The following is a 57671-nucleotide window of genomic DNA, read 5'->3' as shown; positions in this document are numbered from 1 at the left end:
TTAAATCTTGTGCTACACCAAAATGGCGAATCATTGGATAATTAGAATCGGCTATTTCTTTGTCGGAATTAATTGTTTTAAAAACCTGAAATTCCATATTCGATTGTCCGCTGCAAATCCATACTTCTCCAACCAAAACATCTTTTATGACAATTTTATTTTTTCCTATAATGATTAATTCGAAAGGACCTCCGGCTTTTTCAGGATTTAGACTAATCATCCATTTCCCGCTTTTATCTGCTTGAATGGTTTTAGTTTGATTATTAAAATGAACTTCTACTTTTTCATTAGCATCTGCCCAGCCCCAAACCGGAATTTCTTTGTTGCGCTGCAAAACCATTCCGTCAGAAAACAATAAAGGCATTTTTACATTTGCATTTGCAATTATGCCACAAAACATTAAAACAAAGACTGTATATTTTTTCATTTTTTTTATTTTAAAAGAATAAGGCAACCTATAAACAATTGATAAATTTAAACCATATAAGTGATATAAGTAAAAATAAGCTCACAAATTATGCAACTTAAAATTACTTATATCACTTATATGGTTTAAAAAATATTATTTCAATCCTTCAATCAGGGCGTTTAGCGCTTGAGTATCAAAAACAGTATTATCGCTTCTTTTGAAAATCCCGAAACCGTTGTTTCCAGTACTTCCTTCATCCCAATAAAAAGGCAATAAACCATTTGCTTTGGCTTGTTTGACAACTGTCTTTAAATAATATGCTCTTGAATTTAAATGCAAGGTCAAGGCATCGCCCGTTAAGGTACTTCTGCGAATTGCACCAAATTCTCCCAATAAAACAGGAATTCCTTTGTCGACAAATTGGCTTTTCATTAGTTTGAAATTTTTCTCTAAATCAGCTTCTTCTCCCCAGCTTGCGTTTCGTTCCGTATCTGTTGCCGAGTGAAAACCTGCTCCCCAATAGTAGAACATTTTGCCCCAGGTTTCATCTTTGGTTAAACCCGCAAAATTCCATGGAGCATAATAATGAACTTCTATCATCATTCGGCTCACGGCTTTATCCGTTGGAAGCGTCAGCATTAATTTATTTGTTTTTTCAATGTCTGTCGTTGGTCCTTGAACTACTAAAGTACGATATGCGTTTTTACCGCCAGTAGAACGAACAGCATCAATAAAAGTTTGATGATATGACGTTAAAACTGCCATCTGAGCTGCGTCTTCAACCGCTGGTTCGTTGGCACTGGCAAAAAGCAAATGCTCGTCAAATCCACGTAAGTGTGTTGCGATTTGTTCCCAAAAAGCTTTTTGTTTGGCGTTGTTTTCTGTTTTTTTGGCTTCGGTAATGTTATTTTCGAGCCAGCCTCCGTCCCAGTGAATATTAACTACAACATACATATCATTATCCACACAATACTGAACGACTTCTTTTACGCGATCCAGCCATTCTGTTTTTATCTGTGCCGTTGTACTGTTTGATAAATATTGGTTCCAAGAACACGGAATTCGGATAGCATTAAAGCCATTAGCCTTAACCGCATCAATTAATGCTTTTGTAACTTTTGGATTTCCCCAAGCCGTTTCACCGCCGGTTGCTTCTAAAGTATTTCCGATATTCCAGCCTATTTTTATTTTTGCTGCCAATTGAACGGCTGTACTTCCCATTCCGCTTGCATCTGCAGCAATTGGATTTGTATTATAACTTGGGTATAAACCAACAACTGGCGCTGTATTTTCTGGATCTTTATCAGAACTGCATGCCCAAAGGCTTAAAAAAGACAAGCACAAAATCGCACTAAACAAGGAACTCTTAACAGTGTTTTTCATGTCGCTGGATTTTTTTACTTAATTGTTACAACAATTTCTTTTTTGATATCTCTAGAAGAATTTCCAATTTTCAATGTGTATTTTCCTGATTCAACTACCCATTTCTTAGAAGCTACATCATAATATGCCAATTCTTTAGCTGGAATTTTAATGGTTACTGTATTCGAACCGCCAGATTTTACTTCTACTTTCTTGAATCCTTTTAATTCTTTTGCAGCACGCGTTACTTTTGAATCTGATTTAGACGCATACAATTGCACTACTTCTTTTCCATCTACTTTTCCAGTGTTTTTTACATCAACAGAAACGGTGATGGTTTCATTAGCGTTATAAGAATCTTTATCTGCTTTAGCATTATCGAAAGCAAAAGTGGTGTATGATAATCCGTATCCGAAAGGATATAAAGGCGTAACATTTTTAGTATCAAACCAACGGTATCCTACCAAAATTCCCTCAGCATATTGAACTGTTTTTCCACCAGGGAAACTGTTAGTTGCATGTGCAGGAGAATCCATAATATTTTTAGGCATCGTCCAAGGCAGTTTTCCTGACGGATTTACTTTTCCTAATAAAACGTCTGCTAAGGCATTTCCGCCTTCAGAACCATTAAACCAGCTCCATACTAGTGCTGAAGATTTTTTGCTCACTTCGTTAATATCAAAAGGAGCTCCCGCAATCATAACGACAATTGTTCTTGGGTTTACTTCTAATACTTTTTTAATTAATTCTTCCTGTCCAAAAGGTAATTTCAAATTTCTGCGGTCAGAAGCTTCAGTTTCATAATCACGGTTAGAACCAGCAAAAATGATCGCTACATCTGATTTTTTTGCTGCCTCAATAGCTTCTTGAAATTTAGCTGGATCTAATTGGTCAATTGTTACTGGACCATTTAGCGTAATATCTCCTAATTTTCCTTTATTTTTCTCGTCGTAACGCTCAAGATATCCTTCAGCATAATTGATTTTGATTGATGAAGGCAGTCTGTTTTTCAGACCTTCTAAAGGCGTTACTTCTCTCTTTGTTTTTACTCCAGCGCCAAATCCTCCAAGAGCATTTTTCTTCATTGCATTGTTTCCAATTACCGCAATAGATTTTACTCCGTCTAATTTTAAAGGCAATGCATTATTGTCATTTTTCAATAAAACGATTGCTTCTGCAGCAATTTTGTAAGCATCTTGATAATGTGCTTCAGTAGAAATACTTCCTTTCACACGGTCTTTGCCTCCCATAGCTTTTACTTGAAATAATACGCGCAAGATTCTTTTTACGTGTACATCAATTTCTGCTTCTGAAATTTCGCCCGCTTTTGCAGCAGCGATTAATTTATCTGCCAAGAAAAATTCATTGAATGGTTTTGGAGTTCCCATTTCAATATCTAAACCGCTGTTCAATGATTTTACGGTAGAATGAACGGCAGCCCAATCTGAAACTACAACACCTTTAAATCCCCATTCATCACGAAGAATTTTATTCAGCATATAATCATTCTCGCATAAATATTCTCCTCTAAATTTGTTGTACGCGCCCATTACGCTATATGCATGAGCCTCTTTTATAGAAGCTTCAAAAGCTGGAAGATAGATTTCACGAAGCGTACGCTCGTCAATTTGTACATCTACAAAATCACGATTGGTTTCTTGATTGTTTGCTGCGAAGTGTTTTACGCAAGCCATTACATCATTATCTTGTAAACCAACGATTAACGGCACTGCAATTTTTTTATTTAAAAACGGATCTTCGCTCATATATTCATACGTTCTTCCTCCAAGCGGCGTTCTCACAATATTAATTGCTGGCGAAAGCAGCATGTCTTTGTCTCTGGCACGCAGTTCCTGACCAACGCTGTTCCCAAAAGTATAAGCCATTTCTGTATTCCAAGTTGCAGCTAAACCGCCTCCGGCTGGATAATATGTTGCAAAATCATCTTTTAAACCTGCTGGAGCCCAATTGTCACGCGAAATTTCTTCACGAACTCCTAGAGGTCCATCAGCCATTTTTAGTTCTGGAATACCCAAACGTTCTACAGCGCCCGTACTAAACATACTGTTACCGTGCAGCATTCCAATTTTTTCCTCAAGTGTAAGCTGAGAAACAAGTTTATCAATTTCTGCATCAAATTCAGAACCTAGTTCTTTTCCTTGATGTTCTTCTGTCTGTGCCGAATCAGCATTTGAACTTTGTACGTCTTTTTTACAAGAAGTAAACAACGCAAAAGCCATAGCAACTGAGAGGTATATCATTTTATTTTTCATACTTGATAAATTATTTATAGTTTTTTTGTGGTTATTGATAGTTTATTGTTTTACAAAATTGAAAAAGACAACATCATTTTCATTAATCTTAAAATCTTTGCTAAACTTGCCTTTTGAGTCAATACTTACTTTTTCAGTCGCAAGCAAATCACCATTATTTTTTTCTTTGATCGTTTTTACTTGATTGGCTGTCAGCTGAGTTGGTTTGCCCATTGCCAGATAATCTGCGAAAGCATCATTGATTTTATATCCAACTTTGTAGATTTCTAATTTATAATTGCCTTTTGCCAAACCTTCAACTTCAATTTTAATGTTTCCCTTTGGTTTTGATGGCAAATCCTGAACATAATAGGTTTGATTGTTGACAGAATCTCCTGGATGCGTGTTTGTAAAATCCCAAAATAATAATTGAACATCTCCTTTTGCATTTTTAGAAGCCCATGAAGAAGTGTCTTTGTTTTGAAGTTCTGTTTCTCCTAATTTATTTAATAAATAATAAGAGAAATAAGCTGGTTTTTTAATTCCCTGCGTATTCAATAATCCGAATCCGCCATGAAAAGGCGTGAATCGTGGCCCAGCTTCTTCAAAAATATCAGTAAAAACCCAATATGACATGGAGTTTGCGGCATTGCCAACTTGTTTTAATTTTTGCAAAATATAAGCAGCTGAATGATAACTGTCGTGAATAGGATCTGCTGGTGTATAAGATGAACTCCATTCTGTATAATGCAATTCTAATTTTGGCTTAGCCGAATTTGAAATCTGTGTACGTGAGTTGATAACATCACCGCTGATACTTGATTCATCTTTATTTAAAACGGTTCCTGTTGTTCCAAATTCATCTAAAAACCCTTGTTTTACTCCATAAGTATGTGTCGAAATAAAATCTAACGCAACATTCTTTTTTGCACAAAAATCAATTGTTTCCGGAACCCAAGCTGCTCCGGCAGTTGCTGGCCCGCCCACTTTATAAGCAGTATTTACACTTTTTATTGCGCGTGCGCTGTGCTCGTATAATTTAAAATATTCATCCTGAGTGCCCGTCCAGAAACCTGGAGATAAGTTAGGCTCGTTCCAAACTTCAAAATACCAAGTTTTTACTTCATCTGCTCCATAACGTTCTGTAAAATGCTGTGTCAGATTGCGAATTAAATCTTCCCATTTTTTATAATCTTTTGGAGGCGTAACATTTCCTCTCCACCAAAAAATCGTCTGACTTCCACTGGCCAATGCCGATGGCATAAAACCCAATTCTACAAAAGGTTTCATTTTTATGCTTAAAATAAAATCATACAAAGCATCAATATATTGGTAATTGTATTCTGGATTTCCTTTTGAATCTTCTCTGTAAACGGCCATATCATCAGACAATAAACCATGCATTCTGATGTATTTAAAATCACATTCTTTTTTGACCATTGCCAATTGCTGCTGCCAATCGGCGCGCAAACCCTCATTGGCTCTTCCGGCGCCAATACATTCTTTAAACATGGTGTTTAATTTTCCTGCCTCTTTCTTATAATCAACTTTTATGATTCGATTTTCAGCATTATTGTTTTGTCCAAACAAATTAATATTGATTAGAATTACTGTAATAAATAGTATTGCTGAAAAATTTTTCATCTGATTTTTTTATTTCCTAACAGGTTTTCGAAACCTGTTAGGTATTGTTTTACCGATCCAATATTCAAATTAATTTTAACGTCTCTGATTTAATACCTAAAATGTTTTGGAAACCTGTTAGGATATTTAAAATCTAATCTTTGCGTTTGACAATCTATAAATTACAATTTTTTAAATCTGATTGCTGTTCCTCCAGCACCGCCTAAATGTAATTTTAATGAATCTGACGCTTTAACTGTTTTCTTAGAAATTGCTATAGCAGACGGATTATGTGTTTCATCAGTTCCTTCTGCGTCAGCATAAATCTGTGCTTCGTAAGTTGCATTTGGGTCTAAAAATGATAAAGAAACATTTACATCTCTTGCATTTTCATTTGTAATAGTTCCTAAATACCAATCGGCACTGTTTCTGTCTTTACGAACTGTTGTAATATATTGCCCAATTGATCCTTCTAATACTTTAGTATCTTCCCAATCTGTTGGAACATCTTTTAAGAATTGCAATGCTGGTTTTCCTTCGTAGTTCTCAGGAAGATCGGCCATCATCTGGATTGGCGCATAAATTGTTACATACAAAGCCAATTGCTGTGCAGCCGTTCCGTGCACTCTCTTTCCTGGAAAACCTTGTTTTACCTCAACATCAAAAATTCCCGGAGTAAAATCCATTGGTCCAGAAAGCAATCTTGTAAACGGAATAATTGTTAAGTGATTTGGCGGATTTCCTTCGCTCCAAGCGTTGTATTCCTGTCCTCTTGCCGCTTCTCTAGAAACCATATTTGGAAAAGTTCTGCGCTCTCCGGTGTCTTTTATTGATTCGTGATATAAAACTGCTAAATCATATTGCGCTGCTTTTTCTAAAATATATCTGAAATAGTTTACCCCAAATTGTCCGAAGTGGTTTTCTTTCATGTTTAATTTAGACCCCACATGGCCAATTTTAACCGAGTGCATTCCTAATTTTTTATATAATGCAAAACCTTCGTCAACTTCTTTTAAATAATTAATTAAGTTAGAACCTGTTTCGTGATATCCAATTAGTGCTACTCCTTTTTTATTTCCGTAATCGACTACTTTTTCTAAATCAAAATTATCTGCACTTTTGGTGAAACTGAACATGTGCATGTGATTTTCATACCAAGCCGGCGTCCAGCCTTTGTTCCAGCCTTCGATCAATAAATGGTGAAATCCTTCTTTTGCCGTGAAATCGATATATTCTTCTGCATGTTTGGTTGTTGCGCCTTGTTTTTCGCTTTCCCAAAAAGTATATTTCCCGATATGCATTCCCCACCAAATTCCGAAGTATTTATACGGTTTAAAATAGCTTGTGTTTTTTAATTTATTTGGTTCGTTTAGATTTAAAATCAAATAAGAAGTAATTAAATCTGCTGGGGTTTCTCCAATTTGAAGCGTTCTCCAAGAAGAGGTAAAAGTGTCTTTTACGCGTACTTTTACTCCGTCAGCCCAAGGCACTAAATCTGATTTAAGTTGTGTTCCTTGTGTGTTTACCAAAGTCATACTTGCAAAATCTACCAAGTTTGCTTCGTGAAAACTCAAGGCCAATCCGCTTTTGCTTTCAATTGTAAGCGGTGTCAAAACAGTATCTAAAGTACTTACTGCTGCATCTTTAAAAAGATATTCGTCACGGTTTTCTCGGTTTGCCGGAATCCACCATGCTTTTCCATCTTCTTTTAAGTTAAAAGTCGTTTTTTCATCCATAATGAAAATACTGTCTTTTACATTTTGTTTTGGATATACATATCTAAACGCGATTCCGTCATCGAAAGCACGAAATTGAATTTGCAGCTTTCGTTTGTTGCCAGTTTTTTGCTGTAAATCAACTACTAATTGATTGTAGTGATTTCTAATGTTTTTCTTTTCTCCCCAAACTTGTTCCCAAGTTTCATCAAATGTTGAATTCTTTACGCTTTTGATTTCGAAATCTGAGCTTAAATTTTCATTTCCCTTTAATAAAAAACCCATATCCGATGGTGTAATCACTTCGGTTTTTCCGTGTGAAACAGCATATTTGGGAGCGTTTTTTACTAATTCGAATTTTATTTTATTCTGCCCATTAGGCGAAGCCAATTCGTAAGCATTTTTATTTTTCTGACTGTAACCAATTGTAATTGACAATAATACAGCTGGAAGAACTAGATATTTTTTCATGTTTTCTTTCTTAATTCGTCTTTTATAAATCGGATGCGAAAATCTCATCCGATTTAAAAAGACTCAACTTAAACTAACTTATTTTTTATCCTGTTGGGATTATTTTTTTCTCACAGATTAAAGGATTTTAATGATTTCTTTAAATTCTGTATTTATTCTCACGCAGATTTGGCAGATCGAGCAGATTTTTCAATCTTTTTAATTTGGCTAATCTGTGGCTATTTTTTTTTAAAACACATAGAATCATAGCTCTTTGGAAACTTCAAAAAGGCGTTCCACTAGTTTAAACAAACATAGACTATGTGTGAGAAACTAGTTTCTTTCTAACTTCTTTTATTCACAAATAAAAACCTATGTTCCTATGTGTTTAAATATTTTTCTCGCAGATTTTGCAAATTTTTAATCCTTTTAATCTGTGCAATCTGTGACTAATTTTTTTATTTAACCCACTCCGTTTTAAAAGTGGTTTTTCCTGTCAATGCGTTTGGTGTTACTTCAAAATTGTTTCCACTTTTTGTCACTTTTATTTCCTGAACTGCGTCGCCTTCTGGTAAAAATACTTTGGCTGTCGCCGAAGTTGTTTTGTCGCTTGCATATACTTTTAGCGTTAATTTACTCCAATCCATATCTTTTGTAGATTGTGCCAAAGCGATATGAGGCAATGCCGTTCCGTCTTTTACTAAAACTACAATTGGCACTTCGCCTGCTTTAATTTTATGCCATCCTGATTGGTATACTTTTTTAGTTTGATAATCAATCCAAGTTCCTTCTGGAAGATAAACATCTCTTTCTGTCACTTCTTCAAAAAGCGGTGCAACTAAAATGCTTGAACCAAATAAATATTCATTATCAACCAGCCAAGCTCCGGGATCGTTTGGATATTCTACAAATAAGGCACGCATCATTGGCAATCCTTTTTGAGAACTTTCTTTCGCTTGAGCGTAGATATAAGGCATCAATTCGTAACGCATATTATCTGCTTTTCTAAATCCTTCCAAGAAATCTTTACTGTACAACCAAGGTTCACGCGGAGGTTCGCCGTGGCTTCTTACGTGCGAAGTAAACATTCCGAATGGTGCCCATCTTCTGTATAAATTCTCCGGCGATTTTGTTGCAAATCCACCCACATCATGACTCCAAAAACTGAAACCGCTTAAACCTAATGAAAGTCCGCCTCTTAATTCTGCCGACATTGCACCGTTTGTAGTTTCAGCATCTCCGCCCCAATGTAATGGGTAGCGTTGCGATCCTGCCCAAGTACTTCTCGCCCAGATTAAAGTATATCCTTTTTCTTTTTGGGTAATTTCAGCAACAGCTTTATTGTATCTTAACGGATATAAATTGTGTTCGTAAAAACCGGTACGCCCTGAATGGTAAATTCCATCCGGTGGTGCAGCTTCTCCAAAATCTACTTTAAAAACAGAAACACCTTGATCGAATAAATGCTTTAATTTTGATTGATACCAAGTTACGGTTTCAGGATTTGAGAAATCTAAAACAGCATCTTCATAAGGAAGATTTCCTTTGCGGTCTCTTACTGCAAGATTTTTATCCATGATTTCGTTGAATAATGTATTCTTTGGTGAGAAATAAGGCAACTGCCATAAACACACGTGAAAACCATCATCTTTTAAATCAGACATCATTTTTTGAGCATCTGGAAAACGATCTTTAGAAAACTCATAATTGTTTCTCCAATCTACATCAAACCAACCTGTATCAAAGTGAATAACATCTGTTGGGATTTTATATTTACGCAAATCTTTTGCTACTTCACGTCCTTCTTTTTCAGAGAAATACGTAATACGGCTCATCCAGAAACCAAATGACCAAAGTGGTGGCATTGCTGCTTTTCCGGTTAAATCTGTGTATTGGTCTAGAATATCTTTTGGTTCACCAATGAAGAAAAATAAATCGGCTTCATCATCTCCAATGTACATTTCGTTTGCGCTTCCGTAATATCTTCCAAAATCAATAGTAATTGGCGTTGAATGGTGCATGAAAACTCCGTAACCACGGCTGCTCATATAAAACGGAACAGGTTTGTACATTGTTTCATTCTGAATTCCGTTCGCATCATCTGTCCATAAAACTACTTTTTGACCGCGTTTGTTGAATTGAGTGAAAGATTCTCCACAGCCAAATATTTTTTCGTCTGGCTCTAAACTGAAAGCCGCGCCCATACTTCTTGAATAATCGCTGTTTCTGCGCACATACGAGAACGGAAGTGTTGGTGTATAGGTATTTTTAAAATCAGAATCGTGAAGTGTACTCGTTAACAATTTCCCTGTTTCATCGTAAATTTTTACGTGCCAAGGTTTTGATAAAATCTCTACAACTCCATGTTTGCTGGTATATTTATGACCGCCTTCAATTTTAGAATATTTCCATAATTCTGGATGATTTGGCGCAACACCGTTAATCAGCATTAAAGACTCTTTTTCTGGATGAAATTGTGGTCCCGAAGTGGTTTTGATTCGGATAGTTCGATCTGAAACAAACTGAATTTCAAATGGCAAAACAGGAGATTCTGCATATTCCGTTGTTGGGAATTCATTTGCCTTTTCCACATCTGGCTTCATCATCATATTGTTGAAAGCCTGACGCGTTTTATAATTGTATCTCAAATATTTTATAGCGCCTTTTCCGGTTGCCGGATCAAAAGATGCTAGTTCATCAGCAAAATAAAAAGTGTTCAGATAGTTTTGAAAATCTTTGCTGATATCTATTGGAGCGTTTAATACATCTGCGTTCTGGATCTGTGCTGATGCTTTTGGCATAACAAGAAATCCAAACATGAAGATGGAAAACAATACTTTTAGTTGTGTGTTTTTCATTGGTAAATAATTCTATATATTAGTTGTCCTAACAGGTTTTGGAACACTGTTAGGAGTGTAAATTATTATTCTGCTGTAATTACGATCGTTGCAGGTTTTAATCCATTCGCTTTAGCGGTTAATTCTAATCTTCCTGATTTAGTATCCGACTGAACAATTACTAAACATTTCCCGTTAAGCGCAGTATGTTTTGAACCTTTATACGATTCGTGACTTACCGGATCTCCGCTGCAAACACCCACAATTTTTCCGTTTCCTTTTAAAGAAAAGTTAATTTCGTTATTTGCTTTTGGAGCCAAAGTTCCGTTTGCATCTAAAATATCGACTGTTACAAACGACAAATCATTTCCATCTGCTTTAATCGTACTTCTATCTGCTGTCAATTTTAAGTTTGATGGATTTCCAGCAGTTTTGATTTCTGTTTCTAAAACTGTTTTTCCGTTTTTACGAGAAACCGCTTTTAATGTTCCGGCTTGAAAAGGAACTTTCCAAATTACATGCAGCTCTTCTCCTTTTTTACTGCGAACTCCAACTGATTTTCCGTTTAAGAAAAGTTCAACCTCATCTGCATTATTGTAATAAGCCCAAACGTCTACGGTTTGTCCAGCTTTCCAATTCCAATGCGGAAACAAATGCAAAACTGTTTTATTCGTCCATTCGCTTTGGTACATATAATAAACGTCTTTCGGGAAACCAGCTAAATCTACAATTCCGAAATAAGAACTGATTGATGGCCATTCATAAGGAGTTGGTTCTCCGATATAATCGAATCCGGTCCAAATGTACATTCCAGAAAGATAATCGTGTTTTTTAATAATTTTCCAAGTTGCTTCGTGCGTAGAACCCCAAGGCGCCTGCACCTGATCATAAGCAGAAACAGTGTTTCCTGGATTTCCGTCTGTAAATTTAAGATCCCATCTTACTGGCCATTTTTTAATCGAATCTGAACTTTCGTCGTAATAACCGCGAGTTTCTAAAGCCGATGTTGTTTCAGTAGCAATAAATGGTGTTTTTGGGAAATTCTTCTGATGATATTCATACGTTTGATGGGCGTAATTATAACCAATAATATCTAAAGCACCAGAAGCTGCAATTTTATTGTATTGAACTGCTGCCTTATCAAACTGCAAATCGATACCATCAAGATTCATATTAACTGGCGGATTCATGGCAGCCGTTATCGGACGTGTTTTATCGTATTGACGTGTAATGCCTGCCAATTCTTTGGCAATTATAACACCGCTTTCGTCCCACTGCTGTGGAATTTCATTTCCAATACTCCACATAAAAATACTCGGGTGATTACGGTCGCGAAGCAATTGATCGATTAAATCTTTCTTGTGCCATTTATCCCAATCATTTCCGTAATCGTATTTGGTTTTAGATTGTTTCCACATATCGAATGCTTCATCCATGACAATGAAACCCATTTTATCGCAAAGATCTAAAAGTTCTGGAGCGGGCGGATTGTGAGAAGTTCTGATTCCGTTTACACCCATTTCTTTCAAGATTTCTAATTGTCTTTCGATCGCGCGCGTATTGATTGCAGTACCTAACGGGCCTAAATCATGATGCATACAAACTCCCTTAATTTTAACTTGTTTTCCGTTTAAAAGGAAACCTTTGTTTAAATCAAATTTAAAATCCCTGATCCCGAAATTAGTTTTGTATTCGTCTATAATTTGATTATCAACCGAAATTGCTGTAACTGCTGTATACAGTTCTGGTTTTTCAACAGACCATAAAACAGGAGTTTCAACTTCTGTTTGCTGCTTAATTGTTTGATTGGCATTTGCACCAATTGTTATATCTTGAGTAACCGATGCTACTTTTGTATCTTCTTTATAAATAGTTGTGGTTACAGTTGCTTTTTTTGAAGCTGCGTTTTGATTTTGAACAGTAGTTTCAAATTGTACCGAAGCTTTTTGAACCGTAACTTTTGGAGTTGTTACATAAGTACCCCATTGTGCAACATGCAATTTATCAGTGGTTTCGATCCAGACATTTCTAAAAATTCCAGAACCAGAATACCAGCGTGAATTAGGTTGTTTTGAATTGTCAACCTTTACAATAATTTCATTGTTTTTGTCTCCGTAATTTAAGTATGGAGAAATTTGGTATTGAAAACCAATATATCCGTTTGGACGTTTTCCTAAATAATGTCCGTTTACCCAGACTTCACTATTTCTGTAAACGCCATCAAAAATGATTGAAGTTACTTTACTGCTGTCTGCGGCATTTACTTTGAATGTTTTTTTGTACCAGCCTAAACCTCCGTTAAGCGCTCCGCCTCCGTATCCGGCAGGACTTTTTTCATCAAATTTCCCTTCGATGCTCCAATCATGAGGAACATTTAAAGTTCTCCATTTTGTTGATGCTCCAATAGTATCTTTATCTGCAATACTATCATTTAAGTGAAAACTCCAATCTGAATTAAAAGAAACTTTTCGGTTGCTGAAAGCTTCTTCTTTTTTACTGCAAGAATTGAATATTATAATTCCTGCCAACATTACTAATGACAGCCCGCTCCTTAAATACTTTCCTTTATTCTTCATTTTGATATAATTTATAGTTTTTGAAAAACAAATATAAACATACCGGTAAGCGACTGTACCAATCACCTACCGGTTAGTTTTATATATTTAAGTAAATTTAAGGTTTTGGTTTGTAATGAAACACTATTAAACAAACACCTTCGCCAGTACGGCTTTTATCTCTAATAACGGCTAATCTTAACGATGTTGCAGTCAATTCGACTACTTTTACACTATACCAGTTGCTTACATCTCCATAATAATCGCCACCGTAAAGCATTTCAACTCCACCATTAAAGATTAGTTTGTTATTTGCAATATCAAAAGTATAAGTTCCTTTTTTTGTAGTTTGCGTATCGTTTGCAATTGCAGTTTGTGTGACATTTGTATTGTATCCGCCATTTAAGTCGAAATACATTTGTCCCCAATTTTTATTTGCCATAACCCATGAATTGCTTGCATAATCTGGAAGCCAGCTCCAGTTATCTCCAGACGCTGCTGGGTAGTCTAAACCAGCCCAACCAACAGGATCTGTAAAATCTAATACCCAAGTTTTACCTGTTACCCCATTTGTAAGCATGTTCCATTTAGGATCATTAAAGTAAGTAGCATCATTTTTATCTACCAATACTTCTACAGGAGCTGCATCTACAGAACCTCCTCTTGTGTATGCTGTGAAATAAACAGTATATTTTCCTGCGAAAGGAAAAACTACATTGTCACTGCTTTTGTTAGAATGTCCTAATTCGTTTCCGTTTCCATCAACATATTTCCAATATGGAATTACAGTTGGATCATCACTTTTTAAAGTAATTTGATTTTTATTTGTGGCATTTTGAGTTACAGAAAACTTAAGTGTCGACGGCGTTAAAGTTACCGCAGGCAAACTCTCGCGATCTTCTACAGCCTCGCATGAGAATAATAACGAACCGATGGTTACAGCAGCTATTAATATATATAGTATACGTTTCATAATCATTTGTTTTTAGTTAATTACCAACCTGGATTTTGTTTGATTGTACCATTAGAAAGTATTACTTGAGATTGTGGCAATGGAAACCAGCCTAAAGTTTCAGTTCTGAAAGTCACATTAAATTGAGAATCAGCATCTGTGTTATCGATTGCTGCTTTTGCAACATCAACTCCTTGTCTGATCAAATCGAAATAACGTTGTCCTTCAAGAGCTAATTCTAAACGACGTTCATTCAAAATAGCTGCTTTTGAAACCGCAATTCTGTGCGTTGTGTTTTTGAAAGCACGGTCACGAACTTTATCTAAATCTGCTTGCGCTAATCCCGCATTTGTTCCTAAGTTCAATTCGGCTGCCATTAATAAAACATCTGCATAACGAATAATTGCATAATCTTGGTAATTATCAATTTGGAAGTTTCCTCCATTAGCCTCAACAACTGCAGTTCCAGCTGCATTGGTAATTGGGCAATATTTTTTCCAAGAATATCCTGTGTACTGGCGTTGTTCTCTTGCTTGTGCATCAAAATTTAAGTTTTCATCAGCATAGCTAATGATAGTTGCATTTCTACGAGTATCTCCAGCTTCATAAGCATTATATAAATCTGGATTTACAGTTGCTCCTCCCCATCCGGTTGCATATTTTCCGATAGCTCCACCACGCGGTGCAATGTTAACCTGAAAACGGTTTCCTTCGTGTAAGTCCCAGTTTCCTTTTCCTGATCCGTTAAAACGAACCGCCCAAACCATTTCAGTATTATCTTCTCCTGCAAAATTTTCAAAAGAAGCTGCAAGCCAAAGGTTCGCAAAATCAGCCACTAATCCGTGTCCGCTATTGCTTACTGCATCGTTAATATAAGTTACAGCCTGCGCTTTTGTAATTACACCAGCTAAATCAGCTTTTTTGTAATAATCTGTGTAAAACAAAAATGTTCTTGCGATATAGGCTTCAGCAGCCCATTTTGTAATACGACCGTAATTTGCATTTCCTTTTTGAGAATAATTTTCAGGACCTAAGTTATCAGCAGCAAATTTTAAATCATTTGCAATTAACGCATAAGTCACATCAGCAGTAGCTCTTGGCAATTCAAATTCGCTTGTTGTAACCGTATGGTCAAGCGGAATAATATCGCCAAACATTTTTGTTGCCTGAAAATGAAAGTGCGCTCTTAAAAAACGTGCTTCAGCTTCGTATTGTGTTTTTAAAGCGGTGTTGGCTCCCCAATTTACTTTATCTAAATTTTCTAATAAGATATTTGCTCTGTAAATTCCTAAGTAAGAAGTAGTCCAGATATTTGCATTCATATCTTTATCGATCGTGTATAAAAAGCGATCCCACTCTAAATCTCCAGCTGGATCGGCAATACCAAATCCTCCAAAGCAATCATCAGATGCCTGCTCGCTCACAATAAGCGGTCCGCCGTAAGCCTCACGCTGTAATACATCATAAACAGCAACTAATCCTTCAAAAGCATCCGCTGGCGTTTTATAAAAATTTTCAGTTACTTTATCTGTGTATGGTTCATTTTCCAAAAAATCTTCCGAACAAGCTCCTAAAACCAATAAGCTTGAAAGGGCAAATAATTTTATATATCGTTTCATCGTTTTCATAAATTAAAAGTTAACATTAAGACCCATCATGTATGTTCTAGGCTGTGGATAATATCCAACATCAATTCCTTTTGCCCAAGTTTGGTTTACGTTTCCAAAACCAATCTCTGGATCCATTCCTTTATACTTTGTAAAAGTGTAAATGTTGTTTCCTGCTACATACAATCTGAATTTGCTGAAGAAACTTAACTTGTTTGTTAATTTTGTCAAATCACATCCAATAGTTGCATTCTTAATTCTGAAGAAATCAGCGTCTTGAACATATAAATCTGAAAATTTCGTGTAGTTTCCGTTAGGATCAGTCCCGTAAGTTACTCTTGGAACCGTATTAGAAGTTCCTTCAGAAGTCCATCTGTTTAAAACTTCTGTTGTATTATTTGTGTAGGCACGAGTTGCATCGTGAATTCCGAAAACGTTTTGACTTCCTGAAACACCGTAAGTATTGATAGAAAAATCAAAAGCTTTATAAGAAAGATCCATGTTTACACCATAAGAAATATCTGGATTTGGATTTCCGATTTCAGTTTTGTCATTCGCATCGATTTTTCCGTCTCCATTCAAATCAACAAAACGAACATCTCCAGGCGAAGCATTTGGCTGTACGCCAGCTTGAACTTCTGCTGCATTTTGGAAAATTCCCGCTGTTTTTAATCCGTAGAAATAACCCATTGGTTTTCCTACCTCAACACGGTTCATTTCATCTAAACCTTGGAACAATACATTTGATTCTCCGTGAATGATTCCTTCATTGTTTGCAATTCGAAGTACTTCATTTTTGTTTGCAGAAAGGTTTGCATTAATTCCGAAATTCCAATCTTTTGCAAAACTTTTGCGGTAACCAAGTGCAAATTCAAATCCTTTATTGCTTACATCACCACCATTAATATAAGGTGCTGTTGCTCCTGCATAAGTTGGGATAGAAGCTAAAACCAGCCAGTCTTTTGTTTTCTTATCGTAGTAATCAAAAGTTAAAGTAAAGTTTTTGAACAAAACAGCATCAAAACCGAAATCTAACTGCTCTGAAGTTTCCCATTTTAAGTTACGGTCTGAAAGCTGATCAGGGCTAGAACCTACTAACAAAGTTTCATCTCCAGTACCAAAATGGTAACTTTTATCTGTTGAACTTACCGTAGACATATAAGCAAATCTTCTAGCAAACTGGTCGTTACCGTTTTGTCCCCAGCTCGCTCTAAGTTTAAATGTATTTAAAACTGCATTTTCTTTAAAGAATGCTTCTTTATCTAAATTCCAGCCTGCAGAGAAAGATGGGAAAATGGCATATTTGTTATTTGGACCAAATTCTGAAGAACCGTCTCTACGAACGGTTGCAGAAAATAAGTATTTGTTATTATAATCGTAAAGCAAACGTCCGAAGTAAGACTGAATTGCATAATCTGTACGATTTCCTGCTACTGTATTAGAAGTTTGATCTTTCGCATTACTTAAATACGCATGTTCAAAATCATCAAAAATCAAGTTTCTACCTGTACCGCTCATATAATCTGAAGTATTCTTTTTAGCAGAAGTTCCTACTAAAACATCAAAATTATGTGTGTCGCTAATTGAGAATTTGTATTGCAACGTATTTTCAAAAATCCATCCCATCGCTTTTGTACCACTTTGAGTAACGCTTGAAACCGTGTTATTATCATTTGAAGAAAGAGAATAAACAGGTCTGAATGAACGGAAATTACTGTCTGTCATATCAACACCAAAACTAGTTCTGAAAGTAAAATCTTTTGCGAATTTCAATTCTGCAAAAATATTTCCAACATAACGATTTACCTTTGTTTGATTAAAGTTGTTGTAATACAATGATCCAACCGGATTGCTGACATCTGCAGAAATAATAGAATGAGCAAAATCTCCATTTGCATCGTAAGCTGCATCAACTGGAGCTGCATTTAAGAAGCTTCTGATACCATTGCTGTAAATTCCTTTATCAGCAACTCCGTTGCTTTTGATATTTGATAAAGTGAAGTTTTCACCAATTTTCAAATGATTTTCAATAATTTCAGAAGTTGAGTTTACACTAAAAGTAATACGATCGTATTGAGACTGATTATTTACGCCGCCAATCATACCTTCTTGTCCGTAGTAAGACAAACCAGTAGCAATTGTAGATTTTTTATCACCGCCAGTAATCAAAAGTGAATGATTTTGTTTCATTGCACCTTCATTAAACAAGTCGTCTTGCCAGTCATGATTTGGCAATGCTGCAACCTGAGCTGGTGTGTATAATGGAGTATATCCAGAATTAACACGTGCTTCGTTGATGATTGTAGTATATTCTTTGGTATTCATCAAATCTAATTTTTTAGCAACTTGCTGAAAACCAGTATAAGAATTGAATGACACATTCATTTTTCCGTCTTTTCCTTTTTTGGTTGTAACCAAAATAACTCCGTTTGCTGCTCTTGCTCCGTAGATAGAGGCGGCAGAAGCATCTTTAAGAACATCGACCCTTTCGATAACTGAAGGATCAAGATATCCGATTCCGTTATCAACTACAACACCGTCTACTACATAAAGCGGATCGCTGTTTCCTGCAGTTCCGGCTCCACGAATATTTACCACCATATTAGCACCTGGCTGTCCTGAAGATGAAGTAACAGAAACCCCAGAAGCCTGACCTTGCAAAGCATTTACAACATCTAAACTTGCTACTTGCTGAATATCTTTACCTGAAACTAATGAAGTTGCTGCTGTATTTACCTTTTTCTTTTGTGTTCCGTATCCGATTACAACAATTTCTTTAAGTTCAGCAGTTTCAGCCTGCATCGTAACGGTTATTGTTTTTTGAGTTCCAACTGTAATGTTTTGTGTTTTATATCCCATAAAACTAAATACAAGTACATCGCCCGTTTTTGCTTCTATTTTAAAATTTCCGTCAAAATCAGTTGCTGTACTCGTTTTTGTTCCCTGTACTAAAACAGTTGCACCAGGAACTCCCATACCGTCATCTGCCGACTTTACATTTCCACTTACTGATTTAGACTGGTCCTGAGCAAAACCAGACTGCATCATAAATACGCTAAGCAACAGCGCCAAACAAAATGGAAGCATTGTTGTTTTAATACAATATTTGCTTTTCATAATAATTAAGAATTGGTTAAAATTTATAGTTAAGTTATTTTTAATCTAATTGTTGAAATCCGAATTAATTTTTATAATAGCGGTCTTCCTTTTCAAGTTGAAATTTCCATCTACGATTTCATTTTTAATTCCAAAAACAGTATCTGACCTATTTTTTTAAGTGAAGAATTATTTGCTATTTTAAAAGTTATAGTCAAAATGAATTTATCTTATGGTTAATTTGACTACAAGTGTAAAACATTTTTTCATATTAACAAAATATTAGGCAAAAAAATTTGCTATTGCGATTAAACAACTATGATAATTATGGATATTTCAATAGACTGCGTTAAATTGAGATAAAAAATATTGAAAAAATAATAGTTTAGAGAATTGACAATCAATCATTTAAGGATAATTAATTTTAAGTTGTCAATTTCAACAATTTGATAAGTATCTGATTGTCAGAAAATTATTTCGTTAAAAAAAATATAAATGTTTTATCACACCAAGTATTCATTTTATTTATTTAATTTGTCAAAATTTTGATAACAAATGGTTAAAAGTGCACAGGACGATTCGGCTTTAAAAAGCGAGCAAACCGCAATGAATGCGATCACGATTGACTGTGTTATTTTTGGTTTTGACAAAGGAAGTTTAGAAGTACTTTTAGTACAGCACGGAGAAGGAATCAGTAAAGGAAAATGGGGACTTCCGGGAGGTTGGATTTATAAAAAAGAAAGCACCGATAATGCTGCGCACCGTTTATTAAATGAACTTACAGGACTTGACAATATTTATCTGGAGCAGTTAAAAGCGTTTGGAGATCCAGACCGTTTCCCGCTTCGACGCGTTATTACGATTGGATATTATGCCTTGGTAAAACGCGAAGATTATAACATTAAAGCAGGTTTTACAGCTTCTGATGCTAAATGGTATCGAATCAATACTATTCCAGATTTAATTTATGATCATAATGAAATTCTTTCTTATAGCTTAAAACATCTTCAGAATCGAGTTCGTCAAGCACCGCTTGGTTTTAATCTTTTGCCTGAAAAATTCACTTTATTACAATTGATGCATTTGTATGAAGAAATTTTAGGCGTCGAAATGGACAAATCAAATTTTAGAAGAAAAATTCTGCACATGAAGTTATTAGTTGCGTTAGACGAAAAACAACAGGATGTTTCACACCGTGCAGCAAAACTATACAGATTTGACCCAGCGATCTACAATAAACTGACACAAAAAGGATTTAATTTTGAATTTTAACCCCAGCCTGTAAGCAATAATGAAATTTTCACTTTCTAAAAATATGCTAAATCCAGACAGCAAAAAAGCTGCAGAAATGCCACAGCCAGCCGTTGACGGAATCACGATTGACTGCGTTATTTTTGGATTTAACAAAGCAAGCCTCGAAGTACTTTTAGTACAGCATGCCGAGGGAGAAAGTATTGGAAAATGGGGACTTTTGGGAGGATACTTAAAAAAAGATGAAAGTGCAGATGACGCCGCACAGCGAATTTTATACGAACTCACCGCTCTAGATAATATTTACTTAGAACAACTAAAAGCGTTTACGAACCCAAATCGTGTAAGCGAACGAAGAGTAGTTACTATTGGCTATTACACTTTAGTAAATCGTGAAGATTATAATATTAAAGCCAGCTTAACGGTAATCGAAGCTAAATGGCACAAAATCAATGATGTTCCGGATTTAATATTTGATCATAACGAAATTTTAGGCTTTAGTTTAATGCAATTGCGAAATCGCGTTCGTCAAGCGCCAATTGGTTTTAATCTTTTGCCAGAAAAATTTACTTTATTGCAGCTAATGCATCTTTATGAAGAAATATTAGGAATTGAATTGGACAAGTCAAATTTCCGAAGAAAAATTCTGCACATGAAATTACTGGTTGAGCTCGATGAAAAACAGCAGGATGTTTCGCACAGAGCAGCAAAACTCTACAAATTTGACCCCGATATTTACAAAAAACTGACCGAAAAAGGTTTTAATTTTGAGTTTTAGAAGCCGTTTTAAATTTCAGAATTTAACTATCACTCTTCAACATTCCAGAATCCAAAACTTTGCGCTATCTTTGCGCCTTAATAACATGCACTAAAGCAATTGCAATAGCGCAATTTATACCCAGAAAAGAGTAAAACTCGTTAAGAGAATTGATATATTAAAATGAAGAAGATACGTAACTTTTGCATTATTGCACACATTGACCACGGTAAAAGTACACTGGCAGACCGCTTATTGGGCGCTACACAAACCGTTACAGCTCGTGAAGAAAAAGCACAATTGCTTGACAACATGGATCTGGAGCGCGAGCGTGGAATTACCATTAAAAGTCACGCCATACAAATGGAATACACTTATAAAGGTGAAGAATATATTTTAAATTTGATTGACACTCCTGGTCACGTTGACTTTTCATACGAGGTTTCAAGATCTATTGCAGCCTGCGAAGGTGCGCTTTTGATTGTTGATGCTGCACAAAGTATTCAGGCGCAGACTATTTCGAACTTATATTTAGCTCTTGAGAATGATCTGGAAATTATTCCGGTTTTAAATAAAGTTGATTTACCAAGTGCCAACCCTGAAGAAGTTAGTGATGATATTATCGATTTATTAGGATGTAAATTAGAAGATATTATTCACGCATCTGGAAAAACAGGTTTTGGTGTTGAGAATATCTTAGCTGCCATTATCGAAAAAATCCCAGCTCCTAAAGGAAATAAAGACGAACCATTACAGGCTTTAATTTTTGACTCGGTTTATAACCCGTTTCGTGGAATTGAAGTAATCTTTAGAGTTGTAAACGGAGAAATTAAAAAAGGACAGAAAATTAAATTCATGGCCACTGGAAATGAATACTTTGCTGACGAAATTGGAACTTTAAAACTAAATCAAGTTCCGAAAAATGTAATTTCTGTTGGAGATGTTGGTTATTTAATTTCTGGAATTAAAGAAGCAAAAGAAGTAAAAGTTGGTGATACATTGACAGATGCCAAAACGCCAACAACTAATATGATTACAGGTTTTGAGGATGTAAAACCAATGGTTTTTGCCGGAATTTATCCTGTTGATACGGAAGATTATGAAGATTTGCGTTCTTCTATGGAGAAATTGCAATTGAATGATGCTTCGCTGGTTTTTACACCTGAAAGTTCTGCAGCGTTAGGTTTTGGTTTCCGTTGCGGCTTCTTAGGAATGCTTCATATGGAAATTATCCAGGAACGTTTAGAGCGTGAGTTCGATATGACTGTAATTACTACAGTTCCTAACGTTTCGTATTTGGCTTATACCAAAAAAGATCCTGAAACTGCGTTTGTTGTAAATAATCCTTCTGACTTGCCTGAACCTTCTCGTTTAGACAGAGTTGAAGAACCATATATTAAAGCCACAATCATTACAAAAGCTGATTTCGTAGGAAACGTAATGAGCCTGTGTATTGAAAAACGTGGTCAAATTACAAATCAAACTTATTTGACTACAGAAAGAGTTGAATTGAATTTTGATATGCCTCTGGCCGAAATTGTATTCGATTTTTATGATCGTTTAAAAACCGTTTCTAAAGGTTATGCCTCTTTTGATTACTCTCCTATCGGAATGAGGACTTCAAAATTGGTAAAACTGGATGTTCTTTTGAATGCACAGACTGTTGATGCACTTTCAGCCTTGATTCACGAAGACAACGCTTACAACATTGGTAAAAAAATGACCGAGAAATTACGAGAATTGATTCCGAGACAACAATTTGACATTCCGATTCAAGCTGCAATTGGAGCAAAAATTATCGCTCGTGAAACGATTAAAGCACTTCGTAAAGACGTTACCGCAAAATGTTACGGGGGAGATATTTCGCGTAAGCGTAAATTGCTGGAAAAACAGAAAAAAGGTAAAAAACGTATGAGACAAGTAGGAAACGTTGAGATTCCGCAAGAAGCTTTTATGGCTGTTTTGAAATTGAACGACTAGATTTTTATTTTTAGAAGAAAGAATAAAGAGAATAGAATAGAGATAAAACCCGATGACGAAAGTTGTCGGGTTTTTTACTGCTCTCAAATTATTTCAATTCAAAAAATTTAATACTATTTTTTTTATAAGTAAAAAGCAATAGATTTACTCTACTAATTAACGATACCATATGATAGAAACTTTACTTAAAGCTAGATTGCAAATTATTTTGTTTATTTCACTTCTAACACCAATATTTGCGAATGCAGGAACTAAATCTATTATTTCTGATTTACGCATTTTTTCCAGTATAGAAAATTCCTTTTCTCATTCAATTGCAGATACAGAAGCTCCAACCGCTCCTACAAATTTAGTGGCAACACAAATTACAGCATCAAGTGTAACTTTATCTTGGACAGCTTCTATAGATAATGTAGGTGTTGTGTCTTATGACATTTATCAGGGAGTCAATATACTTATGGGAAATTCAACGGCAACATCTTTTACTGTTACTCCTTTATCTTCAAATTATAGTACTAGTTTTAAAATAAGGGCCAAGGATGCCGCGGGAAACGTTTCAGTTGCAAGTGTTTCACTTTCGATTAAAACGCTAGACATAACGGAGCCAACTATACCAACCAAATTAACAGCTTCAGGAGCAACTGCTACGAGTATCAATTTATCATGGGCAGCTTCAAAAGATAATGATGCTGTGGCTGCTTACGATATTTATCAAGGTGGCAGTTTGCTTGTTGGAACTTCAACTACCACAAACTTTACCGTTACAGGTTTAGTCCCAAACAACATTTACACTTTTACAGTAAAAGCCAGAGATGCTGCCGGAAATGTTTCTCAGAAAAGTGTTGCTGTTTTATTTGAAACTGTAGATACGCTGCCACCAACAACACCTAGTGTAATTACTACGGAAATTAACCCAACATCTATAAATTTATCGTGGATTCCATCAACAGATAACAGAGGGGTTACTTCGTATGAGATTTTTAAAGATGGCTATCTTGCTGGTACATCAACATCGGCTAATTTTAATGCCACACTATTACAAGCCAATACAAAGTATTCTTTTACAATAACAGCAAAAGATGCTGCCGGAAATACATCTCCTTTAAGTGCCGTAATTACTGTAACTACAGCACCTCCTATTCCTGCTTATTGTGTTTCTACAGGCTTTAGCAGCTCTATACCTATGTCTATAAGCAGAGTACAAGTTGGCTCTCTTGACACCAAACAAGATGCATCACAAAGTGGCAACAGTACTTCGCCGACTACAGATTTAAAGAAAGGAATATCATATAGTATTACCCTTACTGCAACTGAATATATTAGCGGTCAAACTCAGTTTGGTCAACGTTATGCTGTTTGGATCGATTACAATAAAGATTTTGATTTTAATGATCCTGGAGAATTGATTTGGAATCAAGAAGTTACTACAACTTCACCGGTAATAGGTACTTTTCTAGTTCCTGAAAGCGCAATTAGTGGAGAAACTAGAATGAGAGTAACAACTCAAGGTGATGCTGTTGGCATTCCTTATCCTTGTGGAGATTACACTGGCACTTACAATTATGGACACACTTTTGATTATACTGTAAATATTATAAATTCCTCTAATGATCCTAATGCATCCTCACCACCAACAAATCTAGTCGCGTCAGGTACTACTTGGACAACAACTGATTTAGCATGGCTCGCGCCTGCAAATACAGCAGATATTGTTGGCTATGAAATTTACAAGGAAGATGTTTTGATTGGAAATTCGCAAACCACCAATTTTTCCGTTACTGGTTTAATGCAATTAAGAGCCTATTTATTTACAGTAAAAGCAAAAAAATCTGACGGGACAGTCTCGAAGTCTAGCACTCCTGTATTTATTAAAACACTACGAGCTCCAAATCCTAGTGTTCCAACAAATTTAAAGATTACGGATGTAAGTGCTACTAAAATTGACATCTCATGGAGTCCCTCAGTAAGCAGTGGCGATATAACTTACTATATTTATCTATCGTACGGGTCGCTTACCAATCAATCCTTTGGCTCAACGAAAAATCCTTATTTCACGATCAAAAGTCTTGGTCCAAATAGAGATTATACCGTTACGGTACAAGCAGTTGACGAAGCATCAAATAAATCGCCAATGAGTGATAGTATTAAAGGCACTACCTTAAACTATGGTCCCGCTCCACTGCCTGCGACAGATCTAACGGCAACAGAAATTACAACCTCATCAGCAACGCTAACATGGACACCATCGAAAAATGGCACACCTATAACATCTTACATAATCTATAAAGATGGTCAAAAAATTGGCACAGTTGATGGCAACATAACAACTTTTAATGTAACTGGATTGGAAAGTGAGAAAACATATTCGTTTATTGTTGAGGCTGTCCTTAATGATGATTCCTACACTTCTAAAAGCGGTACGCTAACAATTCAAACTGTCGCATTGCTAAAATACTGCATTCCTGGGGCAACAATTGGAAAAAAAGACTACATTTCAAATGTTGATTTTGGAGCAGTCACTCACTTTTCTGGTTCATCCAGCTATGAAGATGTTACGATTTATACCGCTTCAATAACTCCCGGGCAGGAAATCTCTATTATTACAACAATTTATAAAAGCAGTCCACAAACTGAATCTAATGGATTTGCAATTTGGATTGACTTCAATGATGATAAAGATTTTGATGATGAAGGTGAATTGGTATGGAGTTCAACATACAAGAATATCTCAACCCTAAACTTTGATGCTGTTGCAAATTTTACGATTCCTACTACTGTAACTCCGAGAAAAACAAGGCTAAGAATTGCCATGAAGCAAAATGGAATTCCAACATCATGCGAAAAATTTCCTTATGGAGAGGTTGAAGATTATTCAGTCACTATTAAAAAACCAATAGTAGAATTTGAAGCTCCAACTGCACCCACAAACCTAACAGCATCGAACATCAAGTCATTCACAGCTAATTTGTCCTGGAAAGCTTCGACAGACAATATTGGCGTTGCCACTTACGAAATTTATAAGAATGGTATTCTTACAGCAAGTACCTCTAATACAGAATATATAGTTACAGGCTTGAATTCGCAAACCGCTTATTCGTTTACTGTAAAAGCTAAAGATTATACTGGAAACAGCTCTTTAGAAAGCAACACTGCTTTAGTGACTACCTTGGCGGCTGATATAATGGCTCCAACACCTCCATTAAATCTTACCGCAAGCAATACCACAAAAACAGGAACAATATTATCATGGACAGCATCAACAGATAATGTAGGCGTTGTTAGTTATGAGGTTTATAAGGATTACTCTTTACTTGAAACAATATCTACAACAACTTACAATGTTTCAAATTTAAAATCAAACTCAATTTATACTTTTACTGTAAAAGCCAAAGATGAAGCGGGAAATGTTTCTGAAGCTAGTACTAAATTAATGATAACCACTCTGGGCCAGGATGTAACGCCTCCAACTGCGCCAACAGATCTTATAGCCTCTAACACTACAAAATCAGGAACTACTTTATCATGGACAGCTTCGACAGATAATATTGCAGTTACCGGCTATAACATTTACTATCTGGATAATGTTCTTTTTGCTACAACAACAAATACGACTTATACTTTTACGAATTTAATAGCAGAACAAAGGTATTCGTTTACTGTAAAAGCAAAAGATGCTGACGGAAATTTATCTGACGCCAGCAAAAATGTTATAGTAGATACTTTACCGGAAGACTCAACGCCTCCAACAGCACCAAAAAATCTTACTGCGACAACTAACGGAACAACAACAATCTTAACTTGGACAGCTTCTACAGATAATGTAGGTGTAACCAGTTATGAAATTTATATTGATAATACGCTGATTGCAACGTCTACAACAACAACTTATACCGTTAAAAATCTAATATTAGGAAGGGATTATTTATTTACCGTTAAAGCAAAAGACAGGGCAAAAAATTTATCTGATGCGAGTAATACTGTAACTGTAACTACCGATAAAGAAATTTTATATTGTACTTCTGCTGGAACAGATACAGAAAAAGGACACATTAATAAAGTACTCTTAAACTCAATAGACAATACAACAAAAGGAGGAATTGGAGGATATTCTGACTTCACGACAATATCTACAAATTTAGCAAAGGGTCAAAGCAATACGATTACTATAGAAACTTGGACTTCAAACGGCAAATCAAATGTGTTTGCTGTTTGGATTGACCTAAATGGAGATAAAGATTTTGAGGATGCCAATGAATTAATTTGGAGTTCAGCTCTGGTAACTTCAACAGCTGTAACAGGTAATTTTACAATTCCAAATACTGCTGTTAACGGATCGACAAGAATGAGGATTTCTATGAAACAAAGCGGAACTCCTGACAGCTGCGAAACATTTGCTTTGGGAGAAGTAGAAGATTATACTGTAAATATCCAATCAAATCTTTCTGTCGAAGATCATGACGCTTCAAAGAATCTTGGTTATATTTTGCATCCAAATCCAGCTCATGATAAATTGTTTGTCAGAATTCCTGAAAATAAAACAGCAACATACAAGATAACTAATGTAGTTGGTCAAAATATTGATGAAGGCAAAGTTGATGAAGCTGGCATTAATATTAGCAGAATTGGCTCAGGAATTTATATTATAGAATTGAATGATGGAGAAAAATCAGTTTTCAAGAAATTTATAAAGAAATAAAAATTTTCAAATAAGATAAAAACCTCGCAAACAGCGAGGTTTTTTATTTATGCTGATGGCTTGGTAAAAGACCAGCCAGACATAACTAGATCATGAATAAATTGGTTTGTTTCAGCACCATCTTTCATTGTATAGATTCCTTGATTACTCGTATATGTCTCCGTTAATTTTGGAGCCAATAAAACTGCGCCAATAAAAATTCCAAAAAGCCCAAAGACAATTGAGAAAGGATTAAAACCAAAAAATAAGTAAATAATAAAAACTAAAACAAATGCAGATATCCCGAGACTAACCCAATTTGCTTTGCTTTGCGTCGAAATATGGATTTTTTTACAAGAGGAACATCGTGGTACTCCAATCGTGATTGCTGCATATTTTACAGATCTGTAGACAATAAGGTTTGTTCTGTCATTAATTGCATAAAGAGATACAAAACAGCAATCATCAATACTTTTCATTTCTGCTTCTCCGCAATAAGTACATTTATTGTTAAGAGGTTCAAATCGTGTGTGAGTTTCATTAAAAGTGTAATTTTCTATCATATATTTTCATTAAAACTTATTTGTCATATTTATTCAAAAATAGCATTTTGAATTAATTATTAAAGACTTTCTTTTTATTTCCACATTAAAAACTCTGTATCTTTGAACCTCTCAACCCTCAAAAAAAATCATGCTCGACGAAACCCCAAAACGATTTGATCGAATTGTCGCCATTCTGATTCAATTACAATCTAAAAAAATTGTAAAAGCTCAGGAATTGGCTGATCGTTTTGACTGTAGTTTGAGAACTATTTACAGGGACATTCGAACTCTTGAAGCTTCCGGAGTTCCTATTTATAGTGAAGCCGGAGTGGGTTATGCTTTAATGGAAGGTTATAGATTGCCTCCAGTTATGTTTACGCGCGAAGAAGTGAGCAGTTTTATTGCTGCAGAGAAATTAATGCAGAAATTCACTGATCCATCTCTGGGGTCACATTACGCTTCTGCCATGTATAAACTCAAATCGGTTTTAAGAAGTACGGATAAAGATTGGCTTTCGAATATTGAATCGAGAGTAGTTATGCAAACTGCCGAACCCATGTTTAATGACAGTTCTCCTAATACTTTAGCCGTTTTGTTTGAAAGTATTGCGGAGAAAAAGCAAGTTCTTTTAACTTATAAAACCTTGGAAGCCGAAGAAGCGAGCAATAGAAATATTGAGCCTGTTGGTGTTTTTCATGATAACAATAATTGGTATTTTTTAGGATATTGTCATTTGAGGAAAGATTATCGCCAATTTAGAACCGATAGAATTCAGGGAATTCAAAAAACAGATTACGATTTTACATTAGAACACGATTCTTTAGAAACATATTTAACGAAAACAGAAACGATACCAACGACAAAAGTTCGCATTTTAGTCGATAAAAAAATTGCCTGTTACCTTCGTTATGAACAAAAATATCATGGATATGTTTCTGAAAAAGAAGTAAACGGACAAATCGAAATGACCTTTATGTGCAGAGATATAGAAAGCGGTTTTCCACGGTGGTTTTTAATGTTTGGAGATTACGCTAAAATCTTAGAACCGGAAAGACTTAAAACTAGAACTTTAGAATTGTTGGAGGTTAATCGAAAAAGACTTTTATAAAAAAACTCCTAGAGAAGAATTTGATTTCATCTTTTAGGAGTTTTTTGTTATAAATTCTAAGGTTTTATCTTTCCCAGAAAAAAGGAGGCTGAATATTTAAAGCTCTTAAATACACATATCCTTGTCCGCGGTGATGTACTTCATTATCAATAAAATATAATATATTCTGTATAACAGGAAATTCGTATTGACCAAACAGATTAAAAGTTTCACTAAAATCCTCAACCGACAGTTTTTCCCAATATTTATTGATTTCTAAAGTTGCTTCGTCCCATTTTTCAAGATATTGCGCTTTAAAAATCAATTTTTCCGATTCCTCTTCGGTAAAAGCTTTAATTTCTTTATTTACAATTCCTTTTAAGCCCGGAACTGCAATTGCTAAAAGTTCATCTACTAATTTTGCAAAAGGTCTCATTCCGCCAATCGAAAATTCAAAAAAATCCTTCTCCGGAAAAACTTCGATAATTCGGCGTGTAAGTGCGCGGTGTCCTTGCCAGTGTTTTAATAAATCTTCTGAACTGATTACTTGTGCATTTGCTTCTAATGTTTTCATGATTTTAAAGTTTTAATTTGTTTAATACTTCAAAATTATTGAGGGTCGGTGACAACAGTTTGTCAGCAGGAAAAAATATTTTACTTTATTTCCTAAACTCACAATTCATAATTAACAATTAAATCTATTTATTCTTCAGCCATTCAAACAAACGGTTGGCATCTTCAAATTTAAATAATTGCGTTCCTTCATTCATGGTCGCGGCTGATCCACAGGCAACACCCCAGCGAATTACTTCTTTCAAATCTTTATTTTGAGATAATGCCCAAACTATGCCCCCAACCATACTGTCTCCTGCTCCCACAGTACTTTTTTTAGCAACATTTGGCGCAGGTACATATTCGTAAATGTCCTTAGTAACCAGAACTGCACCTTGAGGCCCGAGTGAAACTACGACAATTTCTGCTCCGCCTTTGGCAATTATTTTTTTTGCGGCATCGTTTACTTCTTCCATTTCAAGGCGCTCTACTCCTACTAATTTTGCGAGTTCTCCAACATTTGGTTTTATAAGATAAGCACCCGTTTCTAAAACTTTCTTCAAGGCTTCTCCGGAAGTATCAACGACTAATTTAGAATTTGATTTTTTAGCAATTTCAGCCACTCTTTGATAAAAATCATCAGATAAACCTTCGTTCAAACTGCCACTTGCCACCAAAAACTTAGGTTTTAATTCTGAAATGGTTTTTAAAATTTTTTCAACCTCAACATCAGCTAAAACATCGCCCGAAAATCCAAAACGATATTGCGAATTTGTATGATCATCAACAGCAATAAAATTTTCTCTTGTTGCCGTTTCCGTTTCAATAACTTCAAAATCAATTTTTTCTTTTTTAACCAAATCTTTAAGCATTTCTCCTACAGGTCCGCCAGAAGTAAAGACAGCAAGAGAACTTCCGCGCAAGCGAGAAATTGCTTTTGAAACGTTTATACCACCGCCTCCAGCATCAAACTGAGGGTCTTTGCATCTAATTTTCTGCTCAGCAATTAAACCAGAGAAATGTGTGCTCTTATCTACGGAAGGGTTTACGGTCAAGGTAACTATATCAAATGATTTCATATTTTTTTATTGTGAAAATGGTTTCTATTTATGAGATGTATATGCAATTTACTAAAATTAAAACCGATAATCACTTTTGGACAAATAATTAATCTTAACGAAATAAATCATAAAAAACTGACATTCATGGTATTAAAAATAAAATCATTCGTATCTTTAATAACCCCAATTAATAAAAATAAGAATTATGAGAGCAACTCTATTTCTTCTTTTATTATTTTATTCGACTATATCTTTGTCACAGGGGATCGTTGTCGACACTACAACTTTGACTATACCTGAACTGATTCGCGAAGAATTAATGCAGAATGCCTGTGCCAACGAAAATAACTTCAAGTTCTCATCACATCTGGGCATTGGTAAATTTACAAGTACGAATCCTAACTTTCCCATTTCAGAAGGAATCATTATTCGTAATGGAATCGCCAAATATACCGAAGGAAACTATACTGGCAATAATGAAAGCAGTCAATTGAATACTGCCAATGACAGCGATCTGCAGGTTATCAGTGACAGCAACGGACAAATTGTTCCGATCACAGATGTAAGTTTTGTTCAGTTTGATTTTACGCCTTTATCGAGTAATTTTAGTTTTGAGTTTCTTTTTGCTTCGAATGAATATGGCGAATTTCAATGTGGTTTCAGCGATGTTTTTGCATTTATACTGACTGATTTAACTACAGGAACTACCACTAATCTTGCTGTAGTTCCGGGAACAAATACGCCTGTTTCAGTCAAGAATATTAGAGATCAACAATATAATTCTTCCTGTTTATCTGCCAATGCCAATTTATTTGACCATTATAACGTAAATAATCCAGCAAATTCGGCCATAAATATGAGAGGTGAGACCAAAGTTCTAATGGCTTCGTCAACTGTAATTCCAAATAGAACTTACAGCATCAAACTGGCAATTGGCGATTACAATGACAGCAATTATGATTCTGCAGTTTTTATAAAAGGGGGCAGTTTTATGACCAATATGGATTTGGGTCCAGACAGAAATATTTGTCAAGGCGAAAAAATCACACTTCAATCAGGACTTATCGGGAATTATACCTATATCTGGACTTTAAACGGAACCGTTATTCCTGGAGAAACAAGCAGTTCTTTAACGCTAGATAAAGCCGGAACTTATGGCGTTACGGCAACACTTTCTGGCTGCGTTATAAAAGATGAAGTCGTGATTAGCGATTTGGCGATTAAACCTCCTAAGAATTTGATTGCCTGCTATACCGAAAACGGTATCTACCAATATGACCTAACTCAAAATAATGCGACTGTCTTAGGTGTTAATCCGGCAGAATATTCACTTTATTATTTTGCTTCTTTGACTGCTGCCAATGCAAACGGCCCAATAATACCAGAAAATCAATTGAACTCTTTTACCAGCTCTGGCAATCAAACTATATACATAAAAGCGGTACCAGTTAATAATAGAAATACGTTTTGCAATAATCTAATCTCATTTGATTTGTTGGTGACCGCTCCAATCAACGTTGTAAAACCGCCAGACTTGAGTGTTTGTGATACCAATTCAGGAAGAGTACGAGTTGATTTGACTGTTCAAGAACCGGCTATCTTAAATGGATTAAATCCATCAGATTATAAAATTATATATTACACAAGCCAAACAGATGCAAACAATGGCAGGAACAGTATACCAAATCCAACTGTCTTTATTACTTCTTTATCTCAATCGCCACAAACCATCTGGGTGCGAGTTCAAAATATTTCGAGCTCAGTTTGTTATACTATAGTAAATTTCGATATCATAATTAATTCGCTTCCGAATGTAGATGCTCTTCCAGATGTTATTGCCTGCAACAGTTATACATTGCCGCAAATCACTTTTGGAAATTATTACACTGGTCCAAGCGGAACGGGAACCAAATTGAATGCTGGAGATGTTATTACAAAAACTGGAGTATATTACATATACAGTGGTTCAACTAGTAATAATTGTACCAATGAGAATTACTTTAATGTAACCTTAGTTTATGAACTCTCATTTGCAAAAGAAGCTTGTGGAGCATACATTGTTCCCCGAGTAGCTGCGGGCGGTTTTTTTACCGAACCTGGTGGCCGGGGAGATCCTATTCCAAACGGCACATTATTTACTACTGATCAGACCATTTATTATTATGCCGTATTTAATGGATCAGTTTGTCGTGACGAAGCTGTGCCATTTATTGTTCATCCCCTGCCACCGATAGACAAACCAAGTAATGTAGTGACTTGCGATTCGTATACACTGCCTTCTTTAGTTAATGGAAATTATTACACTGCAGCTGGTGGCGGTGGAACTTTATTGAATGCTGGAACGAATATAACTTCAAGCCGAACCTTATTTGTTTTTGCAAATGACGGAAGGTGTACCAATGAACATTCTTTTAAAATTGATATTGTTGATTCTTCAATCTTTGTTCCAATTACGCAATGCGGCAGCTACACTTTGCCAGCAGTTGAAATAGGAGGTTATTATGATAGTCCTGGTGGACAAGGAAAAAACATTCCTTCTGAAACCATTATTACCACCTCACAAACCGTTTATTATTATGTCGCCACTACAACTTCTAACAATTGTACAAATAACCTTAAATATGACATTACCATAAAACCCTTGCCTTTGGTCGATATGCCTAGCAATAGGCTTGAATGCAAAAGTTATATTTTGCCTCCCTTGATAAATGGCAATTATTTTACTGGTACAAATGGCGGAGGAAATTCGTTAAAAGCTGGAGACATAATCACTTCAACACAAACCATCTATGTTTATTCCGTTGGAACAGAATGCAATAATGAACATAGTTTTATTGTCGAAATTAGAAAGCTTCCCCCAGTTGATAGTTTTACTGATGTCGTTACCTGTGCAGATTTTAAACTGCCTGTATTGAAAAATGGTCAATACTACACCGCTACAGGAGGCCCAAATGGTTTGGGAACTCAAATTGCTGAAGGAACAAGCATAAAAACAACTCAAACTGTTTATATTTATAATGAATGGCCTGATTTTAAAACGTGCACTAATGAAACTTTTTTTAAAATCAATGCCAACGGAATAGATGTTGGAACTTTCGAAAATATAAATGTTTGCGACAGCTACACCCTTCCACCATTAAATTTAGGCAATTATTTTTCACAGCCTGGAGGCAAAGGTCCCATTATTCCAGCGGGAACTGTTTTAACTTCCTCACAGACAATCTATGTTTATGCGATTGTGGGAACGCGATCGACTTGCACGAGCGAAAAGAGCTTTTCTGTTACCATTTCTATAACGCCCATACTGGTCAGTACACCTGATGTTGCCATTTGTGAAAGCTACACATTGCCTCCCTTACCGATTGGAAGTTATTACTATAGCGGACCAAGTGCGACAGGAACGCAATATTTTGCTGGTGAACAAATAAAGACCAGCCAAAAAATGTATATCTATGCTTTTCCAGCGACAAATCAGACTTGTGCTTCTCAAGATGATTTTAATATTACGATTTACCCTTTAAAAGATTTGCCAATAAATGGCGGCATAATTTGTGTCGATTATCAAACCGGAATTTTACTGAGTCCGGTACAATTAGATTCCGGACTTAACTCGAATATTTATACCGTTGACTGGTTTTTAGAAGGCAGTAAAATAAGCACGGGACCAGCTTATACAGCCATTAAAGAAGGAACTTATACCGTTGTAAGTACTAAAATTACACCTAATATTGGTGACGATTGCGGTTATAGCACAACCACAGTTATCGTCGAAAAATCAAGTCCGGCAATTGCAACCGTTACTGTTACCGATGCTTTTGAAGATAATATCGATATAATTGTAAACTTAACAAATGGATTTGGAACATACGAATATCAATTAGATGATGGCGGTTTTCAAACCAGCAATGTTTTTTCGGATGTTGATTCCGGAGAGCATGTTATTACAATTAAAGACATAAAAGGAAATTGTGATGATCAAATTTTAATTGCCAACGTTCTAAAATATCCTAAGTTTTTCACTCCAAACAACGATGGTTTTCATGATACTTGGAACATTACAGATCTCGCTTTTCAGCCTGACGCAGTAATAAATATTTTCGACCGCTATGGTAAATTCCTAAAACAGCTCAAACCTTCTGGACCTGGATGGGATGGTAATTATAATGGAAGTCCGCTTCCTTCCAGTGATTATTGGTTTCAAGCTTTTTATACCCAAAACGGCGTGTCTCAAATATTTAAATCTCATTTCACTTTAAAAAGGTAATTATTTGATGCCGTGGTTTAATGAAATTATCCTTTATCTGATAATTATAGCTATTAAACTATCAACTTTGTACCTTTGTAGCTAAATAACTTTTGGAATTTAAAATAATGATCGAAGATAAAAATCCGCAACGTACCAGTATAGCGCAATTAGGCGAGTTTGGTTTAATTGAACATTTAACCAAAAATTTTGATGTTACTCAGGAATCTACTTTAAAAAGTATAGGTGATGATGCAGCAGTTCTTGATTTCAAAGATAAAAAAGCAGTTGTTTCTACAGATTTGCTAATCGAAGGTGTTCATTTTGATTTAGCTTATATGCCTTTAAAACATTTAGGTTATAAATCAGTAGTTGTAAATCTGTCTGATATTTGTGCAATGAATGCCAAACCAACGCAAATAACTGTTTCTGTTGCCGTTTCTAATCGTTTTCCTCTAGAAGCTTTAGAAGAATTATTTGAAGGAATTACACACGCCGCAAAAGAATATAAAGTTGATGTTATTGGAGGAGACACTACCTCGTCTCAAAAAGGATTAATTATCAGCATTACCGCAATTGGTGAGGCTAACGAAGATGAAATCGTATACCGAAATGGAGCTAAACAAACTGACTTATTAGTTGTTACCGGAGATATCGGTGCTGCTTACATGGGATTACAGGTTTTAGAACGAGAAAAACAGGTTTTTCAGGTAAATCCTAACAGTCAGCCCGATTTAGATATGTACAGTTATTTAATCGAGCGCCAGTTGAAACCGGAAGCAAGAAAAGATGTTCGTACTTTATTGCACGCGCTTGAGATAAAACCAACTTCTATGATTGATATATCTGACGGATTATCATCAGAAATTATTCATTTGTGCAAACAGTCTAAAGTGGGATGTAATTTATATGAAGATAAACTGCCTTTAGATCCGCAATTTATTTCGACTTGCGAAGAGTTTAATATTGACAGTACAACAGTTGCTATTAATGGCGGCGAAGATTATGAATTACTATTCACAATCGATATTAACGATTTTGACAAAATAAAAGGAAATCCAAACTTCTCAATTATCGGCCACATGGCAGATGAAAGCGAGGGAATTCATTTGGTAACCCGTGCTAATACAAAAATTGCTCTAAAAGCAAGAGGCTGGGATGCTTTGAGTGAGTAGTTTTAAAAATTTCAAATAAAAAAATTCCAAACTCCAATACTATTATACATTGGAATTTGGAATTTTTTTATTTGAAATTTTATATTTAGAAAAGCCCTTTGCTTTTTGCTTCTTTTACCAATTCTTCATCAGAGCCGGATTTTATTTTAAGAAGTTCTTTTAAATTGATTCTGCGCTTTTCGATTGCGTTTAAGGAAATAGGAATGTATTGAGACATTTCTTCAACTTTCGTTCCTTTTGACAAATGAAATAAAATCTGTTTATCAAACTGATCAATTTCAATTGAATTATGAGGTGATTGATTCAGCATTTTTACAACGGACTGACTGTAATATTTTTCGTTTTTAATTACCTTATCAAAAGCAAAAAGCAACTCATCAAAAGTGAGATCATTTTTTATGATCAGTCCATTGGGCTGAATGGTTCTGATAATTGTTTTTATCTTAAGAAGTTCTGTATACATTGTTAGCAAGATAATCTTGCAATATGGCATTTTTTTCATGATAAGCTTTGCCAAATCTTCTCCAGAATAAAGCTCTTTCTCTTCATATGCTGGCATACTGATATCTAGAAAAGCAATATCAAAGTTTGGAGTTGCTTCATCTTCAAGCAAATCATAGGCAGATCTGCAGTCGTAAGCTTGCGAAATAACAAAGTCATACTCTTTTGGATTATACCGCGTAATTGCATTTTTATATCCCTCAATAATAAAAGGGTGATCATCTACGATTAGAATATTTCGCTTAATTGTTTGCGAAGATGAGGCTGTAAGGTCAAATGTCATTATTATGCAGGTTAATTTTTTGATCTATTGGGACTTTAACTATTAGAAGTGTTCCTTCTCCTTTGGCAGATTTTATCGTAACTGTACCCTTACATTCTGTCGCTCTGTATTGAATATTATGCAATCCTATACCATTTTTGGTTCTTTTTGTATTAAAACCTATACCATCATCCAGAATAGATAAAACCAAATGATCTATCTCGCTTTTAAATTCAACCCTGATAATATTTGCTTTAGCATATTTATTACAGTTTTGAAGCGCTTCCTGCACTATTCTGTATAAATTAATTTTAACAGCATTGCTGACCAATTCCCATTTTATATGAGAATCAAATTTTGTAATTAATTCTGAATCATACGTGTTCTGCTGATTTTCAAACAGTTTCGACAAAATTGCCACAAAATTATTAATTAATTCTGATTTTTCTCTATTTAAATCATGCGAAATTTCTCGTATATCTTCTTCTATGTGTTTAAGTTCTGTTAAGTATTTTTTTCTTTTTGGAGCTGCCTGCGCTTCATCTATTTTATCTAAACTGTCTAAACTTATTCTCACGCCAAACATTCGGCCCAAAACACCATCATGAAGCTCTTGCGCAACTTTTTTCTTCTCTTTTATACGAGTCAGCTCGATGTCATTTTGCTGCGAGATCATCAAATTATAAATATCTTCATTGGCAATCTGCTGTTGCTGTTTAAAAAGCAATTCACGATTCTTTGCCTGCTGTGTTTTGTATACATAGAAAAATAACCCCGCTAATGTACAAATACTAAAAACATATACTAATGTTTTATTCTTTTCCTGCAAATTCGAATTTTGATCTTTTATTTCGTTTGTTTCATATTCAATACGGGAAAATTTCTCTCCCATTTTGCGTTCTGATTTCAGCATTTTTTCATTTAATCGAATGTATTCCTTTGAATAAGTCGAAGCATTTCTTGGATCAACAATTGCAACTTGTTTAAGAGCATCTATCGTATTCCCTATTTTATTTGAATTTCTGGCTAAAATTAATGCTTGTTTTGAAAATTGAATTGCTCTAAAAGTATCTCTTTTAAAAGCAAAATATTCAGACAAGTGAATCTTATTTGAGATTATTCCAGATTTTAATCCAAGACTGTCTCTTATTCGCAAAGCTTTAAAAAACTGATCAGGAAGTCCGTCTGATTCTTTTAATTTAAACTTGGAATACGCCAAATTATCTAATAACATGGCATATAAAACTACCTTTTCCTTAAAAAGATTTTTTTCCTTTAATCCGCGTTGAAAATATTTTTTGGCCTGCTCATAATCGCGCATACTGATATAAACAAATCCTATATTATTTAACGAAGTTGCTCTTAGCTGAAGTTCTGATGGTATAGAATTATCATTTAAAACTTCTAGAGCTTTATTATGAAATTCTAATGATTTTGTATATTCTTCTCTGTCGCTATATAATATGCCTAAAAGATTATAACACTCATAAAGTAAATCACTAACATTTTTTTGTTTTTTTAAAATACTTAATGCTTTAAAAACAGCAATTTCACTTTCAAAAAAATCTCCTTCGTTGTACTGAAGGCTTGCTTTGCTTAAGAATGCTTTTGCTAAATTATAATCATCATTAATTTGCAAATAGATTTTTTGAGCTCTAAAAAAAAACAAAAAAGCACTATCTGCGATTCCTTCAGAACTATAATAATCTCCCAAATAAGTATAAGCTTTTGCTGTGCTAACAGAATCTTTTGCACTTTTGGATCTTTGTAGGACTAAATGTGATATTTGCTGATATGATTTTAAATCATTCATGTTATAATATCGATTAGCAATTTTAAAAAGATTAACTCTATTCATTGAATCATTTTCTTGATTGCTAACAATAGAAAAAGCTTTATGGTTATATTTTTGCTTGTAGTCATATGACAAGTTAATATCATTAGCCAATGATAGGTATGTTGAAAGACTATCCTCTGAAGAAGTTATTTCTTTATTTAGATCAGTTTTCTTGGTACAGCTAAATACAAGCAGAACTAATAATATTTGACAGGCTTTTCTCAATATTTTAATGAATTTCATCAAAAATACTAAAAGTAAAGACACAAAAAAAGGCTCTCAAAATTTGAGAGCCTTTTTTTGTTATAGTAAACTTGTATTATTAGTCAAGTTTTATAGTATTCCCTAATGATTGTCTATCTTGACGAAATCCTTCAGATTGATTATTATTTTTAAGTTGATTACCATCAGAATGAAAATCAAGTTTTCTTCCTTGATTTTGTCCAGTTATTACACCTTCTTCATTATATGAACTTGTTGCTGAATTTATTGTTGGGTTAGCAAAAGATGTTGCTACTACTACTAAAGAAAATAATCCGATTGTTAAAGCTGTTTTTTTCATGTTCCTGGGGGGTATTAAATGTGATTTTTTGTTTTTGGAGTTGATCGCCTTGTGCGAATCATGGTGTAAAACTAACTCCAGAATCAAAAAAAATTTATACGAAAAATTGGCTTTATGGTAGATCATGCCCAAATGATAGTCAATGAGCGTCAAATCTGTGTAAATATCTAATTTTTAGACCTCTAAGTAGTTTCCCGCTGCGAAATCAGCAATAATTAAATCGATATTTGATTTGTAGGTCTTTGAAAAAGGGATCTTTTTTGGAGAGTTTTTTATGTAACAAACTGAGTTCCCGTGGTGAATTCTAGAAATATAATTTTGATTGATAATATAACTATTGTGAATTCTTACAAAAGGTAGAGATAATACAATTTCAAAATGTTTTAAAGTTTTAAAAGCAGTAACCATTTCGCCAGAACTCAAATAAATATCTGTCGAATTATTATCGGCTTGAAAATAGCAGATATCAGCCGCATTCATATAGCGATAATCGCCATATGATTTTACACAAATAATAAGCGGTTTTTCGGCCTCGTGAGTTATTTGTACTTCTCTAATAATAGTTGGTGTTATTTCCTCTTTTAAAACAGGATTTTCGACTATAGAAACAATTTCTTGAGGAACAATAGTTTCAGGCAAAACTGCAGTAATATGTGTATTTTTTGGCTCAATAAGTATTTTATCTAATTTGAGAAGTGTTTTGAGCAGATCAATGTGGGTTAAAGGCTTTATGATATAATCAAAAACGCTGTACTGAATAGCTTCGAAAGCAAAATCTTTTTTGGTTGTAGTAATTATTATTTTAGGAATAATAGCCAGATATCGATATAATTCGCCAATAAATGCCAATGACAAATTACTTAAAGAATTTTCAGGATCAACTTCGAGAAAAACAAAGGACGGCCGATGTTCCAAAACTAAATTTAAACCTTGAAGGTAATTCGTAGCAGATGCTATAAAAGTCAATTCTGAGAAACCTTCTGCAACGATTCTGGTTTTCAAAACACTTTCAGCGTCATTGTCAACAATAATGTACGAATATTTTTTCAATTTTTGGTTATGGTGTATTATACGCAATTAAATTTACGCATTTCAATATTCTAAACATTTCATTGTTAACACATTAAAACAAAATGTTAATACATAAGGACGAAATGCAGAAATCATCGATGAAATGCAAATCTCAAAATTAAAAAAATCCCAAACTCCTGCTAGGAATTTGGGATTTATATAGTGTTAAAATAAAAAATTACATTTTCATCAACCAATTTTTCATCGAAACTTCGTTCTCTATAATACCTCTTAATTCAGAGATTTTAACTCGATCTTGTTTCATTGTATCTCTATGACGAATGGTTACTGTTTCATCTTCGATTGTTTGATGGTCTACAGTAACACAAAATGGAGTTCCAAGAGCATCTTGTCTTCTATAACGACGACCAACTGCATCTTTTTCATCATACGCTACATTGAAATCCCATTTTAAATCTTCGATAATTTTTTTAGAAATTTCTGGCAAACCATCTTTCTTAACTAATGGTAAAACTGCCACTTTTGTTGGCGCTAAAACTGCTGGTAATTTTAGAACAGTTCTTGTTGATCCGTCTTCTAAAGTTTCTTCTTGCAACGATGTTGCAAAAACAGCTAAAAACATACGATCCAGACCTACAGAAGTCTCTACAACGTATGGAACGTAATTTTCATTCAATTCAGCATCAAAATATTGCAGTTTTCTGCCTGAATATTGTTCGTGCGCTTTTAAGTCAAAATCTGTACGAGAGTGAATTCCTTCTAATTCCTTAAATCCGAATGGGAAGTTAAATTCAATATCTGCCGCCGCATTTGCGTAATGCGCTAATTTTTCGTGATCATGAAAACGGTAGTTCTCTTTTCCTAGTCCTAGAGACAAATGCCATTTTAAACGCGTTTCTTTCCAGTGATGGTACCATTTCATTTCTTCACCCGGACGAACGAAAAACTGCATTTCCATTTGTTCGAATTCACGCATACGGAAAATGAATTGTCTTGCAACAATTTCGTTTCTAAACGCTTTACCTGTTTGAGCAATTCCAAATGGAACTTTCATACGGCCTGATTTCTGAACATTCAAGAAATTTACAAAAATCCCCTGAGCTGTTTCTGGACGCAAATATAAATCCATTGCAGATTCTGCAGAAGCTCCAAGTTTAGTTCCGAACATTAGGTTAAATTGCTTTACGTCTGTCCAGTTTTTTGAACCAGTTTCAGGGTCAGCAATTTCTAATTCTTCGATTAAAGCTTTTACATCCTGAAGATTATCAGTCATTCCTTTTGCAAGCCTTGATAAAATTTCTTTGTATTTTGAAAGATATTCTACAACGCGGGCATTTGTGGTAACAAATTCTTCTTCATTAAAAGCATCACCAAAACGAGCTCTTGCTTTTTCAATTTCTTTTTGAGCCTTTTGATTGATCTTTTCAGCAAAATCTTCTACTAAAACATCGGCTCTATATCTTTTTTTAGAATCTTTATTATCAATTAATGGATCATTGAAGGCATCAACGTGGCCTGAAGCTTTCCAAGTCGTTGGATGCATTAATATTGCAGCATCAAGGCCGACAATATTCTCATTCATCTGAACCATTGATTTCCACCAATATTCACGGATATTCTTTTTTAACTCGACACCATTTTGTGCGTAATCATACACAGCACTTAATCCATCGTATACTTCGCTTGACGGAAATATAAATCCGTACTCTTTTGCGTGCGAAACCACATTCTTAAATAAATCTTCTTGTTTTGCCATAGTGATGCAAAAATATAAAAAGTACTTTTAAAAAAAAGAAAAATAATAAAGATTGAAGGATTGATTTCGTTATTTTTGTAACTAAATTCTTTCTATTTGTGTTTAATTATCTTATAAGCCTATTTTTTCCGAAAGTTTGTGCCGGATGCCGGCAACTTTTACTAAATGATGAATCTGTGTTATGCACCAGCTGTCGACACGAAATGCCTCTTACGCAATATCATTTAGACTCAAATAATGAAGCCGTTAAAAAATTTTATGGCAAAATTGAAATTGAACACGCTTCGGCATTTTTGTATTTCAATAAAAAAGGAATAGTTCAGGAATTGATTCATAACCTAAAATACAAAGGTCACGAAGAAATTGGTGCGCTCTTAGGAAATTGGTACGTAGAAGATTTGAAAGAATTAAATCTGAAAACTCCTTTTGATGTTGTAATTCCGGTACCGCTCCATCCGAAAAAATTTAGAGAACGCGGTTACAATCAAGTCACAACTTTTGGAAAAGCTTTATCCGAAGGTTTTAATATCAGCTTTGATGATTCTATTTTATACCGAAAGAAATACACGAAAACACAATCTAAAAAGAATCTTTTGGGAAGATCTGAAAACATTGATGCTATTTTTGACGCCAACTTCTCAGAAGCAAATCAAAACAAACATTTTTTAATTGTTGATGATGTTCTTACTACCGGCGCAACTCTAGAAGCCTGTTCACGAGCATTACTAAAAATTCCCGGAGCTAAGATTAGTATTGTTTGTATGGCGATGGCGAACTCTTAAAAAGAATAAATTCCAAATTCCAACTCATTTTTAATTGGAATTTGGAATTTAAATATTGAAATTTAGTTAACTACAAGTTTCTTAACTGTTCTTCGATCTCCATCAATAATCGTTACAAGATAAATTCCTGAAGACACATTTTGCAATTGAATATTTTGATTGAACTGAGTTGTAGTTTCAAAAGTATTAGAATATACATTTTTGCCTAGGATATCATGAACAAATACTTTAACTCCTTTTGTTCCCTGGCTTTCAAACTGAATGTTGAAATTTCCTTTATTGGGATTTGGATAAAGACTGAAATCTATATTTTCGAAATCACTAGTTCCTAAAGTAAACGTTTGACCGCAGATGCTTATTGAAGCTGAATTTAAAGTACCGAAACTTCCAGTAACTGCATCTCGAACTCTTAAAGTCCAAGTTCCTTGTGTATTTTGCCCATTAAAAACACTTAAAGCATCTACAGGAATAACAATCTGCTGAGTAGTTGCATTACAATCTAGAGCGGCACCGGCATCATCAAACTGGAGTGCTAAAGTTGAATTTGTAGATCCGCAGTTTTTATTAAATAAACGCACAATAGTTCCTTGTGGGTTTACGATTTGAATTTCAATATCAGAAAATCTTGCATGTGTTACATTTACAGAAACATTTACATCTGCAACCGTTGCACCAGTATCTGGAACTGTTATTGTTCTAGTCACAAAAGCAGCAGTATTTGGAATTGAAAATGAATTCCCAAAGCTATAAGAATCACAGGTTGCTGATGACGTATAACCAACTGCAAAAGCTTTGCTGTTAATTGCATAATAAATATTTCCCGTAGGTTCAATCAAGATTCTGCAATTTTTAGATGAAGGTACGCTTGTTGGAAGTACAATTGTCTCAGAACCGTCATTTGGAGTATTTGCCGCTAAAGTTATCGGAAAAGTTAAACCTCCGTCTGTAGATAATTTTATGTTAACCGTAGTAGAACCTTGCAGCGTATTTGTATTGTTTACACTCCAAGTTACTGTTTCGCTTAATCCCTGCCACCAGCTTACATTATCATTTGTATGAGAAGTTATCGCAAACGGACCAGCGAATGAAGCAACATTTACCACCATTGCATCTGTATTGGTTTGTGCTGTTCCTAAAGCTGCATTATCTCTTCCCGTTAAGGTAAAATGCAACGTTCTTGCAATAGACGAAACTGACTCCCAAGTTGTGGTTAATCTATTTTGAAGAACTGAGCTGTAGCTAGGCATATAACGAATTGTACTGCTGCTCGGAATCACAGATCTAAACAAAGGACCATCTGGTTTTGTTGGGTATGCTATACTGTTTGCTCCAGAAGTTGTTGTGGCATTATCATTCTGTTCCCAAGTATAAGTTACCGAATCTCCTTCAGGATCAGAACCCGTTCCTGTTAGAATAAAAGCCGTACCAATGGGAATAGTATAATCTTCTCCAGCATTTATTGTAGGTGGATTATTTGTTATAGCAGTATTTACCGGACAACTTTTTGATGCAAGAGTATTTTGAATCTGCAGAATACTAGCATAAGCAAAATAATCATCAGAAGCACTTTGAATATCATAATCAACAGTAACTCCAGCATAAGCCATTATTGTCGTACCGCTTCCTGGCTCAACATTTACGGTGGTTCTTTCTTCAGAATCATATGAAAATGTATGATTTGCACCTAATTGATGCCCGAATTCATGCGCTACAAAATCAATATCAAATGTGTCTCCCTGAGGTTTTGAATCAGAAGGCGAAGTATAAGCACTTCCCTTTCCTAAAGGCACATTAACTGTTGGGTTGGTACAAACACAGCCTATACATCCTGCGTTTCCGCCACCGCCCGAAGCTCCAAATAAATGCCCAATATCATAATTCGCATTTCCAATTACGTTGGTTAAAGTCGTTTGCACTTCCTGATTCCATGCGCCGTCTGCACCTGTAGAAGCATTCGAGTAAGGATCACTTGCTGCATCTGTATAAATTACAGCATCTGTATTGGCAATTATGACCAATTTTACGGCCAAATCTTTATTAAAAATACCATTAACTCTCGTCATTGTTGCATTCATTCCGGCTAATGCAGCAGCTTTTGTACCTCCAAAAAAAGTAGTATACTCGGCGGTACAAGACAATGCCAAACGCATTGTTTTAAAAACTTTTGTATTAGATGCAGTTTTCGCCGTTTTGCCAGAAAGATTTTTATCTAAAAATAAATCGTCTGTTTTACAAAGTAATCTTTTTGAAGTGGTACTATTTTTAGCAAATAAAACATATTCTGCTGGATTGTCTGGATTTGTTTCAATAAACTCAGTCGATTTATCAGGACGAAGTACCATGGTTTGTACTCCTGCAGGAGAAACGCTAAAATGAATTTTCGCCGTTTTATCATCTAAACCCCTTCCTTCATACGCTCTTATTTCTGGATATTTTGCCTGTAATTCTGGCTCAAAATTCGAAGATTCCCAAACTGCAAACCTTTCTAAAACACCTGCTGCATTTGGAAAAGTGATTTCTACAGTACCGTTTTGCGTCGTTTCATTTGTCGCAGGAGAAAGTTTTGATTTTAAAAAATCTGAATTTAATTTATAGTATAATTTATCAGAATCGGATGAATTTATCTTTTTGCTGAGAGCAGAACTTGAATTTGACCTCTGCCACAAGTCATCGCTTTGAGCATAAATGTTGGCGCAGCTAAAAATAAAAAATATAAAAAGTAGTTGTTTTTTCATACTCGTGGCAAATTGATCAATCAAAATTAAACGAATTAAATTAAATTCTTACATAAATACGACAATTAATGCTTTTTAGTCGACGAGCTGGCCATTTTTCACAAAAAGAAACCCAAACTCTCCAAAAAATCAACTTGGCTTGATATAAAATTCAAAATAGATAGTATAAATTTGCAGCATCTTAAATTATTTGTTTTGAAGCTCTTTCATTCTATAAACGATTTCCATTCGACCAAGAAAACGATTTTAACTCTTGGTACTTTTGATGGTGTACATATTGGTCATAAAAAAATTCTGGAACGAATTACTCAAAATACTGAAAATGGGAAATACGAAAGTTTAGTGCTTACTTTTTTTCCGCATCCGCGAATGGTTTTACAAGAAAAATCAGAAATAAAACTCTTAAATACTATTTCTGAAAAATCAAAACTTTTAGAAGCTACCGGAATTGAAAATCTTGTTATTCATCCGTTTAACGAAAGCTTCTCGCGATTAACTGCCGAAGAATTTGTGCATTCTATTTTAGTAGATCAATTTCAAATTCAAAAAATAATTATTGGTCACGATCACCGTTTTGGAAGAAACAGGACTGCAAATATTGACAATTTAATTGCTTTTGGAGCTGAATATGGGTTTGAAGTAGAACAAATTTCTGCAGAAGAAATACAAGATGTTTCTGTAAGTTCTACCAAAATCAGGAAAGCTTTAAATGAAGGAAATATGGCTTTAGCCAATGAATATCTGGGTTATGCTTATTTTTTATCCGGAGAAGTTGTTAAAGGAAAACAATTAGGAAGAACAATTGGTTTTCCGACAGCAAACATTCAAATTGAAGAAGATTACAAGTTAATTCCAAAAAATGGGGTTTATGCTGTTAAAGCCGTAATCGATCAAAAAGAAGTTTTTGGAATGATGAATATTGGGTTCAATCCAACTGTAAATGGCCAAAAGCAAACTATTGAAGTAAATCTTTTTGATTTTGATGCCGATATTTATGGCAAAAAAATCGAAGTTTCACTATTGCAATATCTTCGCGAAGAGCAGAAATTTGGTTCAGTTGACTTACTGAAAGCGCAATTAAGCCAAGACAAAAAAGACGCTTTAGCTTTTGTGAAGCAGCTTTAAAATATACTGCACTATACTTTTTGCCTTTTTTAAATCATCGTAGTTATTTTTTTAGTAAATTTGATATAGAACTCTGTTTATCAAATATTTACTATTAACTTCTAAAAATAACCACTATGAAATTACCTAAAGAAATAACCAACGGTTTTTTGATTTTCCTAGGAATAGGCATTTATTTTTTATTAATGAATCTATTAGGTTTAGCAGATTTGTTTTATTTACGAACCCTAAATGTATTTTTTATCTTTTATGGCGTAAACAGAACTATGCAAATGAACCTTCACGAAGGAGAGAACAATTTTGTATCGAATGCTGTCTCAGCAATGGCAACTTCAGTAGTTGGCGTATCGATGAGTGTTTTTGGATTATTAATATATAGCTATGCCAGAGGGGGAGATGCCTACGTTAAAACATTATCAGAAACTTTTATGTTTGGAGGAGATCCTTCTGTTCCAACATACTGCATCTGTTTACTTTTTGAAGGAATTGCATCTTCGGTGATTGTCACCTTGATGATGATGTTATATTGGAACAACAAATATATCGCTGATTAATTATTCAAAATAAATCATATTATTAGCACTCTAAAATCATAAAAAAGTAAATTTCTTTGATTTTAGAGTGCTTCTTTTTTGAAAATAGCTGACAATTATTCATTTACAAATTCAATATTTGGTGATTACGACAATTTAACTACTTTTGAAATACCAAAAAAAATTAATCAATGACCATTACGAAACACAACTGGACTAAAGACGAAATAATTGCAATTTATAATAAACCTTTGATGGACCTTCTTTATGAAGCTGCAACAATTCATCGACAAAAGCACGATCCCAATGTTGTTCAGGTATCAACTTTACTATCGATCAAAACTGGCGGATGTCCAGAAGATTGTGGCTATTGTCCACAAGCTGCACGTTATAACACAGGAGTTGAAGGCAATGATTTAATGAGTGTCAGCCAAGTAAAGGCACAGGCTTTGCGTGCAAAGTCTAGCGGTTCTTCTCGAGTTTGTATGGGAGCGGCTTGGAGAAATGTAAAAGATGGTGAAGAATTTGATCAGGTTTTAGAAATGGTTCGTACCATAAACAAGCTTGATATGGAAGTTTGCTGTACTTTAGGAATGATTACAGAAAATCAGGCACAGCGTTTAGCAGAAGCAGGCTTATATGCTTATAATCATAATTTAGATACTTCTGAAGAATATTATAAAGACGTTATTTCGACACGTGCTTTTGAAGATCGATTAGAAACTATAGAAAACGTCCGTAAAACAAATGTCACCGTTTGCAGTGGCGGTATTATTGGAATGGGAGAAAGTATTGAAGACAGAGCCGGAATGCTTGTTGCGCTTTCTACTTTAAATCCCCAGCCAGAATCAGTTCCAATAAATGCTTTGGTTGCTGTAGAAGGAACTCCAATGGAAGAAGAAAAACCAGTTGAAATCTGGGAGATGATTCGTATGGTTGCAACAACAAGAATTGTCATGCCTGATACGCAGGTTCGTTTATCTGCAGGAAGAACTAATATGAGCCGTGAAGGACAGGCAATGTGCTTTTTTGCAGGTGCAAATTCTATTTTTGCTGGAGATAAATTACTGACAACGCCAAATCCAGATGTACAAGAAGACATGAAGATGTTTGAACTATTAGGATTGATTCCGCAAAAACCATTTGTTAAAGTTTCACAGCCACAAACGGTAGAAGCAGCTGATTCTCAATTTGCTCCACTAGGCGAAAAACCTAAATGGTCAAGACCAGGACATACCATTGAAAGAAACCTTGAGGCTTCGATCAAATCAAAAATTTAGTTAATTGAGTTAATACATCTCAATAAATATTTTTAAATTGCTTCTGAGTTCCAGAAGCAATTTTTTTATTTCAAAGAGATGAATTTAAAACAAATCGAAAGGGTAAAAAAGATCTCAAAATCCGATTTTATTTCCCAATACGTTAAAAAACAAATTCCAGTAGTTGTTGAAGAGCTGACCGAAGATTGGCCGGCTTATCACAAATGGAAATTATCTTATATCAATGATATCGCTGGTGACATTACAGTTCCGCTATATGATGATAGACCTGTAAATCATGAAGATGGCTTTAATGAAGCACATACTAAAATGAAAATGAGCGATTATATTGCTCTTTTACAATCAAAACCTACCAATTACAGAATCTTTCTTTATAATTTAATGAAAGTGGTGCCAACGCTAAAAGATGACTTCTTATGGCCGGATATTGGCCTCAAATTGGTTAAGCAAATGCCTATGCTTTTTTTTGGTGGAGAAAACTCCAAAGTGTTTATGCATTTTGATATTGATTATTCGAATATTCTGCATTTTCATTTTCATGGAGAAAAGCAGTGTATGATTTTTGCTCCTGATCAGTCAAAATATATGTATAAAGTACCACATGCTTTAATTTCGAGAGAAGATATTGATTTTGATAATCCTGATTATGATAAATTTCCGGCTTTAAAAAATGCAGAAGGATTCATCACTAATCTAAAACATGGAGAAATGCTTTATATGCCTGAAGGTTATTGGCATTATATGAAATATTTAACTCCAGGATTTTCTATGAGTTTACGTGCGTTTCCTAGAAACATTGCGAACTTATCTAAGGCGGCATATAATGTTTTTATTATGCGTCATTTTGATATAATGATGCGGAAATTTAAAGGCCAAAAATGGATTGATTACAAAAATGAAAAAGCAATTCAGAATACACATGAAAATTTAGAAAAGACTTTTTTAAGGAAAGTATCTTAATAAATAGAAAAAAAGCAGTTGTAGAATTTTAAAAACTACAACTGCTTTTTTTATTTAGCACTATTAAAAAACTATCTTTTTTGTTACTGTTTTTCCATTTTCAAAAATTACTTTTACCAGTAAAACCTGGTGACGAAGCTGTAAATTGGATATTTGCAATTCTGTTGCATTAACCTTGTTTTTATTAAAAACTTTCTTTCCGGATGTTTCAAAAATATTCACCTCGCTGATGTTTTCTTTTGATGACGTGAGTTTAATGATTTTATCTTTTACAGAAACTAAAACATAATTTTCAGTATTTTCAAAATCATCTGTTCCAAGTGTTTTATTTGTATAACGAAGAACAAAGCGATCTGCAAAAGTACCAGCTAAAGTAGTAAAAGTATAATTGCTGGCGCGTAAATCATGAATGTCGCCTGTATCTTTGTCTTCTAAATAAATAGATTGATAATTCATATTGCCGTCGGTTTGATCTATTGCAATCGTAAACTCTCCGTCAATTGTTGTGCGATACCCTAATGGAACTGAATCCCGATTAGTGAAAGGAAGAGCACGTCCTTGAATTACAAGGTTTTCTCCACTATTAATGCTATAAAAATCTAAATATTTATTTCCGTCAAGACTGGTTCCATCATATCTCTGATCATATTCATTAGTTGCTCCTTCAATATAACCAATCAGGGTTTGTTTAAATGCGCCTTCTGAATTAGTCATATTAAGCCATAAACGGTGTTTTTCTAGAAGAGTTTTTGATTCACTCCCGGGTTTGTAAAATTGACCGTTTGAAGCGCCTCCTCTTCTCATGTAGTTTTTAAATTGAATTATACCTGATGATACAGTACTAGCAAAAAATGACTGTCCTGCCGCAATCTCACCGCTTGGTAAGCTTTTATTGTTTTCAGGATCAGACGGATTACCGGTAGATTGCGCTGCAAATGCTGTTCTAACACCACCGCTTAAATTATAAGTCGCATAATCATCTGAGGCATATTTATAATTCGGACCTAAAACTACAGGTGTGTTATGTGTCCAAAAGTGAAGCGTTCCTTCTAAGAGATTATTTGCTAGTATAAAATCATCAGCATTCAAAGCAGAAGGATATGGATTTCCAATCAAATAATATTTCGAATCCAGTACGGTTTCTCCATTTATGTCTCCGTTATTAGGCACACCTACAAAAGCCACCGCAAACGGATTTCTTACTGTATTTGAATAGTTTTCGGGACCGCGTATGATATAACCTTTACCAACAATCATCACATCAGTATTAGGATGAGCAACCCACTTGGTTCCATCATAACTTAAATATTTATCACTAGCTGTTAGAGGAGAAACTCCAGCTAAAGTTTGTCCTTTAACCGGCGTTGACCAATACACATAATCTGCTTGGCGAATTGGTTTACTTGCACGTTTATAAGTAATATTTCCAGTATTTAAATTATTGTCAGTACTAGTCTGCAATAAGTTTGCTCCATCTGCAAATGTTAGGGAGCCCGAAACCACATGCACACCTTTAACTACATTTAATGTTTTCCCATTTTGTATGGTAACCGCTGCCGCATTGCTTATTGTGCACGAACAAGCATTTATATCTGCACTTATATTGTAATCGCCGTTAAAATTCACTAAATTATCACTTGTAGGTTCTAAACCGTAAGACCAACTTGTTCCATTCCATGTATTTGCCTGTATTGTTACATCTGTAGAATAGTTCAATCCACAGCTGTTATCAATCGCAAAATTATACTTGCCCATTGCTAATCCAGAAATTGCCAAAGAACTTCCTGTATAAGGGCGACTAACAATAGTACTTCCGTCTGATTGAAGCAAATTTCCAGACCCAGGCAAACCATTTACAACAATACTCCCTGTAGCCGTTGTGCAGTTTGGCTGTATAATATTTGAAATTGTAGGAGCAGCTGGAACTAAATTAATCGTAACCGTTGCTGATCCTCCAGTAAATCCAGCATTTCGTACACATGTATTTGCCCCTGTTACCGAGACTAATGTATAAGTTGTTGTATTTAATACTGGAGTTGTGAAAGGAGTAAAAGCTGTTCCGCTTATGACTCCTGTTGTACTGCGGTCTGCACCTCCATTTTCTTTATAAACAACAGTATACGGACCGGCGCCATTTGTAGCTGTAAATATTAACTGAGGCACTCCAGATGTACAAAAAGGACCGTTAGCAGTAAGACTACCTTGAGGCAGCGGATTAACAGTAACAGTCGTGGAAGTTGAATACGCTTCATCACAAACTCCATTTTTTATCACTGCTCTAAATTGAGTAGTTTCTGTTAATGAAACTGAAGTATATGTGGCCGCTGTGTTTGAAATATCTGTCCAAACGCCTGATGAAGCAGTAAAGTATTGCCATTTTATAATTGAGCCTGTATGTGTTCCTAATGTAAGTGTACCACTTGTAAAACCATTGCAAATTGTACTGCCACCAGTAACAGATCCAGGAACAGAAGCTCCCGAAATTACAATGCTTCCTGTATTACCTGTTGTGATATTACTTACACATACTCCAGAAGTTAATTTTGTAATTGTTATAGCTCTTGTTCCAACAGTTGTTAAACCTGAAATATCAAAATTTCCTGTCCCAGCTGTTGTAACACTCATTGTTGCAGTTCCGCTTGCAACAGGATTAGTTAAATTATAATCTACTGTATAAACACCAAATGGTAATGAAGCCACACTTGAGTTTAGTATTATTTTAGCGGCGCCTACTGTAGCGCAAGCATTTACAACTGAGATTCCTGTTATACTATAAGAAGGACAAGTATAAGTCACAACAACCTCTCCACGTTCACCTATCCCTCCAATCTGAGCAGCGGCACCTGCAGAGTTTAGAGCTCCACTTCCTCCTCCTCCTGGTGCGCTTCCAATATTTCCGGGATAACTACCTAAAACTACCGTTGAAGCTGGGTTACCACCATTTCCTCCACCAGGACTAGCTCCGTTGCCTCCTTTTCCAGAAGCAAGCAAAGCGGATATTAAAACGAAATTTCCAGCACCTCCTGTTTCCCCAGCAGCAGTCGATAAACCACCAATAGATGTTAGAGCTGAACCTCCTAATCCTCCTGCTGGTTGGTTTCCAGTTGTGTTCGCAATTCCACCTGCGCCACCACGAGCCAGAATACTTCCTTCGAAATTCAAAATGGTAGAATTTCCTCCTGAAGCTCCGTCAGAAGTTGTTCCTAAAGTTTGAGGAGCCACAATTGCCGTTAAAGTTGTACCTGGCACTACAGTAATATTTGATTTGGCATAAGCACCACCGCCACCGCCACCTGCACTTCTTCCCGTAGTCCCTACAGCCCCACTAGCTCCTCCACCTGCTCCACCTGCTCCCCAAGCTTCAACAGTTACCGTTGTAATTCCAGCCGGAACAACTAATGAACCGGTAGCAATAAATTTATGTGGTGGAGGTTGAGACCATAAAGAAGCGTAAGCAAAAATTAAAACAAGAGACAATTTTACTTTTGAAAGTGAGAATTGTTTTGAATAGAGCCTTTTAACAAATAAAAACGGCAATAAAATTTGGGCAAAAAGTAATAGTTGAAGTAAAGATTTTTTCATAACGTGGCATTTAAAAAATTTAAAAATTAGATTCAAAGTCAAATCGAATCATCTTGAAATTTAAACGGCTCACAATTAAACAGAAATACAAAAAAGTACCCTAAACTATATCCAAAATACTAAAATCAATGTAACGTACTTTTTTGTTTATTATAATGAGGCATTTAAAACTTTACAAGAAGTATTTAGGCGGATAAAAACTAAAAAATATGTGATTTAGCTTTCTTAAAAAACTTACCAAAAAGGCAGTATAACGGGCTTTTACGTTGTTCGTCGGGTAAGAACAACAACAAGGTACGATTTTTTTTACATCTGTTTTTAAACTTTAACTTGAAAAACAACACTTTAACATTTCGAATAAAAAAACATTCAATTCAATTAAAAATTAAAAGCAACTGTTAATGTGTTTTTGACAGGAACTTTTCAACCCTTATATAAGCAAAAAATCCACTTCTTATATTTGAAGTGGATTCTTAAAATCAATAAATTTTCCTTTAAAAAATTATTTTTTTGCTTATCAAATATTCATTTTCCGAACTAACCTTTAGCAATAAAACTTGATTTGCTGCCTGTAGATTTATTATATCAAATTCTGATTGTCCAATATCTTTTTTATTGTAAAGCAGTTTTCCAGATATATCAAAAACAGAGACTTCTTGTAAATTTTCTTTCATAGAAGTTATTCTGATTACTTTGTTCTTAACAGAAATTAAAATATTGCTTCCAGTATCATTACCATTAGCTGTATTTAAAGGTTTGTTTGTATAACGTAGAAGAAATCGATCTAAAAAAGTTCCTGACTCTGTATTGAATTTATAACTGCTAACTCTTAAATCGTGTATAAGTCCCGTATTTTTATCTTCTAAATAAATGGGCTGAATACTCATGTTTCCATCGGCTTGATCTATTCCAATTGTAAATTCTCCATCCACTTTAGTCATATAGCCAAGCGGTATAATATCCGTATCTTCAAATGGCAGGCTTCGGCCTTGAATAACTAGATTTTTATCGTCGACGATACTGTAAAAATCTGCAAATTTATTTCCGTTAAAAGATTGAGTATCATACTTCACATCATATGAATTTGTGGCTCCATCAATATATCCAATCAAAATTTGCTTAAAGATACCTTCAGGATTTTTAAAGTCTATCCAAATGCGATGCCTTTCAATTTCATTTTTATTATGTAATTTATTGTATTTTCCAGGTTTAAAAAAAGTAGAGTTTTGTTCTACCATACGCATACTATCATCAAATTCTATTGTCCCCAAATTTTCACTTTCTACTAAAAAGGCTTGTCCTGAAGCAATTTTATTATCTGGAATATTTTCGTTAATACCTGACGATAGTGCGCCTCTCGTACCTACTCCTCCAAGCAAATTGTAAACGGCATAGTCATCAGAGGCATATTTGTTATTCGCTACAGGAGTATTGTGAGTCCAAAAATGCAGTGCTCCTTTAATTTTTGATGCATTTTTTTTCAGAAAAACATCTGCATTAATAGTTGACGGGTAAGGATTTCCAACCAAATTAAAGACATATTTATCTCCTATGCTTACCTCTATTTTCCCATTTGTTGGGATTCCTTTAAAAGTTGCCTCAAACTTCTGAGCAACTGTTTCAGAAAAATTTTCTGGTCCTCTGATAATATATCCTGTTCCGAGGTTCATAGTATTTGACCCACTTTCTCTATGCCAGTTTTTTATTAAAAAATCATACGAATAATAACAATCAGATGCCGTATCTGGAGAAACATCAATTAATTTTTGATCTGCAACAGGAGAAGACCAATATGTGTAATCTTTCCTTAAAATAGGAGATGATTTTCTTTTAAGATGTATAATTCCAGTATTAATCATATCATCATCTGACTGATATAAATTTGACCCATCTTCTAAAATTAAAGTTCCTAATCCAGAATAAGAAAATTCAATTCCTAATGTATTTCCACTTAATAAGGTTACTGTCTTTCCTGCATCAATAGCGCAACTGCATACATTTGCATTAGTCATAGAAGGGTAATCATCCTTAAAAAGAATTTCTTTTCCGCCTGAAGGAAAACCATTTGACCATGAAGTGCCATTCCAAACTGTAGCTTCTAAACAAAGTTTTAATCTCGCAATTCTGTGTTTAGAAATACCCGAAATGGAATTAAAATCACCGCCAATCATAAGTTTATAATCTGATGTAAAACCCATTGTATAAAGCTTGCTATTAAGATTAGCTTTAAAAGAAGGATCAAAATCACCTGATTTCAATAATCGAATTAACCTCAACGAAGAGGTACTTTTATAAGTTCCAGAAAAAGTGCCGCCAACTAAAATGCTATCATCTGGCTGTACTAAAATACTTCTGACGTCACCTTTATTAAAACCAATTCCAGAGTCAAATGTTGTGTCTAAACTGCCATTTGAATTTAATCGAAGAATTCGCTTTTGAGAAACTCCATTAAAGCTTAAAAACGATCCTCCAACAATTATTTTTCCGTCTGATTGTACAGCTATTGCATAAATATATTTATCGAATCCAGTGCTAACATTAAAACTCAGATCAATACTTCCATCATTATTTAAACGAACTAACTTTGAAATTAAATGTCCATCAAAATTATTAAATCTTCCTCCGACCAAAATTTTACCATCGGGCAGAATCAAAACGGCTTCAATAATTGCATCTGCTCCCAAACCAACGTTAAAATTCACATCACGCGAACCATTAGATAATAGCCTGATTATTCTGCCTGAAGCCGCTTCATTATATTTAGTAAAATTTCCGGCAACAATTACTTTTTGATCCGATTGAATTGCCATTGCATAAACTTGACCGTTACAACCAGTACCGACATTAAACGCAGGATCAACTGTACCATCTGGTAAAATACGAACGATTCGGTTAATGTATGTTTCATTGTATTTTGTAAAGTTTCCTCCAAATATAATCTTACCATCAGATTGTGAAATCGCAGTTTTGATTAAATTATTGGCACCAGATTGCCCAGAATTAAAATTAGAATCTGACGATCCATCCTCTAACAGTTTTGCAATTCTAGAAGCAAAATTACCATTGAATTTTTTGAAATTACCAAAAACCATAGTCTCTTTATTTTCTCGAGACAATATTTTGTAAACAGAATTATCAAATCCAACTCCAGCCGACAAATAACCCGTATCATATTCTCCTTCAGGATTAATTTTTGCTAATCTTCCTTGATTAAGACCATCAAAAACTGAAAATGATCCTCCAATATACCAAGATCCTTCTGCATCTTTTTCTAAAGCTAAAACAGATAATGTCGCGGGTCCAGAACCAAAATCAATATCGTTTTTAAGAACGCCTACAGAATTTAAAAGACATACCCGATTAACATCAATACCATTATAATTACCGCTAAAAGAACCTCCTAACATAATATTTCCTGAGAAATCTGTTTTTATCTTTTGAACTGCTCCTGAGTTAAATCCAGCACCAGATAAAAAACTGTTGTCTATATTGCCGTCATCATTAAGCCTGATGATTCTATTAGCCAAAATGCCATTATATGTCGTAAATTTTCCGCCGAGAATTATTTTGCCATCAGCCTGAATTTCCATTGCATTGACATCGTCATCAAAACCTGCTCCCACATTAAAACTTGAATCAACTCTTCCGTCTGAATTTAATCGAACAATTCTGTTAGTTGGAATTCCATTAAAAGAAATGAAATTTCCAGAAAGCAAAATTTTCCCATCCGATAAAACTCTCACGTTTGTGATATTTGTGGAAGAACCTGAACCTATGAGAAAAGAGGTGTCTAAAGAGCCATTAGGCATAATTCGCGCGATCCTATTAGCTGTTATATTGTTATATTTTGTAAAGCTTCCTGAAATAATAATTTTACCGTCAGACTGTTGTGTAACTTCATAAATGATTCCAGTTGTTGCACCAATTAAAGTATTAAATGATGCATCATAAGTACCATCATTATTTAAGCGAATAAGTCTTCCGCAAGAAATTCCGTTATAAGTAGTAAAACTGCCTCCAACAATTATTTTGCCATCTGGCTGTATATAAGTAGTGTAAACTTTGCCATTGAAACCAGAACCTACATTAAAACTTTCATCAATCGTTCCGTCTGGTTTTAAGCGTGTTAAATAAGGAGAAGGAATTCCGTTGAGATTTAGATAATCACCGCCAACTATTAGATTTTGGTCGGATTGTAAAGATAAAGTTCGTACTGAACTATCAAAACCATCTCCGGTCAAACCATCATCCAGCGTATTAAAAGTAATATCAACTTTTCCTTGCTGTGCATGCAAATCAATTTTTCCAATGCATACAATTAAAATCAATGAATAAAGTAATTTTTTAAACAAAATAAATAATAATCAGGTTAATAAATAATTATAAGAATTTTCCTGAAAATTAAAACCAGTTTTTTTAATACACAATACCCACTTTTAGGGATATTTGTAATTAAAAAAAGCCATTTATCAATTGATAAATGGCTTTTTAAGACAGACTATTTATTTGTCTGTAATTGTACTTAATTATCTATTGAAAA

The 57671-nt window shown here is 34.8% G+C and carries 33 protein-coding genes (1 of these 33 running past the window's edge); 12 read left to right on the top strand and 21 right to left on the bottom strand.

Annotation, left to right across the window (positions count from 1 at the left end; genetic code table 11):
- From IRZ83_RS15870 to IRZ83_RS15825, 10 genes are all read right to left on the bottom strand, one after another.
- Positions 1–427 carry the beginning of a sialate O-acetylesterase gene (locus tag IRZ83_RS15870; protein WP_194570213.1) on the bottom strand. Its footprint begins 1523 nt before the window's first position, so only the first 427 of its 1950 coding nucleotides appear in the window; the start codon lies at positions 425–427; its stop codon lies off the left edge, out of view.
- A 135-nt stretch (positions 428–562) separates the two neighbouring features.
- Positions 563–1792 (bottom strand): glycoside hydrolase family 5 protein, encoded by a 1230-nt coding sequence (locus IRZ83_RS15865; RefSeq protein WP_194570210.1) that lies wholly within the window; start codon positions 1790–1792, stop codon positions 563–565.
- Between the two features lie 14 nt (positions 1793–1806).
- Complete coding sequence (locus IRZ83_RS15860; protein WP_194570208.1) at positions 1807–4044, bottom strand: glycoside hydrolase family 3 C-terminal domain-containing protein; 2238 nt, start codon at positions 4042–4044, stop codon at positions 1807–1809.
- A 42-nt stretch (positions 4045–4086) separates the two neighbouring features.
- Positions 4087–5667, bottom strand: a complete 1581-nt coding sequence (locus IRZ83_RS15855) for a GH39 family glycosyl hydrolase (RefSeq protein WP_194570206.1) — start codon at positions 5665–5667, stop codon at positions 4087–4089.
- Positions 5668–5828: 161 nt separating this feature from the next.
- On the bottom strand, positions 5829–7832 hold the full coding sequence (locus tag IRZ83_RS15850; RefSeq protein ID WP_194570204.1) for a glycoside hydrolase family 97 protein: 2004 nt from the start codon (positions 7830–7832) through the stop codon (positions 5829–5831).
- Positions 7833–8269: 437 nt separating this feature from the next.
- Positions 8270–10669, bottom strand: coding sequence for an alpha-xylosidase (locus IRZ83_RS15845; RefSeq protein WP_194570202.1), 2400 nt, complete (start codon positions 10667–10669; stop codon positions 8270–8272).
- Between the two features lie 65 nt (positions 10670–10734).
- Entirely contained in the window at positions 10735–13224 is a 2490-nt protein-coding gene (locus tag IRZ83_RS15840) for a glycoside hydrolase family 2 TIM barrel-domain containing protein (RefSeq protein WP_194570200.1), read from the bottom strand.
- A 97-nt stretch (positions 13225–13321) separates the two neighbouring features.
- Positions 13322–14176 carry a hypothetical protein gene (locus IRZ83_RS15835; RefSeq protein ID WP_029270954.1) on the bottom strand — a complete coding sequence of 285 codons (855 nt, stop codon included), beginning with the start codon at positions 14174–14176 and terminating at the stop codon, positions 13322–13324.
- 20 nt (positions 14177–14196) lie between these two features.
- On the bottom strand, positions 14197–15774 hold the full coding sequence (locus IRZ83_RS15830) for a RagB/SusD family nutrient uptake outer membrane protein (RefSeq protein ID WP_194570197.1): 1578 nt from the start codon (positions 15772–15774) through the stop codon (positions 14197–14199).
- 12 nt (positions 15775–15786) lie between these two features.
- Positions 15787–18879, bottom strand: a complete 3093-nt coding sequence (locus tag IRZ83_RS15825; protein ID WP_029270958.1) for a SusC/RagA family TonB-linked outer membrane protein — start codon at positions 18877–18879, stop codon at positions 15787–15789.
- Between the two features lie 534 nt (positions 18880–19413).
- Here IRZ83_RS15825 and IRZ83_RS15820 point away from each other — a divergent pair.
- From IRZ83_RS15820 to IRZ83_RS15805, 4 genes are all read left to right on the top strand, one after another.
- Complete coding sequence (locus tag IRZ83_RS15820; protein WP_194570195.1) at positions 19414–20130, top strand: NUDIX hydrolase; 717 nt, start codon at positions 19414–19416, stop codon at positions 20128–20130.
- A gap of 19 nt (positions 20131–20149) precedes the next feature.
- On the top strand, positions 20150–20887 hold the full coding sequence (locus IRZ83_RS15815) for an NUDIX hydrolase (protein ID WP_410505349.1): 738 nt from the start codon (positions 20150–20152) through the stop codon (positions 20885–20887).
- 162 nt (positions 20888–21049) lie between these two features.
- Positions 21050–22846 carry a translation elongation factor 4 gene (lepA, locus tag IRZ83_RS15810; RefSeq protein WP_029270966.1) on the top strand — a complete coding sequence of 599 codons (1797 nt, stop codon included), beginning with the start codon at positions 21050–21052 and terminating at the stop codon, positions 22844–22846.
- 169 nt (positions 22847–23015) lie between these two features.
- Positions 23016–27542 carry a fibronectin type III domain-containing protein gene (locus IRZ83_RS15805; RefSeq protein ID WP_194570193.1) on the top strand — a complete coding sequence of 1509 codons (4527 nt, stop codon included), beginning with the start codon at positions 23016–23018 and terminating at the stop codon, positions 27540–27542.
- A 47-nt stretch (positions 27543–27589) separates the two neighbouring features.
- On the opposite strand, the gene IRZ83_RS15800 is transcribed toward IRZ83_RS15805, so the two are convergent.
- Entirely contained in the window at positions 27590–28084 is a 495-nt protein-coding gene (locus tag IRZ83_RS15800) for a hypothetical protein (protein ID WP_194570191.1), read from the bottom strand.
- Positions 28085–28214: 130 nt separating this feature from the next.
- On the opposite strand from IRZ83_RS15800, the gene IRZ83_RS15795 reads away from it, so the two are divergent.
- Positions 28215–29174, top strand: coding sequence for a helix-turn-helix transcriptional regulator (locus IRZ83_RS15795; protein WP_194570189.1), 960 nt, complete (start codon positions 28215–28217; stop codon positions 29172–29174).
- Between the two features lie 64 nt (positions 29175–29238).
- On the opposite strand, the gene IRZ83_RS15790 is transcribed toward IRZ83_RS15795, so the two are convergent.
- Positions 29239–29727, bottom strand: a complete 489-nt coding sequence (locus tag IRZ83_RS15790) for a DinB family protein (protein WP_194570187.1) — start codon at positions 29725–29727, stop codon at positions 29239–29241.
- A gap of 124 nt (positions 29728–29851) precedes the next feature.
- On the bottom strand, positions 29852–30784 hold the full coding sequence (locus IRZ83_RS15785) for a 1-phosphofructokinase family hexose kinase (RefSeq protein ID WP_194570185.1): 933 nt from the start codon (positions 30782–30784) through the stop codon (positions 29852–29854).
- Between the two features lie 187 nt (positions 30785–30971).
- On the opposite strand from IRZ83_RS15785, the gene IRZ83_RS15780 reads away from it, so the two are divergent.
- Together IRZ83_RS15780 and thiL are read left to right on the top strand one after the other, a co-directional pair.
- Positions 30972–35030, top strand: a complete 4059-nt coding sequence (locus IRZ83_RS15780) for a T9SS type B sorting domain-containing protein (protein WP_194570183.1) — start codon at positions 30972–30974, stop codon at positions 35028–35030.
- 107 nt (positions 35031–35137) lie between these two features.
- Positions 35138–36184 carry a thiamine-phosphate kinase gene (thiL, locus tag IRZ83_RS15775; protein ID WP_029270978.1) on the top strand — a complete coding sequence of 349 codons (1047 nt, stop codon included), beginning with the start codon at positions 35138–35140 and terminating at the stop codon, positions 36182–36184.
- An 85-nt stretch (positions 36185–36269) separates the two neighbouring features.
- Here the strand turns inward: thiL and IRZ83_RS15770 are convergent, their stop codons facing one another.
- From IRZ83_RS15770 to IRZ83_RS15750, 5 genes are all read right to left on the bottom strand, one after another.
- Entirely contained in the window at positions 36270–36968 is a 699-nt protein-coding gene (locus IRZ83_RS15770; protein ID WP_029270980.1) for a response regulator transcription factor, read from the bottom strand.
- On the bottom strand, positions 36958–38805 hold the full coding sequence (locus tag IRZ83_RS15765; protein ID WP_317174573.1) for an ATP-binding protein: 1848 nt from the start codon (positions 38803–38805) through the stop codon (positions 36958–36960). The genes IRZ83_RS15770 and IRZ83_RS15765 overlap by 11 nt, the downstream gene beginning before the upstream one ends.
- 301 nt (positions 38806–39106) lie before the next feature.
- Positions 39107–39346, bottom strand: coding sequence for a hypothetical protein (locus IRZ83_RS15760; RefSeq protein ID WP_194570179.1), 240 nt, complete (start codon positions 39344–39346; stop codon positions 39107–39109).
- A gap of 174 nt (positions 39347–39520) precedes the next feature.
- On the bottom strand, positions 39521–40396 hold the full coding sequence (locus tag IRZ83_RS15755) for a LytR/AlgR family response regulator transcription factor (RefSeq protein WP_194570177.1): 876 nt from the start codon (positions 40394–40396) through the stop codon (positions 39521–39523).
- A 199-nt stretch (positions 40397–40595) separates the two neighbouring features.
- Positions 40596–42134 (bottom strand): glycine--tRNA ligase, encoded by a 1539-nt coding sequence (locus IRZ83_RS15750; RefSeq protein ID WP_029270986.1) that lies wholly within the window; start codon positions 42132–42134, stop codon positions 40596–40598.
- A 203-nt stretch (positions 42135–42337) separates the two neighbouring features.
- Here IRZ83_RS15750 and IRZ83_RS15745 point away from each other — a divergent pair, with 203 nt between their 5' ends.
- Positions 42338–42916, top strand: a complete 579-nt coding sequence (locus tag IRZ83_RS15745) for a ComF family protein (protein ID WP_194570175.1) — start codon at positions 42338–42340, stop codon at positions 42914–42916.
- 62 nt (positions 42917–42978) lie between these two features.
- On the opposite strand, the gene IRZ83_RS15740 is transcribed toward IRZ83_RS15745, so the two are convergent.
- Positions 42979–45651 (bottom strand): reprolysin-like metallopeptidase, encoded by a 2673-nt coding sequence (locus IRZ83_RS15740; RefSeq protein WP_194570173.1) that lies wholly within the window; start codon positions 45649–45651, stop codon positions 42979–42981.
- A gap of 195 nt (positions 45652–45846) precedes the next feature.
- Between IRZ83_RS15740 and IRZ83_RS15735 the strand changes: the two genes are divergently transcribed.
- The 4 genes from IRZ83_RS15735 (at position 45847) to IRZ83_RS15720 (ending at position 49549) form a co-directional block, all read left to right on the top strand.
- Complete coding sequence (locus IRZ83_RS15735) at positions 45847–46776, top strand: bifunctional riboflavin kinase/FAD synthetase (RefSeq protein WP_194570171.1); 930 nt, start codon at positions 45847–45849, stop codon at positions 46774–46776.
- A 116-nt stretch (positions 46777–46892) separates the two neighbouring features.
- Positions 46893–47330 carry a hypothetical protein gene (locus tag IRZ83_RS15730; RefSeq protein WP_029270995.1) on the top strand — a complete coding sequence of 146 codons (438 nt, stop codon included), beginning with the start codon at positions 46893–46895 and terminating at the stop codon, positions 47328–47330.
- 170 nt (positions 47331–47500) lie between these two features.
- Positions 47501–48589 carry a biotin synthase BioB gene (gene bioB, locus IRZ83_RS15725; protein WP_194570169.1) on the top strand — a complete coding sequence of 363 codons (1089 nt, stop codon included), beginning with the start codon at positions 47501–47503 and terminating at the stop codon, positions 48587–48589.
- A 78-nt stretch (positions 48590–48667) separates the two neighbouring features.
- Entirely contained in the window at positions 48668–49549 is an 882-nt protein-coding gene (locus IRZ83_RS15720) for a cupin-like domain-containing protein (RefSeq protein ID WP_194570167.1), read from the top strand.
- A 63-nt stretch (positions 49550–49612) separates the two neighbouring features.
- Here IRZ83_RS15720 and IRZ83_RS15715 read toward each other — a convergent pair whose 3' ends face one another.
- Together IRZ83_RS15715 and IRZ83_RS15710 are read right to left on the bottom strand one after the other, a co-directional pair.
- Positions 49613–53131 (bottom strand): T9SS sorting signal type C domain-containing protein, encoded by a 3519-nt coding sequence (locus tag IRZ83_RS15715; protein WP_194570165.1) that lies wholly within the window; start codon positions 53129–53131, stop codon positions 49613–49615.
- A gap of 494 nt (positions 53132–53625) precedes the next feature.
- Positions 53626–57459, bottom strand: coding sequence for a T9SS sorting signal type C domain-containing protein (locus tag IRZ83_RS15710; protein ID WP_228520712.1), 3834 nt, complete (start codon positions 57457–57459; stop codon positions 53626–53628).
- Positions 57460–57671: the final 212 nt, after the last annotated feature.

It is taken from the genome of Flavobacterium sp. JLP (genome assembly GCF_015350755.1).
Lineage (GTDB): Bacteria > Bacteroidota > Bacteroidia > Flavobacteriales > Flavobacteriaceae > Flavobacterium.
The sequence above is the reverse complement of the archived record's forward strand: the minus strand, read 5'-3'. Positions and strand labels throughout refer to the sequence as shown.

Excerpts from the sequence above, each read along its gene's own strand:
- IRZ83_RS15865 (WP_194570210.1), bottom strand. The coding sequence starts at position 1,792 with ATGAAAAACACTGTTAAGAGTTCCTTGTTTAGTGCGATTTTGTGCTTG.
- IRZ83_RS15860 (WP_194570208.1), bottom strand. The coding sequence starts at position 4,044 with ATGAAAAATAAAATGATATACCTCTCAGTTGCTATGGCTTTTGCGTTG.
- IRZ83_RS15855 (WP_194570206.1), bottom strand. The coding sequence starts at position 5,667 with ATGAAAAATTTTTCAGCAATACTATTTATTACAGTAATTCTAATCAAT.
- IRZ83_RS15850 (WP_194570204.1), bottom strand. The coding sequence starts at position 7,832 with ATGAAAAAATATCTAGTTCTTCCAGCTGTATTATTGTCAATTACAATT.
- IRZ83_RS15845 (WP_194570202.1), bottom strand. The coding sequence starts at position 10,669 with ATGAAAAACACACAACTAAAAGTATTGTTTTCCATCTTCATGTTTGGA.
- IRZ83_RS15840 (WP_194570200.1), bottom strand. The coding sequence starts at position 13,224 with ATGAAGAATAAAGGAAAGTATTTAAGGAGCGGGCTGTCATTAGTAATG.
- IRZ83_RS15835 (WP_029270954.1), bottom strand. The coding sequence starts at position 14,176 with ATGAAACGTATACTATATATATTAATAGCTGCTGTAACCATCGGTTCG.
- IRZ83_RS15830 (WP_194570197.1), bottom strand. The coding sequence starts at position 15,774 with ATGAAACGATATATAAAATTATTTGCCCTTTCAAGCTTATTGGTTTTA.
- IRZ83_RS15825 (WP_029270958.1), bottom strand. The coding sequence starts at position 18,879 with ATGAAAAGCAAATATTGTATTAAAACAACAATGCTTCCATTTTGTTTG.
- IRZ83_RS15820 (WP_194570195.1), top strand. The coding sequence starts at position 19,414 with ATGGTTAAAAGTGCACAGGACGATTCGGCTTTAAAAAGCGAGCAAACC.
- IRZ83_RS15815 (WP_410505349.1), top strand. The coding sequence starts at position 20,150 with ATGAAATTTTCACTTTCTAAAAATATGCTAAATCCAGACAGCAAAAAA.
- lepA (WP_029270966.1), top strand. The coding sequence starts at position 21,050 with ATGAAGAAGATACGTAACTTTTGCATTATTGCACACATTGACCACGGT.
- IRZ83_RS15805 (WP_194570193.1), top strand. The coding sequence starts at position 23,016 with ATGATAGAAACTTTACTTAAAGCTAGATTGCAAATTATTTTGTTTATT.
- IRZ83_RS15800 (WP_194570191.1), bottom strand. The coding sequence starts at position 28,084 with ATGATAGAAAATTACACTTTTAATGAAACTCACACACGATTTGAACCT.
- IRZ83_RS15795 (WP_194570189.1), top strand. The coding sequence starts at position 28,215 with ATGCTCGACGAAACCCCAAAACGATTTGATCGAATTGTCGCCATTCTG.
- IRZ83_RS15790 (WP_194570187.1), bottom strand. The coding sequence starts at position 29,727 with ATGAAAACATTAGAAGCAAATGCACAAGTAATCAGTTCAGAAGATTTA.
- IRZ83_RS15785 (WP_194570185.1), bottom strand. The coding sequence starts at position 30,784 with ATGAAATCATTTGATATAGTTACCTTGACCGTAAACCCTTCCGTAGAT.
- IRZ83_RS15780 (WP_194570183.1), top strand. The coding sequence starts at position 30,972 with ATGAGAGCAACTCTATTTCTTCTTTTATTATTTTATTCGACTATATCT.
- thiL (WP_029270978.1), top strand. The coding sequence starts at position 35,138 with ATGATCGAAGATAAAAATCCGCAACGTACCAGTATAGCGCAATTAGGC.
- IRZ83_RS15770 (WP_029270980.1), bottom strand. The coding sequence starts at position 36,968 with ATGACATTTGACCTTACAGCCTCATCTTCGCAAACAATTAAGCGAAAT.
- IRZ83_RS15765 (WP_317174573.1), bottom strand. The coding sequence starts at position 38,805 with ATGAATAGAGTTAATCTTTTTAAAATTGCTAATCGATATTATAACATG.
- IRZ83_RS15760 (WP_194570179.1), bottom strand. The coding sequence starts at position 39,346 with ATGAAAAAAACAGCTTTAACAATCGGATTATTTTCTTTAGTAGTAGTA.
- IRZ83_RS15750 (WP_029270986.1), bottom strand. The coding sequence starts at position 42,134 with ATGGCAAAACAAGAAGATTTATTTAAGAATGTGGTTTCGCACGCAAAA.
- IRZ83_RS15745 (WP_194570175.1), top strand. The coding sequence starts at position 42,338 with ATGCCTCTTACGCAATATCATTTAGACTCAAATAATGAAGCCGTTAAA.
- IRZ83_RS15740 (WP_194570173.1), bottom strand. The coding sequence starts at position 45,651 with ATGAAAAAACAACTACTTTTTATATTTTTTATTTTTAGCTGCGCCAAC.
- IRZ83_RS15730 (WP_029270995.1), top strand. The coding sequence starts at position 46,893 with ATGAAATTACCTAAAGAAATAACCAACGGTTTTTTGATTTTCCTAGGA.
- bioB (WP_194570169.1), top strand. The coding sequence starts at position 47,501 with ATGACCATTACGAAACACAACTGGACTAAAGACGAAATAATTGCAATT.
- IRZ83_RS15720 (WP_194570167.1), top strand. The coding sequence starts at position 48,668 with ATGAATTTAAAACAAATCGAAAGGGTAAAAAAGATCTCAAAATCCGAT.
- IRZ83_RS15715 (WP_194570165.1), bottom strand. The coding sequence starts at position 53,131 with ATGAAAAAATCTTTACTTCAACTATTACTTTTTGCCCAAATTTTATTG.